Below are 40,936 nucleotides of genomic sequence, written 5' to 3'. Positions count from 1 at the left end.
TTCGGCATAGCTGAGCGTTTCCGCCTCATCCCGCAGGGCCGTGGCATCGGGTGTGGCGGCCGCCTGCGCCTCGAACAAGGCCGGCAGCGTGGCGGGCCCGCCGAAGACGGCGCCGGAGTCGCTCCAGCCGTGCAGCAGGGTCTCGCGCTCGGCGTCCGCCAGCAGCGGCAAGGCGCCAACCCGGGTTTCGGGCCGGGTCACGATGGCGCGCAGCAGCTGCTCGAAATTGGCCGCCATGCGCGCCATACTTGCCGGTGCGAACAGGCCGGTATCATAGGTCCATGACAGGCGCAGCCCGTCCGCGCTGTCGTGCGCTCCCAGCAGCAGGTCGAACTTGGCCGCCGCACCTTCCAGGGGTACGGCTTCCGCGCACAGCCCGTCCAGCGACAGGCTGCCGCCCTCGGCGCTTTCGGACACCAGCATCACCTGGAACAGGGGGTTGTAGCTCAGGCTGCGCTCCGGGTTGAGCTCTTCCACCAGCAGGTCGAACGGGATCTCCTGGTTCGCCTGCGCATCCAGGCACACCTGTTTGGCGCGCTGCAGGAAGTCGCTGAAGATCGGGTTGTCCGACAAATCGTTGCGCAGAACCAGGCTGTTGACGAAGCAGCCCAGCAGCGTTTCCAGCCTGCGGTCGGCGCGGCCAGAGACCGGCGTGCCTATCACGATGTCGGTCTCGCCGCTGTAGCGCGATAGCAGCACGGCAAGCGCCCCCTGCAGGAAGATGAAGCGGGTTACGCCATGGCGGCGGCAGAAGGCCGCGATGTCGGCGCCCAGGGCGCCATCGAGCAGCACCGCATGGGTGGCGCTGCCGGACGCGTGGCCGGCGCCGCGCGGATAGTCCAGCGGCAGGTTGTGTACCTCGGGCAGGCCGGCCAGGCGCTCCTTCCACCAGGCCAGCTTGGCGGCCGCCGCGCCGCCGTCAAGCTGGGTGCGCTGCCAGATGGCGTAGTCGGCGTATTGCAGCTCCAACGGCGGCAGCGCAGGCACGGGGCGGCCTGCGTTGGCGGCGTACAGGGTGCCCAGCTCGTGCATCAGCACGCCCTGCGACCAGCCGTCCGAGACGATGTGATGCATGTTCAGCGCCAGCACATGCTGGTCGGCCGCCAGGCGCACCAGGTGGGCACGCAGCAGCACCTCGCCGCCCAGGTCGAAGCGGTGCCCGGCCTCGCGCCGCAGCAGCGCGGCCAGGGCGGCCTCGCGCGCCTCGCCTTGCAGCTCCTCCAGGCTGGTGCAGGCGAACGGCGCCGCGGCGGCGGCGCGCACCTGCTGCAGCGGCTGTTGCGCGCCGGCCGCGATCCCGCTGCGCAGCACCTCGTGGCGGGCGACGATGGCGTCCAGGCTGGAGCGCAGGGCGGCGGCGTCCAGTTCGCCGTGCAGCCGGAAGGCGCGCGGCACGTTGTAGGCGGCGCTGCCGCCCGCCAGCTGGTCGACGAACCACAGGCGCTGCTGGGCGAACGAGAGCGGCGCCGGCAGCTCCGGATGCTCGCGGCGCGCCAGCGTGCTGACGGTGCGGCCCTGGGCCGCAATGTGGGCGGCCAGGGTGCGGATGGTGTCGTGCTCGAAGATGGCGCGCATCTTGACCTCGACCCCGAAACGTTCCGTGATCCGGCTCGACAGGCGCATCGCCAGCAGCGAATCGCCGCCGATGGCGAAGAACCCGCTGTCGACCCCTACCGGGGCGGCGTGGCCGAGCAGTTCCTGCCACAAGGCGGCCAGCGCGGCCTCGGCCTCGTTGGCCGGTGCGGCGTAGCCGGCGCCGGCGGCATCGGCCGCCCGGCGCGCCAGCTCCTTGCGGTCGATCTTGCCGCTGGCAAGGCGCGGGAACTCCGGCACCGGCAGCACCACGGCCGGCACCATATACTCGGGCAGCACGGTGCGCAGGCGCGCCAGGACGGCTTCGCCGCCGGCCGCCGCGCCGGCCAGGAACAGGGCCAGCTGCCTGCGCGCCCTGTCGTAGATGCACACGGCGTGGGCAGCCAGACCGCAGGCCTCGGCCACGCGCGCCACCTCGTCCGGCTCGATGCGGTAGCCATTATGCTTGATCTGCTCGTCCTTGCGCTCGATGAAGTACAGGCGCTGGTCGGGCAGCACCCGCACCCAGTCGCCGGTGCGGTAGTAGCGTACGCCGTCGCGCAGCGCCACGGCCTGGGCGGTCAGGCCGGGCTGGCCCAGGTAGCCCTGGAACAGGCAGGGGCCCGCCACCAGCAACTCGCCTTCCTGGCCGGGGGCCGCCGGCTGGCCGTCGTCGCGCAGCACCAGGCAGGTCACGTTGTCGATCGGCTGTCCGATCGGCACCTGCTCGGACAGCAGGTCCGCGTTGTAACGCTCATAGGTGACCTGGATGCAGCACTCGGAAGGTCCGTACAGGTTGACCACCTGGCAGCCGGTGCGCTGCGCGGCTTCGCGCGCCAGCCGCGCCGGCAGCGCCTCGCCGCCCAGGAACAGCTGGCGCAGCGCCGGCGCCCCATCCAGGCCGCCCTGCTCCAGCAGCACCGCCAGCAGCGAGGGAACCAGCTGCAGCACGCTGACACCGTGCCCACGCAGCAGCGCGCCCATCAGGGCCGGGTCGTAATTGGCCTCGCGCGGCGCGGCCAGCAAGGTGGCGCCGGCCAGCAGCGGCGCCCAGAATTCCCATATCGAGGCATCGAAGCCAGCCGAGGTACGCTGCAGGAACACGTCGTCCGGACCGAAGCCGAATTCGGCCAGCATCCAGGCCATGTGGTTGGCCAGGGCATGGTGCGGCACCGCGACGCCCTTGGCCTTGCCGGTCGAGCCCGAGGTGTACAGCACATATGCCAGGTCGGTGCCCGCGATCTCGATCCCAGGCGGGCGCTCATCGTGGGCGGCGGCCTCCAGCGCGCCGATGTCCAGCTCGTTGGCGGCGCCGTCCGGCGCCACGCCGTCCCGTATCACCAGGCGCGGCGCACACTCGGCAAGCATGGCGGCCACGCGCGCATCCGGCAGGGCGGTATCGACCGGCACGTAGGCGGCGCCGGCCTTGAGCACGGCCAGCATGGCCACCACGAAGCGGTCCGAGGACGGCAGCCGCAGCGCCACCAGTTCGCCGCGCGACAGTCCGGCGCCGATCAGGTGGTTGGCCAGGCGGTTGGCGCGGCGTTCGATCTCGGCCAGCGGCACGCTGCGCGCCGGCGCGCCGCTGTCCGGGCCCGGCACCATTACGGCGCCGCGGCCGCTGGCGGCGCTGGCGCTGAACCAGGTCACCACGTCGGCCCGTCCCCGCGGCAAGGCCACTGCCGCTCCCGGCAGCGCGGCGCCGGCATGGCCCCGCTCACCGGCCAGGTCCTGCCAGTGGGCGGCGAACTGGCGCAGCGCCGACCCGGCGATCCGGCCGCGGTCATAGTGTATCCACAGGGTGGCCTGGGAAGGGCTTTCCACCAGCACGAATTCCAGCAGCGCGGCCTCGGCCGCGCCATGCGCATGCTCGATGCGCAGCGTGCTGCCGCCGATGGCGGCGCTGCTGAACACGAAGGGGAAGGCGCCAGCCCCGGCGCGCGAGTAGGATTCCAGGTAGTCGCGGTGCTGCTCCAGTTGCGCAGCCTCGGCGTGCGCGGCCAGGGCCAGGCCGCCGTTCAGCGCCACTTCCAGCGCCACGGTCTGGCTGATCTGCCCCAGCGCACCGGCCAGGGCGCCGCTGCGCAGATCGACCGTGCGCGCCAGCAGGGCCTGCCCGCCATGGGCCGCCAGCGCCAGCCGCAGGCTGGCGCACACGGCGTCGGCGAAGCGGGGACCCTCCTCGCTCCAGCGCGCGCGCCAGTCCTCCAGGTCGACACGCAGCAGTGCCGGTTCGGCCTCGGTGTCGGCCTCGGTGCGGTAGCGCTGCAGGCCGATGCTGGAGGCGGCCGCGCGGGACGCCCAGGCCGGGTTCCAGGCGGCGCGCGCCTCGGCCAATTCCTCGCTGACCTGGAAGTCGTTCAGCCAGTCGGCCACGTCGGCGTACTGGACGGCCTCCCCCTGCGGCACTGCGCCGTCGGCCAGCGCTTCCAAAGCCAGCAGCGCGCTGGCCAGGTCGGCGCCCAGGCTGGGCAAGCCGAGCAGCAGCCAGCTGCGGTCACCGGGCAGGGCCGCGCACACCAGCCAGGCGTCGGCGCCGGCGCCGTCGTCGGCGCGCAGGGCGGAGCACAGGCGGGCCTGCTCGGCGGCGATGCGGGCGGGTTCCCAGTCCGACCAGTCGGGCGCCTGCACCAGCAGCCTGGCTTCGGCGCGCGCGCCAAAGCAAAGGATGCCGTTTTCATCGGTGTGGTAGGACGCGCGCAGCACGTCGTGGCGCGCGCACAGCGCCTCCAGGGCGGCGCGCGCCGCGCCGGCATCGAGCCGGCCGGGGCAGCTGGCCGCCACGCTGGCCCAGGCGCTTGCCGCGCCTGGCCGCTGTGCGCGCTGGCGCCAGATTTCCCGCTGGATCGGAGAAGCGGTAGTAACGGTAGTCGGTGTCATGGTCTATCCCTGTAGGCGTTTCTGATGGAGGTATCGGGTACGGGCTAGGCGCCCATGGCGACGATCACGCGGCGCTCGCCGGCGAACGGCTTGCGCCCGTGGGCGACGCGCCAGTTATCGAGCAGCAGCACGTCGCCGGGGCGCCAGTCGAACAGCACTTCGGACTGGCGGTAGGCGGCGGCGATGGCGGCCACGGTATGCGCGCCGATCGGCGTGCCGTCGCCGTAGCAGGTGCTGTACGGGAACTGGTCGGATGCGAACATCTCGCCGAGCTTGGCCCGCACCTCTGGCAGCAGGCTGTCCACGTGCCAGAAGGCGGCGTGGTTCATCCATAGCGGCAGTCCGCTGTCCGGATGCACCTGCACGGCGTCGCGCACCTGGCGGGTGGCGTAGTGGTGGTCGGACAGCACGCTGAATTCGACCTGCTCGCGGGCGCAATAGTCCTGGATCTGCGCCACGCTGTCTGCCACGAAGCTCTTGAACACGGTAGGCCCGAAATTCGGATGGAAATGGCGCCTGAGCATCCAGCCGCCGCGCTCGCGGAACTCGTTCACGATGGCGGGGTCGAGACGCTGGTACACCGCGTTGACATCGGCAATCTGGGTCTGGCCGCCCTCGCGCGCCGCCACCAGGCAGCAGAAGGCGATCTTGCGCGGCGGCTGGAGTACATAGGAAAGCTCGTTGTGCAGCTGGATCTCGTGCTCGGCCGAGAACTCGGTGGAGGTGTACACGCCGCTTTGCAGCCTGGTGCGCGGCGTGGCGCCCTGCACATACTCGGCCTGGCTCCTGATGGCGGCGCTGGAGAAGTCCTTGAAGGCCTGCTCGCTGTGCACGTCGAAGCCGCGGAACAGCAGCGCGCCGTGGCGCACCAGGTCCTGCTCCAGGCGCTCGGCATGCAACGCATACCATGTGGCCAGGTCCAGGCCCGGCACCAGCGCGCGGTGCACCGCCGGCATGGCGCCGCAACCGTCCACCCTGCCCTGTTCCGTGACGGCCCGGGGGGCCGGCTGCACCGCCACGCGGTGCTCCTTCTTCCATTGTGCGAACTGCATGCCGTGCTCCTAGATAGTGTTCAGTTCAAAACGCTTGCGCAGCCCCATGATGCGGCCCCTGGCCTCGGTGTCGAGGCGCCGGCCCAGCGCCGCCAGCGTGATATCGGGCTGCTCCCGCAGCAGTCCGGCCAGGCGCTGGAAGCGGCCCGACAGGGCCAACAGCCGCTCGGCCGTGTACTGCCCGCCGTGGCTGCGCCAGGACAGCTCCAGCTGGCCGTCGCCGCAGGCCACGGTAAGGCTCAGCGCGCCAGATGGCGCCACCTGCCCGCACACCCCGTCCTGCGGCAGGTACACGAACTGGCAGTCGGCCGCGCGTTGCAGCCGCTCCAGTCCGGGCTGGCCTGCCAGCAGCGCTGGCGCCAGGCGCGCGGCCGGCTGCTCCAGCCCCGGCGCCAGCTGGGACGCCACCGCGCGCAGCGTATCCTCGCCCGACAGGCGGCACGGCTGCACGGCGGCCGGCGCGGCCGGCGCGGCCGCGCCGCGCTCGAGCAGCAGCGGCTGCCCCGGGTCCAGGATGGCGGCCGACACGCACAGCGCCCCTCGCCGCAGCTCCAGCGCCATCAGCATCGCGTAGGCGCAGGCCAGGAACAGGCCGGGCGCCAGCCCGCAGGGCGCCGTATCGGATGCCGCCATGCGCAACCCGGCGCGCCCGCCGTCCAGCACCAGGTCAACCTCACCGCCAGGCCCGGACCCGGGTCCGGCCGCCAGTTCAAGCTGGTCCAGCGCGGCCAGGCGGTGCGCCAGCACGGCGTGCGCCGGGTCCAGCAGGCCGGCCAGGGATGCGCAGCCGGCGTCCGGTCCCGGCGCGTCCACCGCAATCAGGGCGTCGGGCTGCTGGTGCAGCGGCAACAGCGGGCGCAGGCGGGCGTCCAGTCCTGCCAGGAAGGCGGCGCGCGCGGCCAGGTCCGAGGGCGTGGCCAGCAGCGCCACCAGGCGCGGCCCGTCCACGCAGGCCAGCGCCGCGCCGCCCACCCCGCCCAGCGCGGCGATGCGGCGCTCCAGCTGGCGCAGCGGCAGCGGGTAGCCGCGCACGTCCTCCATGTTCTCCCTGCCCCCATCGTCCCGCGCCGGGTGCGGCGCCGGCATGGCCTGCAGCAGCGGCGCCTCGGGTGCGGCGGCGGCCTGCGCCAGCAGGGCTTCCATGGCTCCGCCCAGCCAGGCAATGGTGGCGGGCCGGAACAGGTCGTGCTGGTATTCCCACAGCAGCTCCAGGCCGTCTTCCAGCTCGGTGGCGTTGAGCGACAGATCGAAGTGCACGCGGCGCTCGTCCTGGTCGCGCCGCTCCAGGCCCTCCAGCCGCAGCGAGCGCATGGCGGGATAGTCTTCGGTCTGGCTCTGCAGCACGAACCAGGCCTGGTACACGGGCTGGAAGCTGGGGTCGCGGCGCAGCTCGAGTTCGGACACCAGCGCATCGAACGGGAACTGCTGCGCCTCCAGAGCGCCCAGTATCATGCCGCGGGCCTGCGCCAGCAGCGCCGTGAAGCTGGCCTGCCGCGCAATCCGGCTGCGCAGCGCAACGCTGTTCATGAAGAAGCCGACCAGGGGCTCGGCGGCGGCCGCGGTGCGGCCGGCCACCGGGGTGCCCATGACGATGTCGCCGCGCCCGCTCCAGCCGCCGAGCAGCGCGGCGTACACCGCCTGCAGGCCCATGAACAGCGTCGCCCCGCGCGCCGCGCACACCGCCTTGAAACGCGCCAGCAGCGCCGGCGCGACCACGCTGCGCAGGGCGCGGCCGACGCCGCGCTGCACGGCCGGACGCGGATGGTCGAGCGGCAGCGCGTGCAGCAGCGGCGCCCCGTCCAGGGCGGCGCGCCAGTGGGTCCGCAGCGCCGCCATGGCGCCGCCCTCCAGGCAGCGCCGCTGCCACTGGGCGAAATCGGCGTACTGGATGGGCAGCTCCGGCAGGTCCAGCGGATCGCCGTGGGCATGATGGTCGTACAGCCGGGCGAACTCGCGCAGGATCAGGTTGACCGACCAGCCGTCCACCGCCGCGTGGTGCAGGTTGATTTGCAGCCGGTGCTCATCGGGGCCGGTACGCACCAGCAGGAAGCGCACGGGGATGTCTTGCTCCAGCCGGAATGGCTGCGCCTGGTCTGCGGCGAAGGCGGCGCGCGCCTGCCGCGCCGCCTCAGCGCTCTCCAGCGCCGACAGGTCGAGGCGGCGTAGCGCCGCCGGGGCGGCGGCCATGATGCGCTGGAACAGCTGGCCGTCCTGCTCGCACAGCACGGTGCGCAGCGCCTCGTGGCGGACCAGGATGGCGTCCAGTGCCAGTTGGCAGGCGTTCAGGTCGAGTGCGCCGCGCAGCAGGAAGGCCAGCGGCAGGTTGTATTCGGCGCTGGCCGGATCGGCGCTGTACAGGAACCAGAAGCGCTGCTGGCCGGGCGAGGCCGGAATCGGGACGCCGCGCGCGCAGCGCTCCAGCGGCGGCAGGGCCGGTGCGCCGCCCACCTGGGCGATGCGCACGGCCAGCTGGGCCACGGTCGGGCATTCGAACAGGGCCTTGAGCGGCAGCTCCACGCCCAATGTGTTGCGCACCAGGATCAACTGGCGGAACACCAGCAGCGAATGGCCGCCCAGGGAGAAGAAATCGTCGTGCACCCCGACCCGGGCGACGCCCAGCAGCTTCTCGAACTGGGCGCAGAGGACGCGCTCGGTATCGCTGCGCGGCGCGGTGTACTGGCCGGACTGCAGGTCGCCGCCGTCCGGCGCCGGCAAGCGCTTGCGGTCCAGCTTGCCATTCAGCGTCAGCGGCAGCCCGGGCAGGAACACCAGCACCTGCGGCACCATATGGGCCGGCAGCCGTGCAGCCAGCGCTTGCTTGAGCGCCTCGCGGGCGCCATCCGGGGCCACGCCCCGCCATACCACATAAGCCACCAGGCATTGCTCGCCCTGCTGCTCGCGCACCGCCACGGCGGCGCCCTCCACGCCGTCCAGGTCGTTCAGGCAAGCCTCGATCTCGCCCGGCTCGACGCGGAAGCCACGCAGCTTGACCTGGGCGTCGGCGCGGCCCAGGAACTCCAGTTCGCCGGCGTCATTCCAGCGCACCAGGTCGCCGGTACGGTACAGCACCGGCGGCCCTTCGCCGTCCACCGGATTGGGCACGAAACGCTCGGCGCTCAGGTCCGGACGGCCGATGTAGCCGTCAGCGATGCCGCGCCCGCCGAGATACAGTTCGCCCTTGGCGCCGGCCGGCAGCAGTCCGCCGTCCGGGTCCAGCACATAGGCCGTGGCGCCGTCCAGCGGCCGGCCTATGCCCGGCTCGCCGGCGCCGCCGCGCGCCAGCGCGCTGCAGGTGGCGTAGGTGGTGTATTCGGACGGCCCGTACAGGTTGTATACCGCCTCCACCGACGCATGGGCGTGGATGCGGTCGACCAACTTGCGCCGCAGCGGCTCGCCAGCCAGGCACACGGTGCGCACCGAGGCCGGGATGCCGCTGTTGCCGATCAGCTCGGCCACGGCCGAGGGCACGCCGTTGATCAGCGTGATCTCCGGCTGGACGCCGCCGCTCGCCAATTCCAGCAGGCTGTCGACCAGTACCGCGCGGTTGCCGGTGGCCAGCGGCAGGAAAATCTCGAAAATGGACAGGTCGAAGCACACCGAGGTGGAGCACAGCACGCTGTGCAGCTCGGCGTCCTGGAAGCGGCCGCGCGCCCATTGCAGCAGGCTGGTGGCGGCCCGGTGCGCGATCATCGCACCCTTGGGCGCGCCGGTCGATCCGGACGTATAAATCACGTAGGCCAGGCTGCCGGGGGAGGCGCCACCCGCCAGCAGTGCGCCGTCCCCTCCTTCCTCCGCCACCGTGGCCGGGTCCAGCACCGCCAGCGCGCCACGCTCCAGGCGCCGGGCCTGCGCGCCATCGGCGATCACCAGCTCGGCGCCGGCGTCCTCCAGCATGTAGTCCAGGCGCGCGTCCGGGTAGGCCGGATCGAGCGGCAGGTAGGCGCAGCCAGCCTTGAGCACCGCCAGCATGGCGACAATCAGCTCCGGGGTGCGCGGCAGGCAGATGCCCACCACCGCGCCGGGCCGGCTGCGCCGAACCAGCAGGCGGTGCGCCAGCCGGTTGGCGCGGCGCTCCAGTTCTGCGTAGCTGAGGGATACGCCGCGCCACAGCACGGCGGTACGCTCCGGATGGCGCGCGGCGGCGCGCTCGACCAGCTGGTGCAGGCAAGCCGCCTCCGGCGCAGCGCCGTCCGCGCCGCGGCCCAGGGCCAGCAGCCGCTCGCGCTCGGCGCCGCGCACCATCTCGATGGGGCCGGGCGCGACCCCGGTGGCGGCGCCCCGCGCCAGCTGCGCCAGCACCGCCGCCAGGTGCGCCAGCAGGGCCTGGGCCCGGGGCGCGCTCCAGTGAGCGGTGGCGTACTGGAATTCCAGGGCCATGGCGGCGCCATCGTCGGCGACGATGAGCACGCCCTTGGGATCCAGCGCGGCCAGGGCCGACAGCGAATGCAGTTCGCCGCCGGGCTGCCCCGGCTTGCGCCCGCCGCGCTCGAACACCAGCACGGTCTCCGGCTGATGCGTGGCGCCGCCAAACTTGTTGTGGTCGGTATAGGCAGGATAGCCATATTCCGCGTCGCGGCGGCGTGCCAGGGCCAGCTCCTCGTAGAGCCGGCACAGCTGCTCCGGCTGGCCCAGCTCCAGGGTGACCGGATGCAGGTTGAGCACCAGGCCTTTCATGCCGGCGATCGCGCTCAGCCCCAGGCCACGGCCCGAAGTGGCGGCGAAATAGGTGATGCGGCGCTCGCCGGTGTAGCGCGACAGCAGCCAGGCCCACGCCAGTCCGGCCATGGTTTCGGCCTCGCCGTCGCCGCCCAGCGCGCACAGGTCGGCCACCGCTTGCGCCGGCAGTTCCAGGCGCGCGCTGGCGCAGCCGTCGCCGGCCTCCACGCCGGCGCCGCATAGCGTGCTGGCGGCGACACTGTCGCCGATCGCGCGCCGCCACCAGGCGTCCTGCCGCCGCGCCTGGCGCTGGAAGTGCTGGACCAGGGCATCGTGATGGTCGTCCAGCTGGTCGCACAACTCGTCGGGCAGCCGCTTGGCCGGATCCAGCACCAGCAGCTTGCCGTTCAGGGCGCCCAGGCTGGCGCCGGCCGCCTTGACGCGGGATAAGAGCAATTCCAGGTCCATGTCCTCTCCAGATCCTTTAGCAAGCCGTTGTCATTCCTGGTGCAGGCGCTGCGCCGGGTTCATGTTGGCCACCCGCCAGGTATGCAGCGACACCGTCATCAGCGCCAGCCCCACCGTGGTCACGGCCGCCGTGGCGAAGGCGGCAAAGCCCATGGTCACGTGCTGCGGGAAGCGGTTCAGCACCTGGGCCAGGAACAGGATGGCCAGCGGCACCGCGATCGCCAGGGCCAGCATGATGGGCTTGGAAAAGTCCCACAGCATCAGGCGCACGATGTCGGCCACCGAGGCGCCCAGCACCTTGCGCATGACGATTTCCTTGCTGCGCCGCTCGGCCACGAACTGGGCGATGGCGTACAGCCCGAAGCAGGCGATCGATATGGCCAGGATGGCGAAGGCGCCGAACACGCCGACGATGCGGTCGAAGGCGCCGCGCTGCATGGCGTAGATGTCGGCGATCGGGAAGCGGTTGAGCGGGCGCTGCGGCAGCAGCCTGGTCCAGGTCTTCTCGATGTGGGCCAGGGCGTCGGCCGCGCGCTCGCCGTCCAGCCGCACGATCACGGCGTTGATGCGGTTGGAATTGACCAGGATGTCCAGGTTTAGCGCACGGTAGCCGCCGGCCGCGTTGACGTCCTCGGTCACGCCGATGACTTCCAGCTCGCTGCGGTTGAACACGATCTTCTGGGCGATGGCGTCCTTGGGATCGCTATAGCCCAGCTTGCGGGCCCCGGAGCGGGTCAGGATGGCGGCGCCGCCGGCCTTGCCCAGCAGGTCGCCGGCCATGTCGCGCGAGAAGCCACGCCCCGCCAGCAGCTTGATGCCCATGACCTTGACGTAATCGGCGTCGACCTGGTTGCCGTTCATGCTGACCCGCTCGCCCGGCTGCTGGCTGGGCTTGCGCACGTTGAAGTTGCCGGCCTTGATGCGCGGTGCGAAGCTGCCGGTCACGCCGGTGATGCCGGGGCCGCGCGCCAGTTCCACCCGCATGGTCTCGAAGTTCTCCTGCACGTCCTCCATGAAACGGAAAGTAGCCGAGTCGCTGCGCATGGGGGTCAGCATCCAGGTCTGGTCCTGGCGGTAACCCAGGTCCAGGTGCTTGAGCAGGTCGACCTGGGCGCTACCGGCCATGGTGACGATGATCAGCATGGTGGCCAGCGTGAACTGCACCACGATCAGGCCCTGGCGCAAGCGGTTCCTGGGACGGCCGCCGCCCTGTTCGCCCTTGAGCGCCCGTACCACCGGGATGCGCGACAGCACCAGCGAGGGATACAGGCCGGCCAGCACGGTGGTGGCCAGGACCAGCACCGCCACCCCCAGCGCGAACTGAAGGTCCCAGATCTGCGCCATGCCGAATTCGCGGTCCAGCAGGTTGCCCAGCAACGGCAGCAGCAGGCGCGCCAGGCCGTAGGCCAGCGCGGTGGCGATCAGCACCAGGGCCAGGGTCTCGGCCATCAGTTGGGTGACCAGCTGGCCGTAATGCGCGCCCACCGTCTTGCGGATGCCGACTTCCCTGGTGCGCTGGCTCATGCGCGCCGTGGTGAGGTTGATGAAGTTGATGCAGGCCGTGGCCAGGATCAGCAGCCCGAGTATGATGGCGCCGTACACGAAGGCGATGTGGCTGCCGCGCGCAGGGGCCGGCTCGTCGCTGCCCGGGTGCAGGTGGATGTCGTCCAGGCGCTGCAGGTTGACCTTGAAGGGGAACACCTGCAGCACCTCGCCCGCGTTACGCGCGAGGAAGGCGTCCAGCTGCTGGCGCAGCGGCCTGATGGCGGCGCCCGGCTTGAGCTTGATGTAGCCATAGGCCGATTCCACCGGCTCCCAGCTGAGCAGCTGCTCGGCGCTCTCCGGTCCCATCAATGCCTCCATGGAATTCATGGAAATCACGATACCCAGGTCGAAGTGGGTGTTCTGCGGCACGTCCTCGATCACTCCCGTCACTTTCAGCTCGCCGCGGTCCTCCACCGGCAGGGTCTTGCCGACCGGATCGGCATCGCCGAAATATTTCCGGGCCATGCTGCGCGTGAGCACCACCGACAGCGGCTGCTGCAGCGCCGCCTGCGCCGAACCGGCCACGAAAGGCAGGTCGAACACCTGGAAGAAATCGGGGTCGGCGAAATACACGTTTTCGGCGAACACCTCGTGCTGGCGGCGGAACGACAGCATATTGCCCTGCATGCGGGCGTAGGCCTGCACGGCGCTGGCGTAATCGAGCTTGAGCTGCGGCGTGGCCGGCATCACGGTGCCGGCCAGCGGCACCAGGTCGTCATGTCCCGGCAGCCGGATCTCGGTGCCCAGGCGGTAGATCTGCCCGGCATCGCTGAAGTGGCGGTCGAAGCTCAGTTCATACTTGACCACCATGGTGATCAGGATGCAGCAGGCCATGCCCACCGTGAGCCCCAGGATGTTAATAGCCGAGAACAGCGGGTTCTTCACCAGGCTTCTCAGCGACATCAGGTAGTAGTCTTTAAACATGGGGGTTCCTCTTCGGGTGGTCGGGCCTCAGCCCAGCGCGGCCAGCGCCGGACGCGCCGGCGCGGCCTTGGCGGACACCGGCGCGGCGACGCATTTTCCGTCCAGCAGGGTGATGATGCGGTCGCCGTAGGTGGCGTGGTCGGGCGAGTGGGTCACCATCACGATGGTGGTGCCGGCCGCGTGCAGCCCGGTCAGAAGCTGCATGACTTCCTCGCCATTGACGGAATCGAGGTTGCCGGTCGGCTCGTCGGCGAACAGGATGGGCGGGTTGCCCACCGTGGCGCGGGCGATCGCCACGCGCTGCTGCTGGCCGCCCGAGAGCTGCTTGGGAAAGTGGTCGGCGCGGCCGGACAGGTTGAGGCGCTCGAGCGCCTCGCCGGCGCGCTGCTTGCGCTCGCGCGCCGCGATCTTGTGGTACTGCAGGGCCAGTTCCACGTTCTCGGCCACGGTCAGGTCGTCCAGCAGGTTGAAGCTCTGGAACACGAAGCCCACGTTCTTGCGCAGATCGGCGCGCTGGCGCTCGCCGTAGCCGGCCACTTCCCGCCCCATGAAATGGTACTTGCCGGCGCTGGGCGAATCGAGCAGGCCCAGTATGCTCAGCAGGGTCGACTTGCCGCAGCCGGACGGCCCCATGATCGAGACGAATTCGCCCTGGTCGATGTGCAGGTCGATATTGTCCAGCGCGGTGGTCTCCACCGTGTCGGTGCGGTGGAACTTGGATAGCGATTCAAGTGTCAACATGGGATCCTCTCGGGTGTCAGTGTTTGATATGGACTTCCTGGGCGTTCATGAAATTGGCGTAGCTGGAGATGAGCACGCGTTCGCCCTCCTTCAGCCCGCCCTTGATCTCGATCACGTCCGCGTTGCTGCGGCCGCTCTGGATCTCGCGCCGTACCGCCTTGCCGGCCTGGGCGTCGGTGACGAACACCCACTGCCCGCCGGTATCCTGGAATGCCGAACCGCGCTTGAGCAGCAGGCTGTTGGTGCTGGCCCCCAGTTCCAGCTGGGCCGGGATGCGCAGGCCGGGACGCACCGAGGGCGGCACCGGGCCGGCGAAGGCCAGGCTGACGATGAACTTGCCGCCCGTGACCTGCGGATAGACCCGGTCGATCACCATGGTGTGCTCCCTGCCCTCCAAGCTGTAGACGGCCTTCTGGCCAGCTTCCACGCGCGAGATGTAGAACTCGTCGATTTCGGCCTTGAGGCGGAATGCATCCACGTTGTCGACCTGGCCGATGCGCTGGCCGCTGGTGATGATCTGTCCCACCTCGGCCTTGAACTGGGTCAGCAGGCCCGTGATCGGACTGCGCACCAGCAGGCTGTCCAGGGTATTGCTGATAATGCGCGCGTCCGACCGCAGGCGCGATTCGCTCTCGGCCAGCTGCGCCATCTTCGGTTCGCGGATGGCCTTCTCATCGGCGATGGCCTTCTCCAGCAGCTTGCGCTGGCCGACCTGGTAGTTGAGCTCATCGACCAGCACCTCCATGGCGTTGGAGGACACCATCTTGTGGTCGAACAGGGCGCGGGTGCGCTCGATCGAGTGTTCCAGCTTGGTGATGGAGTAGTTGGTGTCGTTGAGCTTTTGCTTCATGTTGAGCAGGTTCTGGTCCAGCTGCAGCCGCACCGAGCTGTTGGTGTTGAGCTGCTCGGCGATCTGCGCCTCCTGCGAAGACACCTGCAGCTGGAAGGCCACGTTCTTGAGCCGCAGCAGCACGTCGCCGGCCTTGACGCTGTTGCCTTCCTCAACCAGCACCTCGGCCACGCTGCCGCCCTGCACCGCGTCGACAAACACGGTCTTGACCGGCTCCACGGTGGCGCGCACCGGGATCAGGTCGCGGAACATGCCGCGTTCCACCTTGGCCAGCTGCACCTGGTCCAGCTGCACCTGCGCGCTGTGGGCCGAGCTGGCCGTATACGATGCCGCGAACAGCGACACCAGCAATGCCGCCCCCACCGCGACCACGGCGATGCGGCGGGCCGGCCAGCGCTTGCGCTCGATCTGCCTGTCCATCCGGACCGGCTGCGGCGCCGCCGGGCTAGTCGTTGCGTGCGTAGTTTTCATGCTTGCGCCCCATATCGTGATCACACATGTCGGCCATTAAACGCCAGCCGCTGCGATGGCAACACTGTCAAGCTTGACAGCGTTGCTGGACGGCCCTGTCAAGGTCTACAGGTTGGGCCGCTGCGCGCTTGACGCTGCGCGCCGCGATGGGATCAACTACGCACACTCGTGGCAGCAATCGGGGAGCATCCAACATTTACGCATAAAGGAAACCAACATGTCAGTCGTCGAAATCTTTGAAACCCTCAAGCAGAACCACATGTCGATCGGCGTGGCGGACGGCAAGCTGCGCGTGGCCGATCCGGACCAGAAGCTGACCCCGGAACTGCGCGAACAGATCCGCGCCAGCAAGGACGAGTTGCTGCGCATCCTCAGCAAGCGCGACACCAGCAGCGTGGCGGACTACCCGCAGGCCACCCTGAGCGAAGCCGAATTCGCCGAGGTGCGCCAGGCCCATCCAGACTTGCAGAACCTGTATGCCGCGACTGCCCTGCAAAAGGGCATGTTCTTCCACGAGACCTACGCCGGCCGCGAGACCTGCTATACGCGCCAGATCTATTTCGACCTGCGCGGCGCGCTCGACATCGACGCCATGGCCCAGGCCTGGCAGCACGTGGTCGGCCGCCACGATATCTTCCGCACCGCCTTCGTCGGCTTCGGCGCCAGCGAGATCCACCAGCTGGTAGCGCGCCAGTCCGACATCGCGGTCACCGTGATCGACCGCAGCGGCGAGGACGGCGACCAGCAGGCCTGGCTGGAGGCACTGCGCGCGGAGGAACGCGCCACCCGCTTCGACTACGGCAGGCCTGCGCTGATGCGCATCAACCTGGTCAGGCTGGCGGCCGACCGCAGCCATCTGCTGTGCACCTACCATCACGCGCTGCTGGACGGCTGGTCCATCCCGCTGCTGCTAGACGAGGTCAACCAGAGCTACCAGGCGCTGGCAGCCGGCCGCCAGCCGGCGCTGGCGCCCTCGGTGCCTTTCGGCCGCTACATCGGGTGGCTGGCGGCCCGGGACGAACAGGCGGTGCAGGACTACTGGACCGGCTACCTGGCGGGCTACACGGCGCCGCGCCTGCCGCACTTTCCCGCCGCCGCGGGCAGCGCGCCGGGCTTCGGCAGGGCCCCCATCGAGGTCGGCGCAGGCCTGTCCAAGCGCCTGGTGGAGACCTGCGCGCGCCGCCAGTGCACCATGAACGCCCTGCTCAACCTGGCCTGGTGCTACACCCTGGGCCGCCAGCTGGACCTGGACGATGTGGTGGTCGGCTCGGTCGGCTCGGTGCGGCCGCCGGACATCCCGCAGGTGGAGCGCATGCTGGGCCTGCTGGTCAACACGGTGCCGGTGCGCGTCCGGTTCGACCCCTCCCTGACCGTGGGCGCGGCGCTGGCGGCGCTGGCCCGCGACGGCGCCGAGAGCACCGAATACCGGCACGTCGCGCTCGACAAGCTGCAGTCGGCGCTGGGCTTTTCCAGCAAGCTGCCGCTGTTCGAGACGGCGGTGGTGTTCCAGAACTATCCCGACTACGGCCGCAGCGACGGCGACGAGCTGCTGCAGGACGTCACCCTGGCCAACAGCGGCTACGCCGAGGACAACAATTTCGCCCTGGTGCTCAACGGCTCCCTGGTCGGCGAGCGCCTGCAGCTCGACATCGGACACGACGAGCGGGTCGCCCCTGGCACGGCGCTGGCCCTGGCGGCCCGCCTGAAACAGACCCTGGAGAGGCTGGCCGACGCCGAGGCCGGCGCCACCCTGCTTGCGCTGGACGGCGAACAGCAGTTCCCGCAAATCGGTGCCGGCTTCGTCCCGGCAGCCGCGCTGCCCACCGTGGCCGAACTGGTCGACGCCGCCGCCGCGCGCCAGCCGCGCGCCGCCGCCGTCAGCTACGACTTCTCCACCCTGGGCTACCAGCAGCTGGCGGAGAAATCCAACCGCCTGGCCAACTACCTGATCGTCGCCGGCGTGCGGCACAACGACAAGGTCGCCATCCTGCTGGACCGCTCCACCGAGCTGGTGACCACCATGCTGGCCACCCTCAAGACTGGCGCCGCCTACGTGCTGCTGGAGGCCAAGGAGCCCGACCAGCGCATCGCCCACAAGCTGCGCGCCGCCGGCGTGCGCTACGTACTGACCGACAGCCAGGGGGCGGACCGCTTCGGCCATGCCGACGCCAGGATCATCCTGCTGGACAACCCCAAGGTGGCCAAGGAGATCCACCGCGCCAGCAGCGCCAAGCCGGTCCCGCTGAGCAGCGCCAACAGCGGCGGCCCGGCCCTCGCCTATGTGCACTTCGCCTCCGGCGAGAATGGCTATCCGCGCCCGGTCGCGGTGCCGCACCAGTTGCTGTCGGCCATGGTGGAGTGGCACAACGGCCGGGCCGGGCCGGAAGGCGGAACGGGTGGCCAGCGCCGCGTGCTGTGCGCCAGCCCGGTATTGCTGGAACGCGCCTCGCTGGAGCTGTTCGCGGCCCTGGCCGGCGGCGCCGAGGTGCAGCTGGCCAACGACGTGCTGGACCTGTGCATCAACCACACGCTGGCGCCCACCGAACTGGCGCTGGGCGCTGACCAGCTGGCGCGCCTGTACGCACGCTCCTACGGCTTCGAGGGCGTACGCGGCGTCACCCTGTTCGACAGCCGTCCTGCGCCAGCCGACCTGCGCCGCCTGTTCCAGGCCGCCGATATCGGCTGGGTCGACCTTTACCTGGGCTACGCAGGCCATGCCGCCGTGGCCGGGGTACACCGCGTCACCCGCGACAACCTGGAGCAGCCGCCGGCCTTTTCCGCCATTCCCGGCATTTCCAGCTTCCTCGTGCTGGACCGGCTGGGCCGCATCCAGCCGGAAGGCGCCCCGGGCGCGCTGCACGTGGGCGACCGCGCGCGCCTGCACGCCACCGGCGACCTGGCCCGCCTCCAGGGCGGCCGCGTGGCGATAGTCCAGCCGAGTCCCGATCACGTCGACCTGGGCGGCTATCGGGCCGACTACCGCGAGATCGAAGCCCACCTGGCCGCGGCGGACGGGGTGCATGCCTGCGCCGTGCTGCAGCGCGACGACGGCGACGGCGCCCGCTTGGTCGCCTATGTGGTGTTCGACGACGGCTTTACCGGCACCGCCAACCACTATGCCGAGGACGAGGAATACTTTGCCGAGGTGCACCGCTGCAAGAAGCACCTGCTCGAGCGCCTGCCTGCGCCCCTGGTGCCCGAGGTCTACGTGTTCCTGGAACAGCTGCCACTGCTGTCCAGCGGCGGCGTCGACAAGCAGGCCTTGCGCAGCCCGGAGGAAATCAGCCATGAGCGGCGCCAGTTTGTGGCACCCGCCAACCCGGTCGAGCAGGCATTGCTGCAGCTATGGGAGGGCTCGTTCCTGATCAACGACATCAGCTGTGCCGACGACTATTTCGAGCTGGGCGGCTCCTCGCTGCTGCAGGTGAAGCTGGGCGCGCGCATCAACAAGGACTTCAAGACCACCATACCGCTGACCGAACTGTTCCGCGACCGCACCTCCATCATCTCGCAGGCTGAAGTCATCCAGGCCGCCCTGGCAGCCCGGGCCTGAACCTCCCCGCCGCCGCGGCGTCCGCACGCGGCATTCTCCCCCAGGCGCCCGGCAACGGGCGCCTTTCTTTTGGAGCCGTTTTCAAGCGGCCCGGGCGCCGTTGCGCCTGCTTTCCCTGCCCATCCGGAACCGGCTGCTGACGGCCGCCGTGGCCCGCAACAACCGGCTGTTCTTGCCGCATCGGCCCCGTCCGTGGCGCGCGCGCAAAAAAAGCCGCCTTGCGGCGGCCAAACAGGAGACTACAAACCGGTATCGTCGCCGGCCGCCCGTATGGACGACGGCCGCGCCGAAGTTCAGCCGGCGGAGAACAGGTCCAGCAAATCACCCTCGCTGCGCAGCACGCGCGTTCCGGCCGGCCGCGATGCCGGCGCGGACGGCGGCAACGGCAGGTCGAACAGGCTGTTCGCGGTGCCGGCCGCCACGGTCTCCAGCAGGACCAGGTAATGTTGCGCCAGGCGGGCGATGGTGCCCGCCTCGAACAAGCCGGTGCGGTAGGATACGTGGACCGAAATCGCCTCGCCCTGCTCCTGCAGGCTGAACGCCAGGTCGGCCTTGGCGCTGACCACGTGCGGTGCGATCTGGTTGATCTCGACGCCGTCCAGCGACAGGTCGCCGGCCGGCATGCTGTGGAAGGCATACATCACCTGGAACAGGGGATCATGCGCCAAGCTGCGCTTGGGGTTGGCGATGTCCACCAGATGGTCGACCGGTACGTCAGCGTGGTCGAAGGCGCCCAGCATGCCCTCCCTGACCTGGGCCAGCAGGCTGCCGAAACCGGCCTCGCCATCGATGCGGGTGCGGACCGGCAGCGTGTTGACGAACATGCCGATCACGCCTTCCAGTTCGGGACGCAGGCGGTTGGCCGAGGCCACGCCCACCACCAGGTCGTCCTGGTCGCTGTATTGCCACAGCTGCACCTTGAGCACGGCCAGCATCAGCATCGGCAGCGTCACGTTGCAGGCCGAGGCCAGCCGGCGCAGCGCCGTGGCCAGCGGCGCTTCCACCGTGTATCCCAGCATGGCGCCACGGTTGTCCTGCAGCGGCGGACGCTCGCGGTCCAGCGGCAGGGCCAGCAGCTGCGGGGCCCGGTCCAGCGCGCCGCGCCAGTAATCGACCTGGCGCCGGTAGGCCGGCGTATCCATGCAGCGGCGCTGCCAGTGGGCGTAGTCGTAATACTGCAGCGCCACCGGCGGCAGCGGCGCACGCGCCGCATACAGCGCCGTCAGCTCCCGCATCAGGATGCCGATCGACCAGCCGTCGAACACGGCGTGATGCACGTTCAGCAGCAGCACATGGCGCTCCGGCGCCGTGCGCAGCAGGCCGGCGCGCAGCAGCGGACCGTGTTCCAGGTCGAACGGCGTGGCGGCATTGGCCGCCACTCTGGCCGCGACCTGGTCCGCGCCGACGTCCTCCACCGCGATGGACAGCCGCAATCCGCCAAGCTCGACCCGGCGCGCCTCATGCTCGTCCCGTGGCAGCGGGAAGCGCGAACGCAGCACCTGGTGCCGTTCCAGCACCGTGTTCAGGGCCCGCTCCAGGGCGCCGTGATCGAGCGCCCCGCGCAGATGAAAGGCGAACGGCATGTTGTACCCGATGTCATCGCCGCGCGTGAACTGGTTGATGTACAGCAGCCCCTCCTGCGCCAGCGACGGGCAAGGCGCCAGGCCGGTCGCTGCTGCCAACGCCGGTAGCGCCGCGTCGCCGCCCTGTCCGGCCGCGCGCTCCACCAGCAGCGCCAGCTGGCGCACGGTGGGATGGGCGAACACGTCGCGGATCTGCAACCCGGCGTCGAAGCGGGCGTTGAGGCGGTTGGCCACCTGCAGCACCAGCAGCGAATGGCCGCCCAGCTCGAAGAAGCTGTCCTGCGCCCCTATCAGTCCGGGCGCCATGCCCAGCACCTCGCCCCAGACGTCTGCCACGGCGCGTTCCGCGTCGTTGGCCGGACGCTCCATGTCGGCAGCCGCTTCGCGCCGCCATTCCGGCGCCGGCAGGGCCTTGCGATCGAGCTTGCCGTTCAGGGTGAGCGGGAAGCGTTCCAGCACCACGTAGCAGCTCGGCACCATGTAGGGCGCCAGGCTGGCGGCGGCAATGCGGCGCAGCCGATCCGGGCGCGGGTCCTCTTTCAGGGCGCCGTCCGCCAGCACCAGGTAGGCGGTCAGGAAGGCGTCGCCGTCCGGCTTGCGGGTCAGCGCCACGGCAGCCTGGTTCACTTCGGGGTGGCCTTCCAGCACCGCCTCGATCTCGCCGCACTCGATGCGGAAGCCGCGCAGCTTGACCTGGAAATCCTGGCGGCCCAGGTATTCCAGCTTGTGCTCGGCATTCCATCGCACCAAGTCGCCGGTGCGGTACAGGCGCGCCCCGCGGTCGAAGGGACTGGCGATGAAGCGCTCGGCGGTCAGCTCGGCGCGGTTCCAATAGCCGCGCGCCAGCCCGGCGCCGCCGATATACAGCTCGCCCACGCCGCCCCACGGCGCCAGGTTGCGGTGTTCATCCAGCACATAGACGCCGGTGTTGGCAATCGGCTTGCCCAGCGCGACCGCGGCTGCGCCAGCCGGTACCCGCTCGATGGTGGACCAGATGGTGGTCTCGGTGGGGCCATACACATTCCACACCGAGCCGACCCGCGACTGCAGCTCCCGGTTGAGCGTTGCCGGCCAGGCCTCGCCGCCGCACAGGGCGGCCAGGCCGGGCGCGCCCTGCCAGCCGCCGTCCAGCAGCAGCCGCCAGGTGGACGGCGTGGCCTGCATCATGGTGATGCGGTGGCGGGCGATCAGTTCCTGCAATTGCTGGCTGTCGCGCGCCGCCTCGGCGCTGGCGATGTGCAGCTGGGCGCCGCGCACCAGCGGCAGGAACAGTTCCAGTCCGGCGATGTCGAAGCTGACCGAAGTGACCGCCAGCAGCCGGTCGCGTCCGCCCATGCCGGGCGACTGCGCCATCGACTGCAGCAGGTTGCACAGGGCGCGGTGCTGGATGCATACGCCCTTCGGGTTGCCGGTCGAGCCCGAGGTGTAGATTACATAGGCCAACTGGTCAGGATGTCCTGCCTCGCCGGCGCGGTTGGCGCCGCTGCACACGGACAGCGCGGCCTGCACGGCCTGGTCGTCCGGGCACACGGTGCGCAGGTCCAACGCTTCCAGCCCGGCCGCCAGGTCGCCTTCGGTCAGCACCACCCGCACCTGGGCGTCGTCCAGCATGTAGGCCAGGCGCGCCTGCGGATAGTCGGGGTCGAGCGGCACGTAGGCGGCGCCGGTCTTGGCGATGGCCAGCATGGCCACCACCATCCGGGCCGAACGCCGCAGGCAGAGCCCGACCAGGGTGTCCGCTTCCACGCCCTGGCGGCGCAGGTATTGCGCGAGCCGGTTGGCGCGGTCGTTGAGCTGGGCGTAGCTGAGCACCGTGTCGCCGTCGCTGACCGCCAGCGCGCTGGGGGTGCGCTCCACCTGGGCCTGGAACAGGCCGTGCAGCGTGGCGTCCGGATAGGCCTGGGCACTGCCGTAGCCTGCCGTGAGCAGGCGCTGGCGCTCCTGCAGCGTCAGCAGCGGCAGCTCGCCGATGCGGGTTTCGCCGTCGGCCACGATGGCGCGCAGCAGCACCTCGAAGTTGGCGGCCATGCGCGCCACCGTGGCCTGCTTGAACAGGTCCACGCTGTACTGCCATTCGATCTCCAGGCCGGCGTCCGATTCGCCCATGGCCAGCTCCAGGTCATACTTGACGGCCCGCTCCGGGGCCGCCAGCGGAGTCACCCGCAGGCCATCCATGTCGATCGCGTGGCGTTCGTTGTTGTGCAGGGTTAGCAGGATCTGGAACAGCGGGCTGTGGCTCAGGCTGCGCTCGGGCTGCAGCCGCTCCACCAGCATTTCGAACGGCACCGACTGATGCTCGTAGGCCGCCAGCACCATTTGCTTGTTGCGCTCCAGCAGATCGCGGAAGCGCGGATTGCCGGACAGGTCGCAGCGCAGCACCAGGTTGTTGACGAACAGGCCGATCAGCGGCGCGGCGGCGGCATGGGCGCGGCCCGCAATCGGGGTGCCGCACACGATATCGGTCTGGTTGCTGTAGCGGCCCAGCAGGATGGAGAACGCCGTGTGCATGAACATGAACAGCGTGACCTGCTCGCGCCGGCAATAGCGCTTGATCTGCTCCAGCAGGGCGGCGTCCGCCACTTGGCCATGCGCTGCGCCGCGGAAGCGCTGGGCGGCGGGACGAGGCTGGTCCAGCGGCAGGCTGTGGGCCACGGGCAGGCCGGCCAGCTGGGCCGACCAGTAGGCCAGTGCGCGCTCCAGGCGCTCGCCCTGCAGCTGGCTGCGCTGCCACTGGGAATAATCGGCGTATTGCACCTCGAGCGGCGCCAGCGCCGGCTGGCGGCCGGCGCGCAGCGCGTTGTACAAAGTGTTCAGCTCGCGCAGCAAGATGCCCAGCGACCAGCCGTCTGCCGCGATGTGGTGGCGGGTCAGCAGCAGGTGATGGCGCTGTTGGTCCAGGCGGCACAGCTGGGCGCGCAGCATGACGTCGCGGCCCAGGTCGAAGGGCGCGGCCGCTTCGCCTGCACACAGGCGCGCCAGCGCCTGGCGCCGGGCGTCGCCGTCCAGCCCGCGCAGGTCGTGCTCGGTATAGGCCACGGCGGCGTGCGCATGGATGCGCTGCAGCGGCTGGCCATCGGCACCGGCTTCAATGGTCGTGCGCAGCACTTCGTGGCGGTCGACGATGGCCTGCAGCGCCTGGCGCAGGGCCGAGGTATCGAGCTCGCCCTCCAGTTCCAGCGGCAGCGGCAGGTTGTATTCGGCGCTGCCGGCTCCCAGCCGGTCGATGAACCACATGCGCTGTTGGGCGTAGGAGGCCGGCAGCGGCGCGGCTCGCCCGCATGGCGGGATGGCCGCCCCGGCGCCGTCCCGGGCGCTGTCAGCCACCCGGGCGCACAGCCCGGCGATGGTGGGATGCTCGAACAGCGCGCGCAGCGGCAAGGCCACCCCCAGCCGTTCGCCGATCAGGTTGGCCAGGCGCGTGGCCAGCAGCGAGTGCCCACCCAGGGCGAAGAAGTTGTCGTTCACCCCGATCTGTTCGCGTTGCAGCACCGACTCCCACAGCGCGGCCATGGCGCTCTCCTGCGCAGTGGCGGGCGCCACGTAGGCAGCGCCGCCCTCCTCCAGTTCCGGCGCCGGCAGCACCTTGCGGTTGACCTTGCCGTTCGGGGTCAGCGGCAGCGCGTCCAGGAACACGTAGGCGGCAGGCTGCATGTAATCGGGCAGCCGGGCGGCCAGGAACTGGCGCAGCGCGGCGGACTTGGGCGCCTCGCCATGGCTGACGATGTAGGCCGCCAGGCATTTTTCGCGGCCGCCATCGGCACGCGCGACCACCACGGCTTCCTGCACCGCCGGATGCTGGCCCAGCAGCGATTCGATGTGGCCCAGTTCGATGCGGAAGCCGCGCAGCTTGACCTGGGTGTCGGCCCGCCCCAGGCATTCGACCATGCCGTTGGGCAGGTAGCGGCCCAGATCGCCGGTGCGGTACAGCCGGTCGTGGACTCCGGCGCCATAGGGGTTGGGCAGGAAGCGCTGCGCGGTCAGCTCCGGGTCGCCCCTGTAGCCGCGCGCCATGTGGGCGCTGCGCATGTAAACCTCGCCGTGCTCGCCGATGCCGGCCTGGCGTCCGGCCGGGTTCAGCACCAGTAGCTGCACGCCCGGGATGCCGCGGCCCAGCGGTATCACTTCGCGCAGGGCCTGGGCCGGCGTCTCGCGGCTCACTTCATAGTAGCTGACCGAGCGCTGGGTCTCGGTCGAGCCGTAGTAGTTCACCACGCGCATGGCCGGCGCCAGCGCCCGCAGGCGCTGCACGTCGCGCCTGGTCAGCACATCGCCGACCAGGAACACATAGCGCAGGTCGGGCAGCACCAGCTCCGGCGGGGCTTCGCTCAGCACCTGCGCCATGGCCGGCGTGAGGTGGGCCACGGTGACGCGTTCGCGCGCCATCCAGCGCGCCAGGCGCTGCGGCGTGATCAGCTCGGGATCGGGGATGTGCAGGGTGGCGCCCAGGCACAGCGTGGTGAAGATGTCGCGCTGCAGCGGATCGTGCGCCAGGCCGGACAGCATGGAATAGCGGTCCTCCCGGCCCAGGCCGAAGTAGCCGCCCAGCCATGGGATGAAGTGGCTCAGCGGGCCGTGGCGGCCTTCGACCGCCTTGGGCTTGCCGGTCGAGCCGGACGTGAAGGCAATCAGCGCCAGGTCATCCTGGTCCACCGGCACCGGCTGTGCGCGCCAGCCCGCGTACTGTTCCAGCTCCGCCTGTCCGGCGCCGCCCAGGTCCAGCCGGACCGGTATGGCGGCCAGCAGCGCGGCCTTGCCGGCCTCGATGGGGTCCGGCTCGACATTGATGAAGGCGCGCGGGCCGCCCGCTTCCAGGCAGGCTTCCAGGTGTGCGCACGGGTACACCGGGTCCAGCATCATGAAGGCGGCGCCAGCCTTGAGCGTGCCCAGCACGGCGGCCGCCACCATGGCGTTGCGGGCGGCGTGGATGGCCACGATGTCGCCGCGCACCACGCCATGCGCCTGCAGGTGGCAGGCGATGCGCTCGCTCTGCTCGTGCAGCTCGGCATAGGTCCAGCTGCGCTCGTGCGACACGATGGCCATGGCGTCCGGCCGGGCCGCCTGGCAGTCGACGAACATCTCGTGCACGGCGCCGGCCCAGCCGGTGGCCAGGACGGCGGCGGGATCGGGCAGCACGGCGCGCGCTTCCGGCGTCAGCAGCTGGTAGCTGTCGATGCAGTCGTCCGGCGCGGCCGCGGCCTGCTCCAGCAGCAAGGCATACTGGCGCAGCAGTTCGCGCATGCGCTCGGCGTCGAACAGGCCGCGGTTGTAGACCAGGTGCAGGTCCAGGCCGGCCGCCGTATCCTGGGCGTACAGCGTCAATTCGAACTTGGCGTCGAACTGCATGCTGCCCGCGTCATCGGCGCCCAGCTCCTCGCAGCGCAGGCTGTCCAGCATTGGCGCTGCCGACGGCAGGTTCAGCATGTTGAAGAATACCTGGAACAGCGGGTTGCGGCTCAGGTCCCGCTGCAGCGGCAGGGCGTCGACGATGCGCTCGAACGGCACGTCGCTGTTTTCATAGGCCTCCAGCACGCACTGGCGGGTACGCTCGAGCAACTGGCGGAAGCTGGGCCGCCCGCTGGTATCGGTGCGCAGCACCAGGGTGTTGAGGAACAGGCCGACCAGCCCTTCCAGCTCCTTGCGGTCGCGGTTCACTGCCGGGGTGCCGACCAGCACGTCGCTCTCGCCGCTGTAGCGCGACATCAGCAACGAGAAGGCCGACACCAGCGTCATGAACAGGCTGGCGCCGCTGTCCAGGCTCAACGCACGCAGGCGGCGCGCCAGTTCGGGCGCCACCAGCATATGCTCGGCCGCGCCTTCGAAGCGCTGGATGGCGGGACGGGGGCGGTCGGTCGGCAGGTTGAGCAGTTCGGGAGCCTGGTCCAGCTTGCGGACCCAGAACGCCAGCTGGCGTTCCAGTGCGGCCTGCTGCTGCGCACTGCGCTGCCAGCAGGCGTAGTCGGCATATTGCAGCGGCAGCGGCGCCAGATCGGGTGTGCGGCCACAGGCCATGGCGTCGTACAGGGTCAGCCACTCGTCCAGCATCAGGCCCATGGACCAGCCATCGCACACGATGTGGTGCACGGTCAGCACCAGCACCGACTCCTCGGGCGCCAGCCGCACCAGCTCCGTTTTCAGCAAAGGGCCATCGGCGAGGTTGAACACGAAACCGGCGTTGGCCTGCAGGCGCGCGCAGACCTCGCCCGGTTGCGCCTCGGTCACGGCCAGCGGGACATCCAGGGTGTCCGCGATGCGCAGGCAGGCCTCTCCGCTGTCGCCGGTGACGAAATTGGTGCGCAGGATTTCATGGCGCTGCGCCAGTTGCAGCAGGCTGGCCGAGAGCAGGCTGTCATCCACCTTGCCCAGCAGGCGCAGTGCTGCCACCACATTGTAGGTGGCGCTGGGTCCCTCCAGCGCCTGCAGGAACCACAGGCGCTCCTGCGCATGCGACAGCGGCAGGCGCTGTTGTCGGCTGGCCGCGACGATGGAGCCTTCGCGCACGGCCGGCCCGGGTGCAGGCAAGGTGAGCGCCAGTTCGGCAAGGGTGGGGGCTTCGAACAGGGCACGCAGTCCCATGGTGATGCCCAGTTCGGCGCGCACCCGGCTGGCCAGCTGGATCGCCAGCAGCGAATGGCCGCCCAGGGCGAAGAAATTGTCGTGGCGGCCGACCGGGTTGGTGGCTTTCAGCAGTTCGGCCCAGATCGCGGCCAGCCGGATCTCGATTTCGCCTTCGGGCGCCTGGTAGGGTACGTGCGCGGCCTGCGCTTGCGGCTCCGGCAGCGCCTTGCGATCGAGCTTGCCGTTGGCCGACAGCGGCAGGCTGTCCAGCCTGACGTAGATGGCCGGGACCATGAATTCCGGCAGGCTGGCGCCCAGGTGGGCGCGCAGCGATTCGGCGGCCAGTTCGCCGCTGGCCACGTAATAGGCCACCAGCCGCGTGCCCAGTTCGTCCTGGCGCGCCGTGACCACCGCCTCGGCCACGCCGGCATGCTCCAGCAGGCGCGATTCGATCTCGCCCAGCTCGATGCGCAGGCCGTTGACCTTCACCTGGAAGTCGTTGCGGCCCAGGTATTCGATGGCGCCGTCCGGCAGGTGGCGCGCCAGGTCGCCGGTCCTGTACATGCGCCCGCCGGCCACGAAGGGATCGGCGACGAAGCGCTCGGCCGTCAGTTCGGGACGGTTCAGGTAGCCGCGCGCCACCCCCACCCCCGCGATATGCAGTTCGCCCGCCACCCCGGCCGGCACCGGTTCGCCATGCGCGTCCAGGATGTACATGCGCACATTGGCGATCGGATGGCCGATCGGCACGATGCCGGGATGGGCATCGCCGCAACGCCAGTGGGTGGCCTCGATGGCCGCCTCGGTCGGCCCGTACAGGTTGTGCAGCTCCACCTGCGGCATGCGCTCGCGCACCCGCTGCTGCAGCGCGTACGGCAGCGCCTCGCCGCTGCACATCACGCGCCGCAGCGAACTGGTGTCGCTTCCCTCCTGGCCCAGGAACACCTGCAGCATCGAAGGCACGAAGTGGATGGTGGTGATGCCGGCCTGCGCGATCAGGCGCGCCAGGTAATGCGGATCGCGGTGCCCGCCCGGACGCGCCATCACCAGCTGCGCGCCGCAGGACAGGGGCCAGAAGAATTCCCACACCGAGACATCGAAGCTGTACGGGGTTTTCTGCAGCACGCGCTCGCCGGCCGCCATGCCGTAATGGGCCTGGCCCCACAGCAGGCGGTTGACCACGCCCGCATGCTCGTTCATCACGCCCTTGGGCAGGCCGGTCGAGCCGGAAGTGTAGATCACATAGGCCAGGTTGGCGGGCGTGGCCGCGGCGGCCGGGTTGGCGCCGGGCTGCGACGCCCACGGCGCCGGGTCGGACAGGTCCAGCACGGGCAGCGCCGGGGCCGCGTCCTGCAACGCGGCGCGCCAGGCGCCACCCACGCCGGTCTCGGTCAGCAGGGCCACCGGCGCGCTGTCGCGCAGCATGTGGGCCAGGCGCTCCTGCGGATAATCGGGATCGAGCGGTACGTAGGCGCCGCCGGACTTGAGCACGGCCAGCAGCGCCGTGACCATGCTGGCGCCGCGCTCCAGGCACAGCGCCACGCGCTGGTCGGGCCGCACGCCCAGGCTGCGCAGGTGATGGGCCAGGCGGTTGGCGCGGGCATTCAGTTCGGCGTAGCTCAGGGTCTGGCCTTCCACCAGCAGCGCCGGGGCGTCCGGAGTGCGGGCCACCTGGGCCTCGAACAGCGCATGGATGCAGGCCTGGCCGATGGCGGCGGGCGCGGTGGCGGGGGCGTTGAAGCCGTCGATGATGGCGCTGCGCTCGGCCGCCTGCAGCAGCGGCAGGCGGTCCACCGGCTGGCCGGCGTCGGCCACCATGGCTTCGAGCAGCGTGCGCCAGTAGCCCAGGTAGCGCGCCACGGTCGCCGCGTCGAACAGGGCGGTGGCGTATTCCACGCCGCCTTCGATGCGGCCGTCCTGCTCGTGCAGGCCAAGGCTGATATCGAACTTGGCGGTGCCGCCATGCGGCAGCTCCATGCTACGGGTGGCCAGCCCTTCGAGCACGGGCGCCGCCTGGGCTGCGCCCTGCCACACGAACATGGCCTGGAACAGCGGGCTGTGGGCCAGGCTGCGCACCGGGCGCACCTGTTCCACCACCTGCTCGAACGGAATGTCCACGTTCTGCTGCGCAGCCAGGGTGTGCTGCCTGACCCGCTCCAGCAGCGTGGCCACGCTGGGCGAGCCGCCCAGGTCGATGCGCAGCGCCAGCGTGTTGACGAAGAAGCCAATCATGTTTTCCAGCTCGCTGCGCGCCCGGTTGGCGTGCGGCGTGCCGATCACCACCTCCTGCTGGCCGGACAGGCGCGACAGCAGCGCCGCCCAGCTGGCCAGCAGGGTCATGAACAGCGTGGTGCCGTGGCGCTGCGACAGCGTCCTGAGCGAGGCGCTCAGCTCCGCGTCCAGCGCATACGGCAGATAGGCGCCCGCGTAATCCTGCCTGGCCGGACGCTGGCGGTCGGCCGGCAGCTCCAGCAGCGCCGGCGCGCCGGCCAGGGTGCGTTTCCAGTACTCGCCCTGGGCCGCGATCGGCTCGCTCAGGGCGCCGCGCTGCCAGGCGGCGTAGTCGGCGTACTGCACCGCCAGCGCCGGCAGGGGATCGCCGGCGCCGGCGCGGAAGGCGCTGTACAGGACGCCCAGCTCGCGCACCAGCACGCCCATGGACCAGCCGTCGGAAACGATGTGGTGCTGGGTCAGCAGCAGCACATGCCGCTGCGCCGCCAGCCGCACCAGGCGGGCGCGCACCAGCGGGCCGGCCCGCAGGTCGAACGGCGCGCGCGCCTCCAGCGCCATCAGGTGCTCCAGGGCGGCCTGCGGATCCGCATGCACGCCCAGGTCGTGCTCCAGCAACGCGCAGCCGGCATCCGGCGCGCCGATGCACTGGCGCGGCTGGCCCCCGGCCTCGACGAAGGTGGTGCGCAGCGCCTCGTGGCGGGCCACGATGCGGTCCAGTGCACGCACCAGCGCTTCGCGGTCCAGCGCCCCTTCCAGCTGCAGCGCATAGGGCATATGGTAGGCCTCGCTGCCGCCTTCCATTTGCGTCAGGAACCACAGCCGCTGCTGGGCGTATGAAAGCTGCTCGCGCTGTTCCCCCATCGCCGCCACCAGCGGCTGCAATACGGCGTCCTGCCTGCCCTTGCCGGCGGCGGCCAGGCTGCGTGCAAGATCGCTCAGCACGGGCCGGGCAAAAATGGCGCCCAGCGATATCTCCAGATCAAGACGCTGGCGCAGGCGCGAAAGCAGTTGCACCGCCAGCAGCGAATGGCCGCCCAGGGCGAAGAAGTTGTCATGGCGGCTGATGGGGCCAGTTTTCAGCAATTCTTCCCAGATCCCGGCCAGCGCGGTTTCCAGGCCTTCCTGCGGCGCTTCGTAGCGGTCGTCGCGGCCGTGCAGGTCCGGCTCCGGCAGCGCCTTGCGATCGAGCTTGCCGTTGGCCGACAGCGGCAGGGCGTCCAGCCTGACGTAGATGGCCGGGACCATGAATTCCGGCAGGCTGGCGCCCAGGTGGGCGCGCAGCGATTCGGCGGCCAGTTCGCCGCCGGCCACGTAATAGGCCACCAGCCGCGTGCCCAGTTCGTCCTGGCGCGCCGTGACCACCACCTCGGCCACGCCGGCATGCTCCAGCAGGCGCGATTCGATCTCGCCCAGCTCGATGCGCAGGCCGTTGACCTTCACCTGGAAGTCGTTACGGCCCAGGTATTCGATGGCGCCGTCCGGCAGGTGGCGCGCCAGGTCGCCGGTCCTGTACATGCGCCCGCCGGCCACGAAGGGATCGGCGACGAAGCGCTCGGCCGTCAGTTCGGGACGGTTCAGGTAGCCGCGCGCCACCCCCACCCCCGCGATATGCAGTTCGCCCGCCACCCCGGCCGGCACCGGTTCGCCATGCGCGTCCAGGATGTACATGCGCACATTGGCGATCGGATGGCCGATCGGCACGATGCCGGGATGGGCATCGCCGCAACGCCAGTGGGTGGCCTCGATGGCCGCCTCGGTCGGCCCGTACAGGTTGTGCAGCTCCACCTGCGGCATGCGCTCGCGCACCCGCTGCTGCAGCGCGTACGGCAGCGCCTCGCCGCTGCACATCACGCGCCGCAGCGAACTGGTGTCGCTTCCCTCCTGGCCCAGGAACACCTGCAGCATCGAAGGCACGAAGTGGATGGTGGTGATGCCGGCCTGCGCGATCAGGCGCGCCAGGTAATGCGGATCGCGGTGCCCGCCCGGACGCGCCATCACCAGCTGCGCGCCGCAGGACAGGGGCCAGAAGAATTCCCACACCGAGACATCGAAGCTGTACGGGGTTTTCTGCAGCACGCGCTCGCCGGCCGCCATGCCGTAATGGGCCTGGCCCCACAGCAGGCGGTTGACCACGCCCGCATGCTCGTTCATCACGCCCTTGGGCAGGCCGGTCGAGCCGGAAGTGTAGATCACATAGGCCAGGTTGGCGGGCGTGGCCGCGGCGGCCGGGTTGGCGCCGGGCTGCGACGCCCACGGCGCCGGGTCGGACAGGTCCAGCACGGGCAGCGCCGGGGCCGCGTCCTGCAACGCGGCGCGCCAGGCGCCACCCACGCCGGTCTCGGTCAGCAGGGCCACCGGCGCGCTGTCGCGCAGCATGTGGGCCAGGCGCTCCTGCGGATAATCGGGATCGAGCGGTACGTAGGCGCCGCCGGACTTGAGCACGGCCAGCAGCGCCGTGACCATGCTGGCGCCGCGCTCCAGGCACAGCGCCACGCGCTGGTCGGGCCGCACGCCCAGGCTGCGCAGGTGATGGGCCAGGCGGTTGGCGCGGGCATTCAGTTCGGCGTAGCTCAGGGTCTGGCCTTCCACCAGCAGCGCCGGGGCGTCCGGAGTGCGGGCCACCTGGGCCTCGAACAGCGCATGGATGCAGGCCTGGCCGATGGCGGCGGGCGCGGTGGCGGGGGCGTTGAAGCCGTCGATGATGGCGCTGCGCTCGGCCGCCTGCAGCAGCGGCAGGCGGTCCACCGGCTGGCCGGCGTCGGCCACCATGGCTTCGAGCAGCGTGCGCCAGTAGCCCAGGTAGCGCGCCACGGTCGCCGCGTCGAACAGGGCGGTGGCGTATTCCACGCCGCCTTCGATGCGGCCGTCCTGCTCGTGCAGGCCAAGGCTGATATCGAACTTGGCGGTGCCGCCATGCGGCAGCTCCATGCTACGGGTGGCCAGCCCTTCGAGCACGGGCGCCGCCTGGGCTGCGCCCTGCCACACGAACATGGCCTGGAACAGCGGGCTGTGGGCCAGGCTGCGCACCGGGCGCACCTGTTCCACCACCTGCTCGAACGGAATGTCCACGTTCTGCTGCGCAGCCAGGGTGTGCTGCCTGACCCGCTCCAGCAGCGTGGCCACGCTGGGCGAGCCGCCCAGGTCGATGCGCAGCGCCAGCGTGTTGACGAAGAAGCCAATCATGTTTTCCAGCTCGCTGCGCGCCCGGTTGGCGTGCGGCGTGCCGATCACCACCTCCTGCTGGCCGGACAGGCGCGACAGCAGCGCCGCCCAGCTGGCCAGCAGGGTCATGAACAGCGTGGTGCCGTGGCGCTGCGACAGCGTCCTGAGCGAGGCGCTCAGCTCCGCGTCCAGCGCATACGGCAGATAGGCGCCCGCGTAATCCTGCCTGGCCGGACGCTGGCGGTCGGCCGGCAGCTCCAGCAGCGCCGGCGCGCCGGCCAGGGTGCGTTTCCAGTACTCGCCCTGGGCCGCGATCGGCTCGCTCAGGGCGCCGCGCTGCCAGGCGGCGTAGTCGGCGTACTGCACCGCCAGCGCCGGCAGGGGATCGCCGGCGCCGGCGCGGAAGGCGCTGTACAGGACGCCCAGCTCGCGCACCAGCACGCCCATGGACCAGCCGTCGGAAACGATGTGGTGCTGGGTCAGCAGCAGCACATGCCGCTGCGCCGCCAGCCGCACCAGGCGGGCGCGCACCAGCGGGCCGGCCCGCAGGTCGAACGGCGCGCGCGCCTCCAGCGCCATCAGGTGCTCCAGGGCGGCCTGCGGATCAGCATGCGCGCCCAGGTCGTGCTCCAGCAGCGCGCAGCCGGCGTCCGGCGCGCCGATGCACTGGCGCGGCTGCCCCCCGGCCTCGACGAAGGTGGTGCGCAGCGCCTCGTGGCGGGCCACGATGCGGTCCAGTGCACGCACCAGCGCTTCGCGGTCCAGCGCCCCTTCCAGCTGCAGTGCATAAGGAATATGGTAGGCCTCGCTGCCGCCGTCGATCTGGGCCAGGAACCACAGCCGCTGCTGGGCGAAAGACAGGGCCAGGCGGTCCTCGCCGCCGGCGGGCTGTATCACCTGCACGGCGTCCGCGCCGGCCGCGCCCAGCTCCCGCGCCAGGTCGCTGAGCACCGGGTGCGCGAATACGGCGCCGACGGAGATCTCCAGGCCAAGCTGGTGGCGCAGGCGCGACATCATCTGTACCGCCAGCAGGGAGTGGCCGCCGAGGGCGAAGAAATTATCATGGCGGCTGACCGGGCCGGTCTTCAGCAGCCCGGACCAGATTTCCGCAAGGACGGTTTCCAGGCCACCCCGGGGGGCTTCGTAATGTCCGTCCGCAGCCTGCAGCTCAGGCTCTGGCAACGCCTTGCGATCCAGCTTGCCGTTGGTGGTCAGCGGCAGGCTGTCCAGCCTGACGTAGATGGCCGGGACCATGAACTCGGGCAGCGACGCCGCCAGATGCAGGCGCAGCGACTCCGCCGTCACCGCATCCCGGCCCGGGGCGCGGGCCGGCACGTAGTAGGCCACCAGGTTGGTGCCGGCGCCGGTGTCGCGCGCCAGCACCGCCGCCTCGGCCAGGTCCGGGTGGGCCGTGAGGCGCGATTCGATCTCGCCCAACTCGATGCGGAAGCCGCGCAGTTTCACCTGGAAGTCGTTGCGGCCCATGAATTCGATGTTGCCGTCGGGGTGGAAGCGCGCCAAATCGCCGGTCTTGTACATCCGGGCGCCGGGAACGAAAGGATCCTCGATGAAACGCTCGGCCGTCAGCTCCGGACGCTTCAGGTAGCCGCGCGACACGCCATGGCCGCCAATATGCAGTTCGCCGGCCACGCCGACCGGGACCGGTTGCAGGTGTCGGTCGAGGATATACACCCGGGTATTGCCGATCGGACGTCCTATGGGCGCGTTGCGCGGCAGCGCACGAATGTGGCTGTAGGTGGTGGACAGCACCGTGGTCTCGGTGGGACCGTAAGCGTTGATGATAGCCAGGCCGGGCCGCAGGTCCATCAGCCGCCGCAGTTCCGACTCATGCAGCGGCTCGACGCCGACCATGACCTGCTTGAGCGAGAGCGCGGCGACGCATTGCTCCGGTGCTTCGGCCAGGCTGCGGATCAGGAACGGGGGAAGGTAGCCCAGGGTGATGCGGTTGTCCACCAGCCACGCCAGCAGCAGTTCCGCGTCCACCCTCACCTGCTCGGGCACCAGCGTCAGGCAGGCGCCGTATGCGAACGGCACGAACACCTCGAACACCGAGGCATCGAAGCCGAAACTGCCCCAGCACGACGCATAATCGGGCGCCTCGCCGGCCGCCAGCGGGTAGCGCGTGGTCCAGTCCAGGATCAGGTTGCACAGGTTGTCGTGGCCGACCATCACGCCCTTGGGCACACCGGTGGAGCCGGAGGTGTAGATCAGGTAGGCCATGTTGCTCGATGCCAGTCCCAGTTCGGCCGGCGCCAGGTTGGCGTCCGGACAGCGCTCCCAGGGTCCCGGCCCGGCCGCCAGGTCGACCAGGTGCATGCCGCCAGCCACGGCGGCGGCACTCCAGGCGCCCGCCAGGCCGGCATCGGTCAGCAGCGCGACGGCTTCGCTGTCGGCCAGGGTGGCGGCCAGGCGCTCGGCCGGATAGGCCGGGTCCATCGGCACATAGGCCCCGCCGGCCTTGAGCACCGCCAGGATGGCCAGCACCACCTCCGGGCCGCGCTCCAGGCAGATCGCCACGCGCCGATCCGGCCCCACGCCCAGTCCGCGCAGATAATGCGCCAGGCGGTTGGCGCGCGCATTCAGGCCGGCATAGGTAAGCAGCGTGGAGCCGTGCTTGAGGGCCGGCGCATCCGGCTGGCGCGCCGCGTGGGCTTCGAACAGCTCATGTATGCACAGGCCGCGCGGGAAATCGACCGCGGTGTCGTTCCAGACATGAGTCAGCTCGTGGCGCTGGGCTGCGTCCAGCAACGGCAGGCGTCCGACCGGCGCCGGCTGGCCGGCCGCCATGGCCTCCAGCAAAACGCGCCAGTGGCCCAGGTAGCGCTCGACCGTGGCCGCGTCGAACAGGGCGCTGGCATATTCCAGGGTGCCGGTGATGCGGCCATCACGCTCCTCCAGCGACAGGCTGAGGTCGAACTTGGCGGTGGTGGCCGGCGATGGCGGCAGGGCTACGCTGGCCAGGCCGGGCATGGCCAGCAGCTCCTGCGGCGTGTTTTGCCAGGCAAACGCCACCTGGAACAAGGGGCTGTGCGCCAGGCTGCGCGCCGGCCGCACCTGCTCCACCACCTGCTCGAACGGAATGTCGACGTTCTGCTGGGCCGCCAGCGTGCTGGCCTTCACCTGCTCCAGCAGCTCGGCCACCGTGGGCGCGGCCGCCAGGTCGACCCGCAGTGCCAGCATGTTGACGAAGAACCCTATCATGCCTTCCAGCTCGCTGCGTGAGCGGTTGGCGTGGGGCGTGCCGATCACCACTTCATCCTGGCCGGACAGGCGCGACAGCAGCGCTGCCCAGCTGGCCAGCAGGGTCACGAACAGGGTGGCGCCGTGGCGCTGAGACAGCGCCTTGAGCGACGCCGTCAGCCCGGCGTCCAGCACGCAGGGAAGCGAGCCGCCAGCATAATCCTGGCGCGCCGGGCGCACGCGGTCGGACGGCAATTCCAGCAGCGCGGGCGCGCCGGACAGGGTGCGTTTCCAGTACTCGCCCTGGGCCTCGACCTGCGTGCGCAACGCGCTGCGCTGCCAGGCGGCGTAATCGGCATATTGGACCGGCAATGCTGGCAGCGGATCGTCGTGGCCCTCCAGCAGGGCGGCGTACAGGGTACCCAGTTCGCGCACCAGCACGCCCATCGACCAGCCGTCGGCCACGATATGGTGCAGCGTGACCAGCAGCACATGCTGCTGTGCGCCCAGTCGTACCAGGCGGGCGCGCAGCAGCGGGCCGGTGCCGAGGTCGAACGGGGCTCCGGCCTCCACGGCCGCCAGGCGCTGCAGTTCGGCCTCGGCGTGCGGATGGCTTTCCAGGTCGTGCCGCTCCAGAGGGCACCCCACCTGCGGCGGCAGGATGCGCTGGCGGGGCTGTCCATCGATGGAATCGAAGCCGGTGCGCAGGGCTTCGTGGCGGGCCACGATGCGGTCCAGGGCGCGCCCCAGCAGTTCCGGCTCCAGGCTGCCATCCAGGCGCAGGCCGTACGGAATGTGGTAGGCCGCGCTGGCGCCATCCATCTGGGCCAGGAACCACAGGCGCTGCTGGGCAAACGACGGCATGGCGCGCTCCTGCTCCGTGGCGCGGGCGATCGGCGCCGCAGAGGCCGACCTGCGCTGCAGCTTGGCGGCGCGCGCCGCTTTCAGTAATTGTTCGCGGGCTTCGATATCCAGGCGATTCAGGTCACTAGTCTTCATTTTCGATGTACTTTCAGAACGCGCTGGATGGCGCCAGCATCTTGGGTCTGTGGATGGACAACTACACAGTTGCCATTAGATGCCAGCCCCACAATTTGCAACACTGTCAGGCTTGACAGCGCGCGGCACGGCCCGGAAACGAAAGCGGAAGGATAAAAAAGCGCGGCCACGCGGACGGAGCGCGTGGCCGGGATGGGGGAACGCGGCCGCCATCCAGGCGGCCGGTGCGAGGTTCAGGCGGCAATGGCGGGCGGTCCTCCATCGTACAGGCCGGCCAGCTCGTCCAGGTCGAACTGGGCCAGCTGCGCATCGACGATGCTCTCCGCCAGGGCCGCCAGGTGCGGCGCCGAGAACACCGCCGCCAGTCCCAGCTCGACGCCGAAGACATCGCGTATCCGCGACAGCAGCCTGGCGGCCGACAGCGAATGGCCGCCCAGGCTGAAGAAGTTATCGTAGCGGCCCGGGCGCTCGTAGCTGAGCAGCTTGCACCATAGCTCCGCCAGCGTGGTTTCTGTCTCGCCCTCCGGGGCTTCATACCCGGCCTGCACCGCGTACGCCTGCGCCGGCGGCGACGGCAGGGCGCGCCGATCGAGCTTGCCATTGGGCGTCAGCGGCAGCGCCGGCAGGCATACGTAGGCGGCCGGCAGCATGTAGGCCGGCAGCCGCTCCTGCAGGCCTGCGCGCAGCGCCGCGACCAGTGCCTCGCCGCCACCGGCATCCTCGCGCGCCACCACATACGCAACCAGGCGCTTGTCCCCGCCGGCATCGGCCAGCGCCGCCACCGCAACGTCGCGCACGTCCGGCTGCTCGCGCAGCCTGGCCTCTATCTCGCCCAGTTCCACCCGAAAGCCACGAATTTTCACCTGCGCGTCATTGCGGCCCAGGTAGTCGACCACGCCGTCGGCGCGCCACCGCCCCAGGTCGCCGGTGCGGTACATGCGTTCGCCGGGCGCCGGGTTGTACGGGTCGGGCACGAAGCGCTCGCGGCTCAGCTCCGGAAGGTTCAGGTAGCCGTGCGCCAGGCCGGCGCCGGCCAGGTAGATCTCGCCCACCACGCCGACCGGCACCGGGCGGCGCCCGGCGTCCAGTATATAGACCTGGGTATTGGCGATCGGCCGGCCCAGGGGGATAGGCTCGCGGCCACAGGCCGCGCGGATGTGGTGCGTCAGGGCGAAGGTGGTGGTCTCGGTTGGACCGTAGCCGTTGAGCAGCCTGCCGGGCGGGCTGCGCCGCAGCACACCGGCCACTGCTTCCGGATTGAGCGCATCGCCGCCGATGATGAGGTAGCGCAGCCGGGCGATGCTGTCCGCCATCTCCTCGGCGAACTGGTTGAACAGGCCGACCGTCATCCACAGCACGCTGACGCGGCTCTCGCGCAGGACGGTGCCGAAGCGGCGCGCGTCCAGCAACAGTTCCTGGCTCACCACCACGCAGCAGCCCCCGTTCAACAGCGCGCCCCAGACTTCCATGGTGGCGGCGTCGAACGCCGGATTGGCCGCGAAGGCGATGCGGTCGGCCGGCCCAAAATCGGCGTAGCCGTTGTCGAGCACCAGGCGATTGATGGCCCGGTGCGGCACGACCACGCCCTTGGCCTGTCCGCTCGAGCCGGAGGTGTACATGATGTAGGCGGCCGCCTCGCTGTCCAGCGGCGTCCCCAGGTTGCCGGTATCGAGCCGGTTCAGGGTGGCGGTGTCGATGTCGAGCAGGCCTTTCGCTTCCGGATCGGGGTGGTCGGCGTTGCCGTTGCCGATTACCACGCAGGCGCCCGTGTCCCGCAGGATGAACTGCTTGCGCTCGGCCGGGAAGGCGTTGTCGATGGGGACGTAGACCGCCCCGCATTTCAGCACCGCCAGCTGGGCGGCAATCAGGTCGAGCGAACGCTCCAGCATGATGGCCACCGTCGATCCTATGCGCACACCCTGACTGCGCAGGCAACGCGCCAGCCGGTTGGCCTTGTGATTGAGCTCGGCGTAGCTGGTTGCGCCGCCGGCGTGCAGCACGGCCGGCGCGTCAGGACTGCGCGTGGCCTGCTCCTCGAACAGCTCGTGCACGCAGCGCTGCGGGCGGTAATCGCTGGCGGTCGCATTCCATTCCACCAGGATGCGGTGGCGCTCCTGGGTGGTGAGCAGTTCCAGGTCGCCCACACGCTGCTCCTCGCCGCGCAGCATGGACAGCAGCAGCGTACGCCAGTGCGAGAAATGGCGTTCGGCCGTGGCTTGGTCGTACAGGCAGGGCGCGTAATGCCAGGTGCACTCGAACGAGCCGCCCAGGTCGCACACGCTGAGGGCGACATCGCAGCCGGCCAGGGCGTCGCTCTCGCCGCTCAGGGCAGGTCCCGACACGGCATCGTAGACGAAACCGAACTGCACGCGCGGCAGGTGCAGGCCGCGCGCCGCCGCCGAGGCCAGCCGCACTTGTGTCGAGGTCTGGTCCAGCAGGCGCTGCACGCTGTCGTCCTCGCCCACGCGCAGCACCAGGCGCGCCGGGGCGCGGCCCACGATGCGCGCACCCAGCGTCACCTCGCCCTGGCCGGACAGGCGTGCCAGCACCGCCGCCAGGGCGGCCAGCAGGGTGGTGGACGCCGAGATGCCGCGGCGCCCGCTCAAGGAGCGCACACCGCGCGCCAGCGCCGGCTCCAGGCGGTGCGCGATGGCGGCGCCCAGGCGCACGCCCTCCTGCGGCCGGGCGCGGTCGCAGGGCAGCTCCAGGTGCGGCGTATCGGACTCGCCGTGCATCAGACAAATGGTACTCATCAGAATTCCTCCCCATACATATCGAGATCGGCCTCGTTGAACGAGATCGTGTGCGCGTAATGTTCGCGCGTGGCCTGCAGCTGCAATTCCTCCTTGCATAGCGCCGCTATGCGGTTGATGTGGTCGATGTAGCGCGCCAGCAGGATGGCGGGATCCGGCCCGTCCTCCCCGGCGGCGGCCTGGATGGTGATATGGATGCGGTCACCGCACACCAGGTGCTCGATGGCCTGCGCCTCGCCACGCAGCAGCGGCGCGGCTGGTGGCATGCGCTCGGGGCACGGACCCTGCGCCTGCGCCAGGTCGAAGCGGACGGCATCCTCGCTGTCGCGGCCCGCCGCCAGCGGCGCCGCCTCGCGCTGGCGCCGCTTGACGTGCGCGATCAAGGATTCGAACGCGGCCTCGCCCGGCAGTGCCAGGGTCAACCGCCGCAGCGCCAGGAAGCAGCCCACCGTGGCGCCGTAATCGGTGCCCTGCCCGTCCGCGCGGGCGTCGCAACCCACCACCAGATGTAGCGGCGCGCCGTCCCCCTGCTCCTGACGCAGGCCGGCCAGGGCCGCCAGCAGCAGCTCCGTGGTGCTGGTGCGGTAAGCCTTGTTCAGGGCATCCCCGTCGAAGCCGATCCAGGCCGACGCCAGGCGGGCCGTGCCTCGCCCGAACGGCGGAACGCCATCCTCCGGTGCGAGGGCGCGGGCGCCGTCCGCCGCCGGCACGGAACGCAGCCAGCCGGCGTACGAAGCGCCGCGCCCAAGGTCCGGCCGGACACCGGCTTCGGCGCAGGCCAGCAGCGTTTGGATGTCGGCTTCCAGCTGCAGCCATGACCTGGCATCGCACGCCAGGCGGTGCATGGACACGAGCAGGACCGGCTGGCCGGCCGGCTGCGACAGGCGGAACGCGGCCGAACGGCGCACCACGATGGCGTCGTAGTGCGCGCGCAGCGGATCGCCGTCCGCTTGCGCCGAGGCGGCGGATGGCGGCGGCGAGTCTGCCGCCTCGAAGCGTACGGTGCCGCCTGCCGGCGACATCCGCAGCGCGTCATGGCGCCGGTACAGGGCGGCCGCCATGGCGTCCAGCTCATCCTGCCGCAGCCGGCGCGGCAGCGCAATGGCATGGCTTTGCATCAGTCCGCAGGCATGGCTGCTGCGCTCCAGCAGATAGGCCTGGGCGCCGCTGATGGGCAGCGCGGCGCCGCACCCGCCCTGGCGCGGCGCCAGCACCTGGGTCGACAGCGCGGCAATGGTTTGGTGCTGGAACAGCTCACGCACCGTAAAGGGCAGCCCCTGCTGGCGCGCGCGCGCCACCAGCAGCATGGAGGTGATGGAATCTCCGCCCGAGGCGAAGAAATTGTCTTCCACGCCTATCCGGCCAGCCTTGAGGACGTCCTGCCACAGTTGGCACAGGGCCGCCTCCGTATCGCTACGCGGCGCGACATAGGCGGCTTTGCGCAGCGGCGCGGGGTCCGGCAGGGCGCGACGGTCCACCTTGCCGGTACGGGTCAGGGGCAGCCGCGTGAGCGGCACATACAGTTCCGGCACCATGTAGTCGGGCAGGAACTCCCTGAGCGGTTCGCGGCACGCGTCCGCCCATGACCGCTGGTCCGGTGGCGTTTCTTGCACGACCAGGTAGGCCGCCAGGCGCGTGCCGGATACGGCCACCACGGCCTGTTTCACGCCGGGCAGCCGGCGCAGCTGCGCCTCCACCTCGCCGGCCTCGATGCGCATGCCGCGCAGCTTGATCTGGTG

Annotated in this window: 9 protein-coding genes and 1 pseudogene; 1 reads left to right on the top strand and 9 read right to left on the bottom strand. The window is 70.5% G+C overall.

The features are described from left to right. The 6 genes from ACLB1G_RS27340 to ACLB1G_RS27315 form a co-directional block, all read right to left on the bottom strand. A partial coding sequence (locus tag ACLB1G_RS27340; protein ID WP_491630433.1) for an amino acid adenylation domain-containing protein occupies nucleotides 1-4,452 on the bottom strand: 4,452 nt, incomplete at its 3' end. Nucleotides 4,453-4,496: 44 nt separating this feature from the next. Then, nucleotides 4,497-5,504 carry a TauD/TfdA family dioxygenase gene (locus tag ACLB1G_RS27335; RefSeq protein ID WP_491630432.1) on the bottom strand — a complete coding sequence of 336 codons (1,008 nt, stop codon included), beginning with the start codon at nucleotides 5,502-5,504 and terminating at the stop codon, nucleotides 4,497-4,499. Between the two features lie 9 nt (nucleotides 5,505-5,513). Continuing rightward, entirely contained in the window at nucleotides 5,514-10,628 is a 5,115-nt protein-coding gene (locus ACLB1G_RS27330) for an amino acid adenylation domain-containing protein (protein ID WP_491630431.1), read from the bottom strand. Nucleotides 10,629-10,658: 30 nt separating this feature from the next. Continuing rightward, nucleotides 10,659-13,097, bottom strand: coding sequence for an ABC transporter permease (locus ACLB1G_RS27325; RefSeq protein ID WP_491630430.1), 2,439 nt, complete (start codon nucleotides 13,095-13,097; stop codon nucleotides 10,659-10,661). A gap of 27 nt (nucleotides 13,098-13,124) precedes the next feature. Beyond that, nucleotides 13,125-13,838 (bottom strand): ABC transporter ATP-binding protein, encoded by a 714-nt coding sequence (locus ACLB1G_RS27320; RefSeq protein WP_491630429.1) that lies wholly within the window; start codon nucleotides 13,836-13,838, stop codon nucleotides 13,125-13,127. A 16-nt stretch (nucleotides 13,839-13,854) separates the two neighbouring features. Further along, nucleotides 13,855-15,159 carry an efflux RND transporter periplasmic adaptor subunit gene (locus tag ACLB1G_RS27315; protein ID WP_491630428.1) on the bottom strand — a complete coding sequence of 435 codons (1,305 nt, stop codon included), beginning with the start codon at nucleotides 15,157-15,159 and terminating at the stop codon, nucleotides 13,855-13,857. A 217-nt stretch (nucleotides 15,160-15,376) separates the two neighbouring features. Here ACLB1G_RS27315 and ACLB1G_RS27310 point away from each other — a divergent pair, with 217 nt between their 5' ends. Then, nucleotides 15,377-18,712 carry a condensation domain-containing protein gene (locus tag ACLB1G_RS27310; protein WP_491630427.1) on the top strand — a complete coding sequence of 1,112 codons (3,336 nt, stop codon included), beginning with the start codon at nucleotides 15,377-15,379 and terminating at the stop codon, nucleotides 18,710-18,712. 293 nt (nucleotides 18,713-19,005) lie between these two features. On the opposite strand, the pseudogene ACLB1G_RS27305 reads toward ACLB1G_RS27310, so the two are convergent. From ACLB1G_RS27305 to ACLB1G_RS27295, 3 genes and pseudogenes are all read right to left on the bottom strand, one after another. After that, a pseudogene (locus tag ACLB1G_RS27305) lies at nucleotides 19,006-36,444 on the bottom strand (non-ribosomal peptide synthase/polyketide synthase); the annotation flags it as partial. Nucleotides 36,445-36,677: 233 nt separating this feature from the next. Further along, a complete protein-coding gene (locus ACLB1G_RS27300; protein ID WP_491630426.1) occupies nucleotides 36,678-39,197 on the bottom strand; it encodes a non-ribosomal peptide synthetase in 2,520 nt (839 codons plus the stop codon). Further along, a partial coding sequence (locus ACLB1G_RS27295) for a phosphopantetheine-binding protein (protein ID WP_491630425.1) occupies nucleotides 39,197-40,936 on the bottom strand: 1,740 nt, incomplete at its 5' end. The genes ACLB1G_RS27300 and ACLB1G_RS27295, both read right to left, overlap by 1 nt.

The sequence above is a fragment of the Duganella kummerowiae genome (assembly GCF_053572355.1).
This window is presented reverse-complemented; position numbering and strand designations above follow the sequence as displayed.

Excerpts from the sequence above, each read along its gene's own strand:
- ACLB1G_RS27335 (WP_491630432.1), bottom strand. The coding sequence starts at position 5,504 with ATGCAGTTCGCACAATGGAAGAAGGAGCACCGCGTGGCGGTGCAGCCG.
- ACLB1G_RS27330 (WP_491630431.1), bottom strand. The coding sequence starts at position 10,628 with ATGGACCTGGAATTGCTCTTATCCCGCGTCAAGGCGGCCGGCGCCAGC.
- ACLB1G_RS27325 (WP_491630430.1), bottom strand. The coding sequence starts at position 13,097 with ATGTTTAAAGACTACTACCTGATGTCGCTGAGAAGCCTGGTGAAGAAC.
- ACLB1G_RS27320 (WP_491630429.1), bottom strand. The coding sequence starts at position 13,838 with ATGTTGACACTTGAATCGCTATCCAAGTTCCACCGCACCGACACGGTG.
- ACLB1G_RS27315 (WP_491630428.1), bottom strand. The coding sequence starts at position 15,159 with ATGAAAACTACGCACGCAACGACTAGCCCGGCGGCGCCGCAGCCGGTC.
- ACLB1G_RS27310 (WP_491630427.1), top strand. The coding sequence starts at position 15,377 with ATGTCAGTCGTCGAAATCTTTGAAACCCTCAAGCAGAACCACATGTCG.
- ACLB1G_RS27300 (WP_491630426.1), bottom strand. The coding sequence starts at position 39,197 with ATGAGTACCATTTGTCTGATGCACGGCGAGTCCGATACGCCGCACCTG.